This window comes from Pseudomonas sp. FH1, assembly GCF_000510895.2.
GTDB lineage: Bacteria > Pseudomonadota > Gammaproteobacteria > Pseudomonadales > Pseudomonadaceae > Aquipseudomonas > Aquipseudomonas azotoformans_A.
In genome coordinates, this window is sequence record NZ_AOHM01000078.1 from 1 (window position 1) to 57,671 (window position 57,671).

At 60.9% G+C, this 57,671-nt stretch carries 46 protein-coding genes (1 of these 46 running past the window's edge); 27 read left to right on the forward strand and 19 right to left on the reverse strand.

Translation table 11 applies throughout. From position 1 onward, the window contains the following. The first annotated feature begins 187 nt into the window (after window positions 1–187). A complete protein-coding gene (gene aroA, locus H096_RS22105; protein ID WP_033901469.1) occupies window positions 188–1,444 on the forward strand; it encodes a 3-phosphoshikimate 1-carboxyvinyltransferase in 1,257 nt (418 codons plus the stop codon). Between the two features lie 32 nt (window positions 1,445–1,476). Beyond that, complete coding sequence (locus H096_RS22110) at window positions 1,477–1,866, forward strand: hypothetical protein (RefSeq protein ID WP_016980323.1); 390 nt, start codon at window positions 1,477–1,479, stop codon at window positions 1,864–1,866. 1 nt (window position 1,867) lies between these two features. Here H096_RS22110 and H096_RS22115 read toward each other — a convergent pair whose 3' ends face one another. Continuing rightward, entirely contained in the window at window positions 1,868–2,467 is a 600-nt protein-coding gene (locus H096_RS22115; RefSeq protein ID WP_033901470.1) for an NAD(P)H-dependent oxidoreductase, read from the reverse strand. 69 nt (window positions 2,468–2,536) lie between these two features. Here H096_RS22115 and H096_RS22120 point away from each other — a divergent pair, with 69 nt between their 5' ends. Next, entirely contained in the window at window positions 2,537–3,130 is a 594-nt protein-coding gene (locus H096_RS22120) for a TetR/AcrR family transcriptional regulator (RefSeq protein ID WP_033901471.1), read from the forward strand. 111 nt (window positions 3,131–3,241) lie between these two features. After that, a complete protein-coding gene (locus H096_RS22125; RefSeq protein WP_016980326.1) occupies window positions 3,242–3,619 on the forward strand; it encodes a hypothetical protein in 378 nt (125 codons plus the stop codon). Between the two features lie 20 nt (window positions 3,620–3,639). Here the strand turns inward: H096_RS22125 and H096_RS22130 are convergent, their stop codons facing one another. Both H096_RS22130 and H096_RS22135 read right to left on the reverse strand, forming a co-directional pair. After that, window positions 3,640–4,308, reverse strand: coding sequence for a GNAT family N-acetyltransferase (locus H096_RS22130; protein ID WP_033901472.1), 669 nt, complete (start codon window positions 4,306–4,308; stop codon window positions 3,640–3,642). Between the two features lie 20 nt (window positions 4,309–4,328). Then, a complete protein-coding gene (locus H096_RS22135; protein WP_033901473.1) occupies window positions 4,329–5,237 on the reverse strand; it encodes a LysR family transcriptional regulator in 909 nt (302 codons plus the stop codon). Window positions 5,238–5,349: 112 nt separating this feature from the next. On the opposite strand from H096_RS22135, the gene H096_RS22140 reads away from it, so the two are divergent. The 3 genes from H096_RS22140 to H096_RS22150 all read left to right on the forward strand — a co-directional run bounded on the left by H096_RS22140 (window position 5,350) and on the right by H096_RS22150 (window position 9,830). Then, window positions 5,350–6,564 carry an MFS transporter gene (locus H096_RS22140; protein ID WP_033901474.1) on the forward strand — a complete coding sequence of 405 codons (1,215 nt, stop codon included), beginning with the start codon at window positions 5,350–5,352 and terminating at the stop codon, window positions 6,562–6,564. Window positions 6,565–6,645: 81 nt separating this feature from the next. Continuing rightward, entirely contained in the window at window positions 6,646–7,497 is an 852-nt protein-coding gene (locus tag H096_RS22145; RefSeq protein WP_028615957.1) for a CAP domain-containing protein, read from the forward strand. A gap of 152 nt (window positions 7,498–7,649) precedes the next feature. Then, on the forward strand, window positions 7,650–9,830 hold the full coding sequence (locus tag H096_RS22150; RefSeq protein WP_033901475.1) for a GAF domain-containing protein: 2,181 nt from the start codon (window positions 7,650–7,652) through the stop codon (window positions 9,828–9,830). 3 nt (window positions 9,831–9,833) lie between these two features. Here H096_RS22150 and H096_RS22155 read toward each other — a convergent pair whose 3' ends face one another. Genes H096_RS22155 through H096_RS22170 form a run of 4 tightly spaced genes read right to left on the reverse strand, consistent with a single transcriptional unit; the run spans window position 9,834 to window position 18,658 of the window. After that, window positions 9,834–11,000: a GGDEF domain-containing protein gene (locus tag H096_RS22155; protein WP_033901476.1), complete on the reverse strand. Its 1,167-nt coding sequence runs from the start codon at window positions 10,998–11,000 to the stop codon at window positions 9,834–9,836. Between the two features lie 51 nt (window positions 11,001–11,051). Further along, a complete protein-coding gene (gene glgB / locus H096_RS22160) occupies window positions 11,052–13,289 on the reverse strand; it encodes a 1,4-alpha-glucan branching protein GlgB (RefSeq protein WP_033901477.1) in 2,238 nt (745 codons plus the stop codon). Next, window positions 13,286–16,648: a maltose alpha-D-glucosyltransferase gene (gene treS, locus H096_RS22165; protein WP_033901478.1), complete on the reverse strand. Its 3,363-nt coding sequence runs from the start codon at window positions 16,646–16,648 to the stop codon at window positions 13,286–13,288. Before treS ends, glgB begins: the two co-directional genes overlap by 4 nt. A gap of 30 nt (window positions 16,649–16,678) precedes the next feature. Beyond that, window positions 16,679–18,658 carry an alpha-1,4-glucan--maltose-1-phosphate maltosyltransferase gene (locus tag H096_RS22170; protein ID WP_033901480.1) on the reverse strand — a complete coding sequence of 660 codons (1,980 nt, stop codon included), beginning with the start codon at window positions 18,656–18,658 and terminating at the stop codon, window positions 16,679–16,681. A 204-nt stretch (window positions 18,659–18,862) separates the two neighbouring features. On the opposite strand from H096_RS22170, the gene H096_RS34280 reads away from it, so the two are divergent. Continuing rightward, window positions 18,863–19,039, forward strand: coding sequence for a hypothetical protein (locus tag H096_RS34280; protein ID WP_167351265.1), 177 nt, complete (start codon window positions 18,863–18,865; stop codon window positions 19,037–19,039). Here the strand turns inward: H096_RS34280 and H096_RS22175 are convergent. Then, window positions 19,017–19,508: an MgtC/SapB family protein gene (locus H096_RS22175; protein WP_012723945.1), complete on the reverse strand. Its 492-nt coding sequence runs from the start codon at window positions 19,506–19,508 to the stop codon at window positions 19,017–19,019. The two genes, H096_RS34280 and H096_RS22175, sit on opposite strands and share 23 nt — an antisense overlap. A 121-nt stretch (window positions 19,509–19,629) precedes the next feature. On the opposite strand from H096_RS22175, the gene H096_RS22180 reads away from it, so the two are divergent. From H096_RS22180 to H096_RS22195, 4 genes are all read left to right on the forward strand, one after another. Beyond that, the gene (locus H096_RS22180) at window positions 19,630–19,869 is read left to right on the forward strand and encodes a DUF3203 family protein (protein ID WP_033901481.1); all 240 of its coding nucleotides are present in this window, start codon (window positions 19,630–19,632) and stop codon (window positions 19,867–19,869) included. A gap of 184 nt (window positions 19,870–20,053) precedes the next feature. Further along, window positions 20,054–21,463 (forward strand): cytochrome c oxidase accessory protein CcoG, encoded by a 1,410-nt coding sequence (ccoG, locus tag H096_RS22185; protein ID WP_033901482.1) that lies wholly within the window; start codon window positions 20,054–20,056, stop codon window positions 21,461–21,463. 25 nt (window positions 21,464–21,488) lie between these two features. Beyond that, complete coding sequence (gene mapR, locus H096_RS22190; RefSeq protein WP_033901483.1) at window positions 21,489–22,898, forward strand: GntR family transcriptional regulator MpaR; 1,410 nt, start codon at window positions 21,489–21,491, stop codon at window positions 22,896–22,898. A 91-nt stretch (window positions 22,899–22,989) separates the two neighbouring features. Further along, window positions 22,990–23,454, forward strand: a complete 465-nt coding sequence (locus H096_RS22195) for a hypothetical protein (protein ID WP_241495530.1) — start codon at window positions 22,990–22,992, stop codon at window positions 23,452–23,454. Window positions 23,455–23,465: 11 nt separating this feature from the next. Here the strand turns inward: H096_RS22195 and H096_RS22200 are convergent, their stop codons facing one another. From H096_RS22200 to tpx, 7 genes are all read right to left on the reverse strand, one after another. Next, window positions 23,466–24,212, reverse strand: coding sequence for an SDR family oxidoreductase (locus tag H096_RS22200; RefSeq protein ID WP_033901484.1), 747 nt, complete (start codon window positions 24,210–24,212; stop codon window positions 23,466–23,468). Window positions 24,213–24,266: 54 nt separating this feature from the next. Next, window positions 24,267–26,363, reverse strand: coding sequence for an EAL domain-containing protein (locus H096_RS22205; RefSeq protein WP_033901485.1), 2,097 nt, complete (start codon window positions 26,361–26,363; stop codon window positions 24,267–24,269). A gap of 152 nt (window positions 26,364–26,515) precedes the next feature. Further along, on the reverse strand, window positions 26,516–27,925 hold the full coding sequence (locus H096_RS22210) for an efflux transporter outer membrane subunit (protein WP_241495532.1): 1,410 nt from the start codon (window positions 27,923–27,925) through the stop codon (window positions 26,516–26,518). 134 nt (window positions 27,926–28,059) lie between these two features. Continuing rightward, entirely contained in the window at window positions 28,060–31,167 is a 3,108-nt protein-coding gene (locus H096_RS22215) for an efflux RND transporter permease subunit (protein ID WP_033901487.1), read from the reverse strand. Further along, window positions 31,164–34,265 (reverse strand): MdtB/MuxB family multidrug efflux RND transporter permease subunit, encoded by a 3,102-nt coding sequence (locus H096_RS22220; protein WP_033901488.1) that lies wholly within the window; start codon window positions 34,263–34,265, stop codon window positions 31,164–31,166. The genes H096_RS22215 and H096_RS22220 overlap by 4 nt, the downstream gene beginning before the upstream one ends. Further along, on the reverse strand, window positions 34,262–35,563 hold the full coding sequence (locus H096_RS22225) for an MdtA/MuxA family multidrug efflux RND transporter periplasmic adaptor subunit (protein ID WP_033901489.1): 1,302 nt from the start codon (window positions 35,561–35,563) through the stop codon (window positions 34,262–34,264). The genes H096_RS22220 and H096_RS22225 overlap by 4 nt, the downstream gene beginning before the upstream one ends. Window positions 35,564–35,794: 231 nt before the next feature. Next, the gene (tpx, locus tag H096_RS22230; protein WP_016980349.1) at window positions 35,795–36,295 is read right to left on the reverse strand and encodes a thiol peroxidase; all 501 of its coding nucleotides are present in this window, start codon (window positions 36,293–36,295) and stop codon (window positions 35,795–35,797) included. Window positions 36,296–36,453: 158 nt separating this feature from the next. Between tpx and H096_RS22235 the strand changes: the two genes are divergently transcribed. The 13 genes from H096_RS22235 to H096_RS22295 all read left to right on the forward strand — a co-directional run bounded on the left by H096_RS22235 (window position 36,454) and on the right by H096_RS22295 (window position 52,700). Further along, complete coding sequence (locus H096_RS22235) at window positions 36,454–37,743, forward strand: glycosyltransferase (RefSeq protein ID WP_033901490.1); 1,290 nt, start codon at window positions 36,454–36,456, stop codon at window positions 37,741–37,743. A gap of 72 nt (window positions 37,744–37,815) precedes the next feature. Continuing rightward, the gene (locus tag H096_RS22240) at window positions 37,816–38,721 is read left to right on the forward strand and encodes an AraC family transcriptional regulator (RefSeq protein ID WP_033901491.1); all 906 of its coding nucleotides are present in this window, start codon (window positions 37,816–37,818) and stop codon (window positions 38,719–38,721) included. Between the two features lie 98 nt (window positions 38,722–38,819). Beyond that, window positions 38,820–42,575, forward strand: coding sequence for a hypothetical protein (locus H096_RS22245; protein ID WP_033901492.1), 3,756 nt, complete (start codon window positions 38,820–38,822; stop codon window positions 42,573–42,575). A 631-nt stretch (window positions 42,576–43,206) separates the two neighbouring features. Continuing rightward, complete coding sequence (locus tag H096_RS22250) at window positions 43,207–44,517, forward strand: sugar ABC transporter substrate-binding protein (protein WP_033901493.1); 1,311 nt, start codon at window positions 43,207–43,209, stop codon at window positions 44,515–44,517. 92 nt (window positions 44,518–44,609) lie between these two features. Then, window positions 44,610–45,500 (forward strand): sugar ABC transporter permease, encoded by an 891-nt coding sequence (locus tag H096_RS22255; protein WP_032864136.1) that lies wholly within the window; start codon window positions 44,610–44,612, stop codon window positions 45,498–45,500. Window positions 45,501–45,510: 10 nt separating this feature from the next. Next, the gene (locus H096_RS22260; protein ID WP_003173672.1) at window positions 45,511–46,341 is read left to right on the forward strand and encodes a carbohydrate ABC transporter permease; all 831 of its coding nucleotides are present in this window, start codon (window positions 45,511–45,513) and stop codon (window positions 46,339–46,341) included. Window positions 46,342–46,363: 22 nt separating this feature from the next. Beyond that, window positions 46,364–47,467, forward strand: a complete 1,104-nt coding sequence (ugpC, locus tag H096_RS22265) for a sn-glycerol-3-phosphate ABC transporter ATP-binding protein UgpC (protein ID WP_033901494.1) — start codon at window positions 46,364–46,366, stop codon at window positions 47,465–47,467. Window positions 47,468–47,485: 18 nt separating this feature from the next. Next, entirely contained in the window at window positions 47,486–48,967 is a 1,482-nt protein-coding gene (locus tag H096_RS22270) for a mannitol dehydrogenase family protein (RefSeq protein WP_033901495.1), read from the forward strand. 11 nt (window positions 48,968–48,978) lie between these two features. Then, window positions 48,979–50,460 (forward strand): xylulokinase, encoded by a 1,482-nt coding sequence (xylB, locus tag H096_RS22275; RefSeq protein WP_033901496.1) that lies wholly within the window; start codon window positions 48,979–48,981, stop codon window positions 50,458–50,460. A gap of 12 nt (window positions 50,461–50,472) precedes the next feature. Continuing rightward, window positions 50,473–51,411, forward strand: a complete 939-nt coding sequence (locus tag H096_RS22280; protein ID WP_033901497.1) for a carbohydrate kinase — start codon at window positions 50,473–50,475, stop codon at window positions 51,409–51,411. An 87-nt stretch (window positions 51,412–51,498) separates the two neighbouring features. After that, window positions 51,499–51,768, forward strand: coding sequence for a DUF2790 domain-containing protein (locus H096_RS22285; RefSeq protein ID WP_033901498.1), 270 nt, complete (start codon window positions 51,499–51,501; stop codon window positions 51,766–51,768). Between the two features lie 193 nt (window positions 51,769–51,961). Next, complete coding sequence (locus H096_RS22290; protein ID WP_033901499.1) at window positions 51,962–52,219, forward strand: DUF2790 domain-containing protein; 258 nt, start codon at window positions 51,962–51,964, stop codon at window positions 52,217–52,219. A gap of 82 nt (window positions 52,220–52,301) precedes the next feature. Further along, window positions 52,302–52,700: a hypothetical protein gene (locus tag H096_RS22295; protein ID WP_033901500.1), complete on the forward strand. Its 399-nt coding sequence runs from the start codon at window positions 52,302–52,304 to the stop codon at window positions 52,698–52,700. Here the strand turns inward: H096_RS22295 and H096_RS22300 are convergent. Beyond that, entirely contained in the window at window positions 52,697–52,966 is a 270-nt protein-coding gene (locus tag H096_RS22300; protein WP_033901501.1) for a DUF1652 domain-containing protein, read from the reverse strand. The two genes, H096_RS22295 and H096_RS22300, sit on opposite strands and share 4 nt — an antisense overlap. Window positions 52,967–53,182: 216 nt before the next feature. Continuing rightward, a complete protein-coding gene (ilvA, locus tag H096_RS22305; protein ID WP_082461756.1) occupies window positions 53,183–54,217 on the reverse strand; it encodes a threonine ammonia-lyase, biosynthetic in 1,035 nt (344 codons plus the stop codon). 252 nt (window positions 54,218–54,469) lie between these two features. Between ilvA and H096_RS22310 the strand changes: the two genes are divergently transcribed. Both H096_RS22310 and map read left to right on the forward strand, forming a co-directional pair. Beyond that, window positions 54,470–54,670 carry a ParD-like family protein gene (locus tag H096_RS22310; protein WP_003190946.1) on the forward strand — a complete coding sequence of 67 codons (201 nt, stop codon included), beginning with the start codon at window positions 54,470–54,472 and terminating at the stop codon, window positions 54,668–54,670. Beyond that, the gene (map, locus tag H096_RS22315; protein ID WP_033901502.1) at window positions 54,670–55,431 is read left to right on the forward strand and encodes a type I methionyl aminopeptidase; all 762 of its coding nucleotides are present in this window, start codon (window positions 54,670–54,672) and stop codon (window positions 55,429–55,431) included. The genes H096_RS22310 and map overlap by 1 nt, the downstream gene beginning before the upstream one ends. On the opposite strand, the gene H096_RS22320 is transcribed toward map, so the two are convergent. Both H096_RS22320 and H096_RS22325 read right to left on the reverse strand, forming a co-directional pair. Continuing rightward, complete coding sequence (locus H096_RS22320) at window positions 55,428–56,366, reverse strand: magnesium transporter CorA family protein (RefSeq protein ID WP_033901503.1); 939 nt, start codon at window positions 56,364–56,366, stop codon at window positions 55,428–55,430. The genes map and H096_RS22320 overlap by 4 nt on opposite strands. 7 nt (window positions 56,367–56,373) lie before the next feature. Next, on the reverse strand, window positions 56,374–57,671 hold the 3' portion of the coding sequence (locus tag H096_RS22325) for a RimK family protein (RefSeq protein WP_033901504.1). 289 nt of this gene lie beyond the right edge of the window; 1,298 of the gene's 1,587 nt are visible here — the last part of the coding sequence; its start codon lies off the right edge, out of view — the gene reads right to left on this strand; its stop codon occupies window positions 56,374–56,376.

A 57,671-nucleotide genomic window follows, 5' to 3' on the forward strand; every position in this document is an offset into this window, starting at 1 on the left:
TGGTTACTTTGGGGCTTTTCCAAAGTGACCCGCCGTAAGGGCGGAACCAATATAAGCCGTCACCCAAACAACGGATATGTACCCCCAATACCCCCCACATCCCACCCCAAGCTCGACAAGCACCACCCCTATACCCGATTATTCAACTCCGCCCGCCGCCCGTGCCATGAATCAGGAGCCCTGTACCTTGAGTTCGCAGAAAACCGTGACCGTCACCCCGCCCAACGTCCCCCTCAATGGCAAGGTCGCGCCCCCCGGCTCCAAATCCATTACCAACCGCGCCCTCCTGCTCGCCGCCCTGGCCAAAGGCACCAGCCGCCTCAGCGGCGCGCTCAAGAGCGACGACACCCGCCACATGTCCGTGGCCTTGCGCCAAATGGGCGTGACCATCGACGAACCCGACGACACCACCTTCGTCGTCACCGGCCAAGGCAAACTGCAACTGCCGCCGCAGCCCCTGTTCCTCGGCAACGCCGGCACCGCCATGCGCTTCCTCACCGCTGCCGTCGCCACCGTGGAAGGCACCGTGGTGCTGGACGGCGATGACTACATGCAAAAACGCCCAATCGGCCCGCTGCTGGCAACCCTCGGCCAGAACGGCATCCCGGTCGACAGCCCCACCGGTTGCCCACCCGTGACCGTACACGGCGTGGGCAAGATCAAGGCCAAGCGTTTCGAAATCGACGGCGGCCTGTCCAGCCAGTACGTATCGGCCCTGCTGATGCTCGCCGCCTGCGGCGAAGCGCCGATTGAAGTGGCGCTGACCGGCAAGGACATCGGTGCCCGTGGCTACGTGGACCTGACCCTGGACTGCATGCGTGCCTTCGGTGCCCAGGTCGAAGCGGTCGACGACACCACCTGGCGCGTGGCCCCCACCGGCTACACCGCCCACGACTACCTGATCGAACCCGACGCCTCTGCCGCCACCTACCTGTGGGCCGCTGAGGTGTTGACCGGTGGCCGCATCGACATCGGTGTAGCCGCGCAGGATTTCACCCAGCCGGACGCCAAGGCCCAGGCCGTGATCGCGCAGTTCCCCAACATGCAGGCCACGGTGGTGGGCTCGCAGATGCAGGACGCCATCCCGACCCTGGCGGTGCTCGCGGCGTTCAACAACACCCCGGTGCGTTTCACCGAACTGGCCAACCTGCGGGTCAAGGAATGTGACCGCGTACAGGCCCTGCACGACGGCCTCAACGAGATCCGCCCTGGCCTGGCGACCATCGAAGGCGACGACCTGCTGGTGGCCAGCGACCCGGCCCTGGCCGGCACCGCCTGCAACGCGTTGATCGACACCCACGCCGACCACCGCATCGCCATGTGCTTTGCCCTGGCCGGGCTGAAAGTCTCGGGGATCCGCATCCAGGACCCGGACTGCGTGGCCAAGACCTATCCTGACTACTGGAAGGCCCTGGGCAGTCTTGGGGTTCAGTTGAGCTACTGAAGGCTCGGCGTCGGAATGGGAAGGCAAAGCACATGACCATCCGCCAACCCTGCCCACCCGGCGCCTGCGTCTGCGATCGCGAACAACTGCTGCAAGCGCCGGGCGCCGACCTGCGTATCCTCAACCTGACGCGCCAGGAAGAGAAAAAACTGCTCGACCGCCTTGAACACCTCAAGAGCCTGCAAGACCTGGAGCGCATGCAACAGCTGATGTACCAGCAATTGGGCATCCGCGTGCACATCGCGCCGGGTCACACCGAGGTCAAGAGCATGCGCGGCATCCAGATCGTCATCGACGAGCTACCGGGCCTGTGCCGCAAGACCCGCCAATCGATCCCGGCCGCGATCCGTCGAGGCCTGGAGAATCAGCCGGAAATCGCTTACCGCCTGCTCGACGCCCACGATTTGTTTCGCGAAGGTTGAATCAACCGGCGACTGTTTGCGTTTCGAACAGTCCCTCGCCCAAGGCTCTGGCCTTTTCCAGATGCGCCTGCGCCCCGCCGCTTTCCGAATCCAGCAACAGCGCTGACGTGACCACCTGTGCGCCGCAGTAATCGAAGATTCCGTAGTCAATTTGCGTGCGCATGGACTTGGCGTAGCCATGTCGATCAAACGCGCCGTCGTCGGCAGCGCCCAGGGCCAGCAGATGGACCTGCAAGTGGCGCAATTTCTTCACCACCGGGGTATCGGGGCCGTAATCGATGGCCCAACCGTTGATGAACACGCGGTCGATCCAGCCCTTGAGCAGGCCGGGCATGGACCACCAGTAGATCGGGAATGCCAGCACCAGCGCGTCGGCACGGTCGATACGGGCCTGTTCAGCCAGTACGTCGGCTGGCGGCGTGGCGCGCGTGCGGTGTACCCGATGGTCGGCGGCGTTGTAGCGCGGGTCGAACCCTTCGGCGGCGATATCGGCCATTTCGAAGGTGTGGCCCGACGCAGCAAGGCCGGCGGCGACCTGGGCGGCCACGCTGTGGGTGAGGGATTGTGGGTCGTGATGAGCAACAACGATGAGTGCGTGCATGACAATGACTCCCTGAGAGGTTACGCTGGGCTTAAGTTACGATTAGTAAGTTACTTTTGGTATATAAGCATGTCAAGCACAGCGTCTCCCCCTCCTCGTCGCCGCCTGTCTCGCGAAGATCGCCTTCGCCAATTGCTCGATGTGGCCTGGCAACTGGTGCGCGATGAAGGCACCGAAGCCCTCACACTCGGCCGCCTGGCGGAGTTGGCGGGCGTGACTAAGCCGGTGGTCTATGACCATTTCGTCACCCGCGCCGGGTTGCTGGCCGCGTTGTATGAGGACTTCGATGCGCGTCAGGACCAGGTCTTTGCCAGCGCCATCGCGGCCAGCAGCGCAACCCTTGACGACCGCGCCTGGGTAATCGCCTCTTCCTATGTGGATTGCGTGTTGTTGCAGGGTCGGGAAATCCCAGGGGTGATTGCAGCCCTCAGCAGCTCGCCGGAGCTGGAAGCCCTCAAGCGCCAGTACGAGGCGATCTTCCTCGACAAATGCCGTGACGCGCTGTCGCCCTTTGGCCGCATATCCCAGGCGGGACTGCGCGGCATGCTGGGGGCGGCGGAGGCACTGTCCCAGGCGGCGGCCAGTGGCGAGATCAGTCGCGAAGAGGCACAGCAGGAGTTGCTGGCGACCATCCTGGCGATGGTCAATCGCGGCCGCGTTTAAATAATTTCTGACAGGGCAGGAATAAACCGGCGCGGCGGGTGTTTACCTGAGTACGGCGTGTGAATACAGCACAACGCCAGTACTCAAACCTATAAATACCAGGAGTTCGTCATGCTGAAAAAATTCTCCCTCGCGGCTGCCGTCGTCATCGCCTGCGCCTCCTCCATGGCCTTCGCCGCCCCGGCCAAGGTGGCCGACAGCGCCAAGGGTAAAGTGCTGGTGGACAGCAAAGGCATGACCCTCTACACCTTCGCCAAAGACAGCGCCGGCAAGTCCGTGTGCAACGGCCAGTGCCTGGCCAACTGGCCAGCGTTCACCGCCTCGGCGGCAGCGAAGGATGCGGACGGCTACACCGTGATCACCCGTGACGACGGCAGCAAGCAATGGGCCTACAAGGGCCAGGCGCTGTACACCTGGGTCAAGGACAGCAAGCCTGGCGACATCACCGGTGACGGCGTTGGCGGTAACTGGAACCTGGCCAAGCCATAAGGTCAGTGCGGGGCTGTCGTTCAGCCCCGCTTCTGTACAAACATCTGCACCTTGCGCGCCAGTTGATCAAGGTGCCGATCCCGTTGCTTCTCGGCATCCACCATGGCGCGCTTGCCATGCTTTTGCAGCAGGTAGGTATGAATCTGCCGCACCTCCAATGAGCGGTAGATCGCCGCCACATCCAGAACGCCCATCAAGCCCTCCGTGCCGTAGTCCCGTGTGTTCATCAGCACCTGGGTGCCGCGCACGCCGCGCACTTGGAAGCCCATGCCTTCGAACGCCGGCACTTTCTCAATTGAACACGCCAACTCCGCATGGGGATAACGACTCAGTACGTCACCCATCATTGCGCGCGCCACACCCTGGCGCCGGTAGCCGACCTGCACCGCCATGAACGCGATACCGCAGGCTTCGGGATCGTCCTTCACCGGCAGGTACAGGCAAAAGCCGATCAGCTTTTCCTCTTCCATCGCCACCACCAACTCGACGGCAATGCCCTTGGCACCATTCAGCGCTTCCAGGTACAGGTGCACCTCAAAGCCAACGGAGTACTGGTAGATGTTGTACAGCAGGTTGCTCGGCGGTAGCGCCACGCTGCTGATGTCGGTGAGGTTGTCGACCACCATCTGCAGGATCTGAGCGTTGATGGGCTCGGGGCACGGCGTGGTGTAGCGGGTAAGGCTGAACATGCAAATTCCTGGGTTTAGCGTCAAGGCAGCGGCGATTGTACCTGTTGCAGTGCGCACACCTCACGCAAACATCCGCGCAACCAGCGATGGGCCAGGTCGGCATCCAGCCTGGGGTGCCAGAGCATCGACACGCTGAAGGTGGGCAATGCCAACGGCAATGCAAAGCTGTGCAGGCCCGCACGTTGGTGGGTCGTGTAGCGTTCGGGCACGCTGGCGATCAGGTCGGTGTCGCGGGCCAAGGCGATGGCGGTGGCGAAACCGGCGACCACGGTATTGATCTGTCGCGTGAGGCCCTGAGCTTGAAGTAAGTCATCGATCTGGCCCCGGTCCTGGCCGCGCCGGGACACGTAGACGTGCTGGCCTGCGGCGTAACGTTCAACGCTGACCTCACCCTGGCTGAGGGGATGGCCACTGCGCACCACACCGACCAGGCGATCGCGAAACAGCGCCTGGGTCAGCACTTCCGGGCTGGCGGTGGGGTCGACCACACCGGTTTCCAGGTCGACGCTGCCCTCACGCAGCAGGGTACTGTCCTTGTCGGTTTTATTGATGAACCGCAGCCGCACACCGGGTGCCTCCTCTGCGATGCGGGCCAGCAGCGCCGGGCCGAAGTTTTCGACGAACTCTTCGCTGGTGCGCAGGGTGAAAGTGCGCGCCACCTGGGCCATGTCCAACGATTGCACAGGGCGCAGCACCGCATTGGCGTCCTGCACCAAGCGGCTGACCTGCTCACGCAACGCCACCGCCCTGGGCGTGGGCACCAGGCCGCGACCGGCGCGCACCAGCAAGGGATCGCCGGTGGTCTCGCGCAATCGGGCCAGCGCACGGCTCATGGCCGAAGGGCTCAGGCGCAGGCGTTTGGCCGCCGCCGCGACACTGCCTTCGGCGAGCAGCACATCCAGCGTGATCAGCAGGTTGAGATCGGGCATCGGCACTCCTTATAAGGCGTTACATGCATCTATTAACTGCAACTCATGCGTCTTCCGCCATGTTAGGCGACGCCGTAGATTTGTGACAGTTGCCTTTACTCAAGGATTTTCCATGTCTATCTCTTCACGCGGCAGCCTCATCAGCCTGTCCCTGTCCATGCTGCTCGCCTCGCTGGGCACCAGCATCGCCAATGTCAGCCTGCCCAGCCTGGCGCAGGCGTTTGATGCCTCATTCCACGCCGTGCAGTGGGTGGTACTGGCTTACCTGTTGGCGATCACGGCAGTGATTGTGAGTGCCGGACGCCTGGGCGACCGGTTCGGACGGCGGCGGTTGTTGCTCGCCGGATTGCTGTTGTTCTCCGTGGCGTGCGGGCTGTGCGGCATGGCGCCGTCTCTGGCATGGCTGGTTGCAGCACGCGTCCTGCAAGGCCTGGGTGCGGCCGTGATGATGGCGATGGCCCTGGGCATGGTCGGTGACACCGTCACTAAAGAGCGTACCGGCCGCGTGATGGGCTTGCTGGGCACGATGTCGGCCGTCGGTACCGCGATGGGACCCAGTGTCGGCGGTGTATTGCTGAGTGTGTGGGGCTGGCGCGCGATTTTCCTGATTGGCGTGCCGTTGGGAGGGATGGCCATCGCCCTTGCCTACCGCTATTTGCCGGCAGATCGGCCCCACGTAGCATCCCCCGCCGACTCGAGTTTCTGGACTTCATTAAACGATGCGTCATTGCGCACTGGCCTGATCATGAGTGCCCTGGTGGCCGCCGTGATCATGGCCACTTTTGTGGTGGGGCCGTTCTATTTGTCCCGAGGCCTGGGGCTCGATCCCGAGTGGATGGGCCTGGCCATGGCGGTCGGGCCCTGCGTCGCGGCCATCAGCGGTGTTCCGGCCGGCAGGCTCACCGACCGCCTCGGCAGCCAACGCATGACCCTGTCCGGCCTGGGCCTGATGGCCTGTGGCGCGCTGCTGTTGTCCTGCGCGTCGGGCCTGTTCGCCTATCTGGGCGCACTGGTGATCCTGACCACCGGCTACAGCCTGTTCCAGGCCGCCAACAACACCGCCGTGATGACTGATGTAGAGCCCGCGCGGCGCGGCACGGTCTCGGGCCTGTTGAACCTGTCACGCAATCTCGGGCTGATTGTCGGCGCCTCGGCGCTGGGGGCGGTATTTGCCTGGGCCAGCCCGGACGTCACCCGTGCCCTCCCCCAATCCATTGCCTTTGGCCTGCACGCAACGTTCGGCGTCGCACTGGCCATGATCCTGCTGGCATGCGTGATGGCATGGCGCCGCTTTAACGCCTTCAACCCCCTGCAGAACACCCATTGAGGCAAAAAAACAAAAAAGGCGTTGCACCAGACCGGGTTACATCGCGCATCATGGGCACTTTCAAGCTCAAGGGTAACGTCCATGCGCGTTCTGTCATTGATGATGGGTCTTACGACGCTGGCCGCCACTACGGTGTTCTGCGCCAGCGCGATGGCGAATGAAGAAAGTCAGTTGGTACAACAGATCAACCAATACCGCAGCCAGGTGCAACGCTGCGGCGACCAGGGTTCCCAGGAACTGCCGCCATTGGCCAGCGATACGCGACTGGTGCTGCCAGCCACCAACGTTGGCGACCTGCAGCAGGCGCTGGCGCGGGCTGCGTACCCGATGGTCAACGTGCAGGCCATCAGCCTGTCCGGGCCCAAGGATGCCCAGGCGGCCATGAAGGCCGTGCGCGAAAGCTTCTGCCGCGTGGTGCTGGACCCGCAATTTGTCGATATCGGCGTGAGTAACAGCGGCCAGGACTGGCGCATCGTGCTCGCTCGACCACTGCTCACCAGTGGCCTGGGCGATTGGCAGACCGAAGGCAAGCAACTGCTCAACCTGATCAACACTGCGCGTTCACAACCGCGCCAGTGCGGCACCCAGGCGTTCACGGCCACCACGCCCTTGTCCTGGAATGACGACCTGGCCGGCGCCGCCAACAGCCACACGCGCAACATGGCCAACGGCAACTTCTTCGATCACCTCGACCACGACGGCCGCACCCCTGGGGATCGCGCCGAACTGGCCGGGTATATCGCGAAGAACATCGGCGAAAACATCGCCGCCGGGCTGGATACGCCACGCAAGGTTGTCGACGGCTGGCTCGCCAGTCCCGGCCATTGCGCCAACCTGATGAACCCGCAATTTCGTGAGCTGGGCGCGGCGTATGCCATGGACCCTAAGAGTGATGCCGGGATCTACTGGACGGGGGTTTTCGGCGCGCAATAAACGCGCCTGTAAATCTATCCAAATGGATAGTGCATCAAATTGCTATCACCGGGATAATCGCGCTGAACTGCCAGCCGGCATTCCGGTCTGTTGCTTGTTGGGCCGCCCCTTTCAGGCGTTAAACAGACCGTAGCGTACAAGGTGTTCTTGCAATGATGAATTGGCTGCAAAGCAGCAGCGATATGGCTGAGCGGGTTCGCCAGCATGACTGGTCGAATACGCCCCTGGGGCCGCTGGAACAGTGGCCGGATGTGCTCAAGACCACCGTCGCATTGTGCTTTGCCTCAAGCTTCCCTCAGTCAATTGCCTGGGGGCCGCAGTTGACCATGCTGTACAACGATGCCTTTATCCCTATTCTCGGGGACAAACCCTATGCGCTGGGCCGTCCGTTCAATGAGGTGTGGCGTGAAGTCTGGGCCGAAGTTAGCCCGATTGCCCAGGCCGCCTTTGAAGGGCACGCCACCTATATCGAGAACTACCCGCTGTTGATCGAGCGCGGCGCCGGTCTCGAACAGGCGTACTTCACCTTTTGCTATAGCCCCATCCGCGACCCTCAGGGCAAGGTGGTGGGGATGCTGGATACCGTCACCGAAACCACGGCCACCGTATTCCTCAACCGCCGCCTTGCGGTGTTGGACGCGGTGGGCAGCGCCGTGGCCAATGCCACCGACGCCGAAAGCATCATGTCCACCACCACACGCTTGCTGGCCGGGCACTTGCAGGTCTCCAATTGCGCCTACGCCGACATGGACGCCGACGAAGACGGCTTTACCATTCGCGGCAACTGGGCGGCGCCGGGCTCACCGAGCATCGTCGGGCGCTACAGCCTGGCGTCGTTCGGCGCGCGGGCCGTGCAGCAGCTGCGTGCCGGAGAACCGCTGGTGGTGCAGGACAACCGCGCCGAGTTCGCGCCGGAGGATGCCGCCAGCTACCAAGCCCTGGGCGCGCTGGCGACCGTGTGCTTCCCGCTGATCAAGGACGGCCGCTTGACCGCGTTGATGGCGGTGCACCACAAGACGGCGCGAGTCTGGTCGCCCTATGACCTGGCGCTGGTGGGGGAAGTCACCGAACGCTCTTGGGCGCACATCGAGCGAGTCCGCGCCGACGCCGCCGTACGCGAGGGCCTGGCGGCGTTCACCGAGCTGAATGCCACCCTGGAACAACGGGTACAGGAGCGCACCCTCGCCCTCACCCAGGCGGAAGCTGCGTTGCGCCAGTCCCAGAAGCTGGAAGCCATCGGCCAACTGACTGGCGGCGTGGCCCATGACTTCAACAACCTGTTGACCATCATCCTTTCGTCGGTGGACTTCCTGCGCCAACCGGGGCTGTCCGAAGAACGGCGTCAACGCTATATGAGCGCCGTTTCCGACACTGTCGAGCGCGCGAGCAAACTCACCAGCCAACTGCTCGCCTTCGCCCGACGCCAACCGCTCAACCCGGAAGTCTTCGATGCAGGCCTGCGGGTCAAGAATATCGGCGAAATGCTCGAAAGCGTCACCGGCGCGCGCATCCATGTGCAGGTGCAATTGCCTGAGCGTCCTTGCCATGTGCGCGTCGACGCCAGCCAGTTTGAAACCGCGTTGATCAATATCGCCCTGAACGCCCGGGACGCCATGGACGGGCAAGGCACCCTCACCTTGCGCGTGGCCACGGTGGACACCCTGCCGCGCATCCGGGGCGATGAAGAGAGCCGCCAGCCCTTTGTGAGCATCGCCCTGGCCGACACCGGCAGCGGCATTCCCGGCGACACAGTCGAACGCATTTTCGAACCGTTCTTTACCACCAAGGCCGTGGGCAAAGGGACTGGGCTGGGGCTGTCCCAGGTGTTCGGCTTTGCCAAGCAGTCCGGTGGCAACGTCGATGTGGCGAGCGAACTGGGACAAGGAACTGTATTTACCTTGTACCTGCCGGAGGTGGCGGCGCCGGTAATAGCCCAAGAACAAAGCTTGCAAGATCCCTTGCCAGTTCAGGACATAGCGCTGCGCCATATCCTGATCGTGGAAGACAACCTTGAAGTGGGCCGCTTCGCCAACCAGATCTTGCAGGACCTGGGTTACCGCACCACTTGGGCCACCGATGCGGAACAGGCGCTCGCATTGGCCGGCGCGGATGCCTTGGCGTTTGACGGGGTGTTTTCCGATGTGGTGATGCCCGGCATGACCGGCGTGGCCTTGGCCAAGGTGCTGCGCCAACGGCGCCCGGATTTGCCGGTGGTGCTCACCTCCGGCTACAGCGAGGAACTGGCCGAGAGTGGTTATGAAGGGTTCGAGTTCCTGCCCAAGCCCTACTCCGCCGACCAGGTCGCACGGGCACTCGCCAGAGCGATGCCCTGAGTCCTACTCGGCCACTGCCACCTGATTGCGGCCCTGGGCCTTGGCCCGATACAGCGCTTTGTCAGCGGTGTTCATCAGGCCGTGCAGGTCTTGGTCCTGAGTATGGGTGGACGCCACGCCGAGGCTGGCGGTCAAGCCATGCACCGGCTCGGAGGCCAGGCCCGAGATGGCTTTGATCAACTGCTCGGCAATGTCCCGTGCGGTTTCCAGTGACGTATTGGGCAACAACACCGCAAACTCCTCGCCACCCAAGCGCCCGTACACATCGGCCTGGCGGAACGAAGCACTGATCACCCCGCCAATCTGGCGCAGCACCTGGTCACCGGCCTGGTGACCGTAGGTGTCGTTGATTTCCTTGAAGTGGTCCATGTCCATCATCAACGCACACAACGGCTGATGATTGTGACGGCATTGTGCGTACAACACCTGGGCATGTTCGAAGAAGGCACGGCGATTCATCAGGCCGGTGAGTTCGTCGGTCTGTGCGGCGCGGGTAGAAATGTTGTGGGCACGTTCCATCTGGCGAGTCAGGCGGAAGGCCTTTTCCAAGGCATCCGACAGCTTGCGCGTGGCACTCACCACAAAGGTGGAAAACACCAGGACCGCAATGGCCACGCCCACTTGCATCGAGGACGGCTGGAACAGCAGCCACAGCGTGCACGGCAACAGCACCACGGCCATGGAGGCGAGCGTCATATAGCGGTAAGCCGAGTAACAGGAGACTGCGCTGACTGACATGCCCACGGTAAACAGCATCACCAGCACCTGGGAAAGCCGGTCATCGGTGGGCATGACCGCCAACGCGCCGATTCCCCAGGTTCCGGCAGACAGCATCAACGTGACCCAGTAGCGGCGTTCCCAACGATCCGGCGTGCGCTCGGCATTGGGACAGCGAAACCATTCCATGAACATTTTGATGCGAAACAGGGAAGTCGCCGCCAATACCACTAGCCAGACCAGGATGACCTGATGGTCAAACCGGTCCCAGCACAGCCAGCAGAGCATCACCGCAGCCAGATAACTGCCAAAAATCGCGGCAAATGACTGCCGGAACAACTGGTGCAAACGGTCGGTTCGCACCTGCTCCTCTATGAAGCAATCCTGGTCCTGCCCACGCCCAAGGCCATTCATGAAATTCGCCTGATTCGACTGCCACGACAAAGGCGCCATTGTGGCACCCTGCCAGTAGTGCGGACAACAGAATCCAGCACGGTAGAGCCTTTAAAGCGGTTCCGGGCGCAGAATCAGCACGCCCAGCGGCGGAAGATTCAACGACAGCGACACCGCCTGCCCATGGTGCGGCTCATCCTGGGTGATTACCTCGCCTCCATTACCGTAATTGGAGCCTGCGTACATCTCGGCGTCACTGTTGATCACCTCGCTCCAGCGCCCGCTGAACGGCACGCCGACTTTATAACCTTCGCGCGGCACCGGGGTGAAGTTGGCCACCACCAGCACGGGCTTGCCGTCCTTGCTCCAGCGCAGCCAGGCGTAGACGCTGTTGATCGCGTCGTCACCGATCAGCCACTGGAAGCCCTGAGGGGCGTCGTCCTGTTCATGCAGGGCCGGTTCTTCGCGATATAGACGGTTCAAGTCACCTACCAGCTTCTGCACGCCTTTGTGCTCGGCGTACTGCAGGAGGTACCAATCCAGTTGCTGGTCATGGTTCCACTCCCGCCATTGGCCGAATTCGCAGCCCATGAACAACAGCTTTTTGCCGGGGTGCATCCACATGAACGCCAGGTAAGCCCGCAGGTTGGCGAACTTCTGCCAACGGTCGCCAGGCATCTTGTCGATCAGCGAATGCTTGCCGTGCACCACTTCATCGTGGGAGATCGGCAGGATGAAACGCTCGGACCAGGCGTAGACCAGGCCAAAGCTCAGCTCGTTGTGGTGATGGGCGCGGTACACCGGGTCCTGCTGGATGTAATGCAGGGAATCATGCATCCAGCCCATGTTCCATTTGTAGTTGAAACCCAGGCCGCCCTGCTGGGTCGGCTGGCTGACGCCGGGCCAGGCGGTGGATTCTTCGGCGATCACCAGGGCACCGGGGGCCTCGATGGCGACTACATCGTTGAGGTGACGCAAAAAGTCGATGGCTTCGAGGTTTTCGCGGCCACCATGGCGGTTCGGCACCCATTCGCCGGCTTTGCGTGAATAGTCGCGGTAGAGCATCGAGGCCACGGCATCCACGCGCAGCCCGTCGATGTGGAAGTGTTTAAGCCAGTGCAACGCCGAGGCCAGCATGAAGCCATGCACTTCGGTGCGGCCCAGGTTGTAGATCAGCGTGTCCCAATCCTGATGGAAACCTTCCAGCGGGTTGGCGTATTCGTACAACGCGGTGCCGTCGAATTGCGCCAGGCCGTGGGTGTCGGTGGGGAAATGCGCCGGCACCCAGTCGAGGATCACGCCGATATCCGCCTGGTGCAGCGCGTTGACGAAATAGGCAAAATCCTGCGGCGAACCGAAGCGTGCCGTGGGTGCGAATTGTGACAAGGCCTGATAGCCCCACGAACCGCCGAACGGGTGTTCCATGATCGGCATCAGTTCAATGTGGGTGAAACCCAGCTGCTGCACGTAAGGAATCAGGCGCTCGGCCAGTTCGCGCCAGTTGTACTGACGCGCCACTTCGCCCGCCTCGTCCAGCTCGGCCTGCCAGGAGCCCACGTGCAGTTCATAGATCGACAGCGGCGCGGTGGTCTTCTGCTTCTCGACCCGCGACTGCATCCATTCGTGGTCTTGCCAATCCACCTGCAACGGCTCGGCAACCTTCGAAGCCGTGTCCGGCGGCAATTGAGTGGCCAGCGCGACGGGGTCGGCCTTGAGCGGCAGGATCCCATTGGCGCCGAGCACTTCGTACTTGTAGGCCGCACCCGGCTGCAGGCGTGGGATAAAGATCTCCCACACACCAGAAGGATGGCGCAGGCGCATCGGATGCCGGCGCCCGTCCCAGATATTGAAATCGCCCACCACCGACACGCGTCGCGCATTCGGTGCCCACACGGCAAAGCGCACACCTTGCACGCCGTCGACGCTGGTCACCTGGGCGCCCAGGCAGCTGCCGAGGTCGCGGTGATTGCCTTCGGCGAACAGGTACAGGTCCATTTCACCGAGCAACAGTTGCTGGAAGCTGTAAGGGTCTTCGGTGATCTGCTCGCCCCCGGCCCACTGGATTTTCAGCAGATACGCCTGGCGCGTCTGGAAGTGCCCGACAAAAAGGCCCGGCACCTGGGTCGCGTCGAGGCTGCCGATCTGTTCGCCGCTGTCACGCGCCAGCACCTGGACGCTCAAGGCTTCGGGCAGGAACGCACGGATAAACTGGCCGCCGTGTTCATCATCGTGTGGCCCGAGAATCGAGAACGGGTCGTGGTGTTCGGCGCGTACCAGCGCTTCGACGTCCTTGGACGCCGGCAATGCAGTCAATTTCGGTTGCAGCGGTTCTTTATGTGTAAAGCTCATGACGTCTCCCCACCGCGTGCAGTTTTAGATATGGGTGCTTCCTTTATAGAAGCAGTCCCGCTCAGTAAACCGTGCAACCCTTGCAAGGGCACCGGCAACCAAGTCGGACGGTTCTCTGCTTCGTAGGCCACTTCGTACGCGGCCTTCTCCAGGCTGAACAACGCCAGTGCAGCGTCCTGGCCTTTGGCATCCTGCCAGTCATGCGCCAGTGTAGACGTAGCTGACTGATAAGCCTGGATAAATGCCTGGCGTGCTTCTTTCAGGTAGCGATCGGTGACGCGCTTACGCGACACCGCCGCTTCGGGCGAGTGATCCACCCCTTGCACATTCAAGGCCATGGCCGCCGCGTAGTCGAACGAGCGCAACACGCCGCTCACATCTTTATACGGGCTGTGCTTGCCGCGGCGTTCGTGCAAGGGCCGCGCCGGTTCGCCTTCAAAATCGATCAGGTAGGCATCGCCTTTCACCACCAGCACCTGACCCAGGTGCAAGTCACCATGCACCCGAATACGCAAGCCGCCTGCCGTGGCTTTCGCCAAGGCCTGCACATGGCTGGCAATGGCTTTTTTCTGCGCCAGCAAATCACTGACCAGCGCTTGATCGGCCGGGTTCAATTGGTTTTGATGAAGTTTGAGCAGTTGCAACGCGCGGTCCAACTGCGCGCCGACATCCTTGGCCCAGGCCTGGGTGTCCTTGGCCGTGGTGACTTCGGGCTTGAAGTCCTTGTTGGTGGTTTTCGCGCCGAGTACCAGGTGCATTTCACCCAGGCGTTGGCCGAGCAACCCGGCAAAATCCGCCAGCTCGCCCAGGGCGTTGTAGTGCTGTTCCTGTTCGGAGATGGCTTCGGCCAGCTCGTCGCGAATCGCCCGTTCCAGGTTGTTCTGGGTCCAGCTCCAGGCGTCGCCCTGGTTGCTCAGGTAGCCCTGGGCAATCATCAGCAGGTTGTCCTGCCCTTGGGCATCATGGCGCACCATCGAGCCCAGCAGCGGCGAGATGTTTGGGTAGCCGGCAGCGGTCAGGTAGGCGCTCATCTCCAGTTCCGGGTGCACGCCGGAAGCGACTTTGCGGATCAGTTTGAGCACCAGGCTTTCACCCACCACCACCGAACTGTTGGACTGCTCGGCAGACAGGTAACGCACTTCGGACTCATCCGTCAGTTGCAGCTTGGCCAGGTGCGGCGTGGCGGCAAAGCGCAGCTCGCCTTCGTTGGTGTTGAGCACGGTGCCCGCCTGCAAACCCTGGATGACGGCGCGGATAAAGTGTTCGAGGCTAAAGGCATCAGTCACCAACCCCACCTGACGCACTCGGCGTACACGGGCCAAGGCCAATTGCTGCGGCAAGGCGCTGGTGAACTGGTCTTCACCGAGGAAGCCGAACGGCAACTGATAACGGCTGACCTGGCCACCGGCCGTCACTTCAAGCTCGCTGAGCAACACAGGATGCTGGGGATCGCCAAAGCGCACACCGTAGGCGATGCGCACGCTGTCGATGGCCGTGTCCTTGCCGGCGAACCAACGGCGCTTGGGCAACCAGGCCGGCAGTGCGGTCTGTTCCAAGGATGCGCGGCAGGGTTCGTCCAGCAGTTCTTCCATGCGTTTTTTCAATACCAATGTAGTGAAGTCCGGCATGCTCTGGGCGGGTTCCACGTGCCAGCTCGGCATCTGGTTTTCCGGCGCCAACACAAACCAATAAAAGCCATAAGGCGCCAGGGTCAGCAGGAAATTAAGCTGGCCGATGGGCGGGAAGGCATTACCGCCGAGCATCTCCACCGGCACCATGCCCGCAAACGCCGACAGGTCCAGCTCGGCCGCCTGGGCGCTGCGCGACACGTTGGCCACGCAGAGGATGATTTCGTTGCGTCCGTCTTCGCCGGTGAATTCACGGGTATAGGCCAGGATGCGGCGGTTGCTCGGCGAGAGCATTTTCAAGCTGCCACGGCCGAACGCCTTGGATTGCTTACGCACCGCCAGCATGCGCCGGGTCCAGTTCAGCAGCGAATGCGGGTCTTGGGCCTGAGTCTCGACATTCACCGACTGGTAGCCGTATTGCGGGTCCATGATCGGCGGCAGTACCAGGCTGGCCGGGTCGGCGCGGGAAAAACCGCCGTTGCGGTCGATGGACCATTGCATCGGCGTGCGTACGCCATCGCGGTCGCCGAGATAGATGTTATCGCCCATGCCGATCTCATCGCCGTAGTACAGGGTCGGCGTGCCAGGCATCGACAGCAACAGGCTGTTGAGCAACTCGACACGGCGACGGTCACGCTCCATCAACGGCGCAAGACGGCGACGAATGCCCAGATTGATCCGCGCGCGACGGTCAGCGGCGTAGTAGTTCCACAGGTAGTCGCGCTCCTTGTCGGTGACCATTTCCAGGGTCAGTTCATCGTGGTTGCGCAGAAAGATCGCCCATTGGCAGTTGGCCGGAATCTCCGGGGTCTGCCGTAGGATATCGGTGATCGGGAAGCGATCTTCCTGGGCCAGGGCCATGTACATGCGCGGCATCAGCGGGAAGTGGAAGGCCATGTGGCACTCATCGCCGTCGTCGCCCTTTTTGTCACCAAAGTAGAGCTGGGTGTCTTCCGGCCACTGGTTGGCTTCGGCCAATAGCATGCGGTCCGGGTAATGCGCGTCGATCTCGGCGCGGATCTGCTTGAGCACGTCGTGGGTTTCAGGCAGGTTTTCGTTGTTGGTGCCGTCGCGCTCGATCAGGTACGGGATGGCGTCGAGGCGCAGGCCGTCGATGCCCATGTCCAGCCAGTAGCGCATCACCGACAACACGGCTTTCATCACCTGGGGGTTGTCGAAGTTGAGATCGGGCTGGTGGGAATAGAAACGGTGCCAGAAGTATTGGCCGGCGACCGGGTCCCAGGTCCAGTTGGACTTTTCAGTGTCGAGAAAGATGATGCGCGTGCCGTCGTATTTCTGGTCATCATCCGACCATACGTAGAAATCCCGCGCCGCCGAGCCGGGCTTGGCCTTGCGCGCGCGCTGGAACCAGGGGTGCTGGTCGGAGGTGTGATTGATCACCAGCTCAGTGATCACCCGCAGCCCGCGCTTGTGCGCCTCGGCAATAAAGCGCTTGGCGTCGGCCAGGGTCCCGTAGTCGCTGTGCACGCCACGGTATTCGGCAATGTCATAGCCATCGTCGCGACGCGGCGAGGGGTAGAACGGCAATAGCCAAATGGTGTTCACGCCCAGATCGGCGATGTAGTCGAGCTTGGCGATCAGGCCGGGAAAATCACCGATGCCGTCGTTATTGGAGTCGAAATAGGATTTAACGTGAACCTGGTAGATCACCGCATCCTTGTACCAGAGCGGGTCTTTTATGAAGGTGGCAGCGTTGGGTTTCTTCGCCATTGGAAACTCCTGGAAAATTCATCGGAAGGTTCAAGACGATGGGGTGATGCGCCAAATGCCAAACGGCATCTGCGGCTCCAGCCGTGTCCACTGGGTCTTGCCATACCAGGTCCAACGATGGCCGTTCATCAGATCTTCACCTTGGGTCTGGGCATCGTCCGGCAGCCCCAATTCCCACAATGGCAACTCAAAACTCGCTTCCTGGGCGTTATAAGGATCCAGGTTCACCGCCACCAGAATGAAGTTGCTGCCATCCTCGCTGCGCTTGCCGAAATACAGGATGTTGTCGTTCCTGGCGTTGTAGAGCTTGAGCCCCAGGTGCGTCTGCAGCGCCGGGTTCTGCCGGCGGATGCGATTGAGCTGGGCGATCTCGGCAATGATGTTGCCGGGCGCGGTGAAGTCCCGCGGGCGGATCTCGTACTTTTCTGAGTCCAGGTATTCCTCTTTGCCCGGCACCGGGGCCGATTCGCAGAGTTCGAAGCCGGAATACATGCCCCACAGGCCCGAGCCCATGGTGGCCAGCGCGGCACGGATCAAGAAGCCAGGGCGGCCGGAGTCGTGCAGGAAGGCCGGGTTGATGTCCGGTGTATTGACGAAGAAATTCGGCCTGTAGCATTCGCGCCACGGCGACTCGTTCAATTGCGTCAGGTATTCGCTCAACTCGGCCTTGGTATTGCGCCAAGTGAAATAGGTGTAGCTCTGGGAATAGCCAACCTTGCCCAGGCGCGCCATCATCGCCGGCGTGGTGAAGGCCTCGGCCAGGAAGATCACGTCCGGGTACTTGGACCGCACGTCGCTGATCAGCCATTGCCAGAACGGCAGCGGCTTGGTGTGGGGGTTGTCAACGCGAAAGGTCTTCACGCCCTCTTCCACCCAACCCACCACAATGTCGCGCAGCTCGGTCCACAGGCTCGGGATGGCATCTGCGGCATAAAAGTCGACGTTGACGATGTCTTGGTACTTCTTCGGCGGGTTCTCCGCGTATTTGATCGTGCCGTCCGGACGCCAGTTGAACCAGCCCGGATGCTCCTTGAGCCACGGATGGTCCTGGGAGCACTGGATGGCGAAGTCCAAAGCGATTTCCAGGCCATGCTCGGCGACCGCCTGGACTAGGCGGCGGAAATCATCGCGGCTGCCCAGTTGCGGGTGAATGGCCTCATGGCCGCCGTCTTCGCTGCCGATGGCATAGGGGCTGCCCGGATCATCGGGGCCGGCGCTCAGGGAATTGTTCTTGCCTTTGCGGTGGCTGCGCCCGATGGGGTGGATCGGCGGGAAGTACAGCACGTCAAAACCCATGTCATGGATCATCGACAGGCGCGAATGCACGTCATTAAAGGTGCCGTGACGCGCCGGATCGTCGGTGATCGAGCGCGGGAACAGCTCATACCAGCTGGCAAACAGCGCCGCCTCGCGCTCCACATCAATCGGGTAGACGGTGCTGATGCTCAGGTAGGCGCGGTGATCGGCCTGGGTCATCAGGTGTGCACTGTCTTCGTGCAGGAACTGCGCAACCTGCTCGGTTTCCAGCAGGCCGGAGAGTTCGTGGTGCAACAGCATCAGGCGGTCACGCAGCTCATTGTCACTGCGCTCGGCGGCCTGTAGCACCAGGCTGCGGCCTTCCTGCAGTTCCAGGCTGACCGGCACACCCGCCTCATGCTTCTTGCGCAGCTCATAGCAAAAGCTGGCGAAGGTATCGATCCAGGCTTCGATGCAGTATTCGTGAGGGCCTTGCTGGGCCACAGTAAACGCGCCTTCCCAGCCGTTGTTGCCCGCGTCGGTCATGACCACGCTGTGCCAGCTTTCGTCCTGCAGCGGGCGCCAGCGGATCAGCACGGCGAGCTTGTCATGGCCGTCGGCAAACACTTTGCTGGTGACATTGACCCGTTGGCCGACCACGGCCTTGACGGCAAATTCGCCGCCATCGATCACGGGGGTGGTGCTTTCGATTGCGATCCTGGGCAGCAACAGTGCCTGGGACAGTGGTAACAAGGAGTCTGTTTCAGCAGTCATCGAGCATCTTCCCCTTACGCCCTGTGGACGCTCTTTGCTTGATCCGGATTCTGATGCGGCAGGGCTCTTCCTGAGCGAGGCCGTAATAGGTCCGAGCCTGGGCTCCGGTTAAAAGTTCAGCTGGATGTGCCGCCATCGGGCGGGGAATCAATTCGCCCCGGTGGCTGTCCACCGATAGAGCAAAGCACAAAGGAGGCCACACCGATGAATATCCCGATCCCGGCGGAAACGCCGGACCCGAATATCGATAAACCCACCCTGCCGCCGACCCAACCGGATCCGATTCCGGAACAAGAACCACCCGAGAACGAACCGCCACCGGTGGAAGAGCCGCCGACGACCATGCCGCCCGTGATCGTCAGTCCTTCTCAAAACGCTTGACGATCTTTGGCATCACGCTGAACACCGCCAGCGCCAGCAGGGTACTCAGCACCGCTGTCGATTCCCGGCCCAACCCGGCCGAGACCCCAATCGCAGCGGTCATCCACAAGCCGGCGGCGGTGGTCAGGCCTTTGACGTGCCCCTCCTCATCATCCTTGCCCTTGATGATCGTACCGGCGCCCAAGAATCCGATCCCCGCAATCACCCCTTGCACCACCCGGCTCATGGCGTCCGCCTGGTTGCCGGACATTTGCGGCACCATCACAAACAAGGCAGCGCCCAGCGCCACCAGCATATGGGTGCGCACCCCGGCGGCCTTGCCCTTGCTCTCTCGCTCAAAGCCGAGAATGCCGCCCAGGATCGCGGCGATCAGCAGGCGCACGGTGATCTGGGTGAGCTGCTTGGCGTCGCCAATGTCGGCGAATTCAGCCTGCAGGGTTTGCCACACTTCATGCCACCACGCGTCCATGGATGCTGCCCTTTGTCATTATTAGTAATGGATGGACAGCAGCGACCGCCAGTCAGTTGCCTGGAACCCCCACACATCGCTGGGCCCTAACCTTACATCGCCCACAAATAAGGAGAACGGCATGCCCATTCGTATCGAAAACCAACTGTGCTACTTCATGCTCGATGACAACGGCCAGGAACAGAGCGTGCCAGCGACCCGGGTCAATATTGTTACCGACCTCGACAAGTCGATGTCCTACGTGGAGTTGGCCGCCGAGCGGATCTATATCACCGAGGCCGAGGCCGACGCCCTGACGGTGGCCGGCGCCCACGATGGGCGCCAGCATGTGAAAGCCGAAGAACCTGGTTCGCTGATTTAATTGATCTGTGTCAGCGCCCTTGAAATAACGCTGCACCCCTGGTGCCATGGGGTGCAGCACATTGTCGCAGCAGGCATTCACCGCCCCATCTGATCCGCTTTTTATCGCCATACCTGAGTCTGTTATGCAAACAGCGCCACGCGCATAGTTCATCCGCCTGATGGAGGCTGATGAGCGAACGACCATGAGCGAACACATCCCAACCGTGGAAATCTTTGAGCCCACACACCCAAAGAAGGTGAAGGCCAAATCCAGCGACAACCTGATTCATACCCGCAGTTTCACCGGCCTGTTCCGTACCTTGCGCGTGAGCGGTGCAGCCTTCCTGTTCCTGGCGTTTTTCGGCACCGTGTGGCTGAACTGGGACGGTCGGCAGGCCGTGCTGTGGGACTTGGCTGAAAGCAAATTCCATATCTTTGGCGCGACCTTCTGGCCGCAGGATTTCATCCTGTTGTCGGCGCTGTTGATCATCTGCGCCTTCGGCCTGTTTGCGATCACCGTGTTTGCCGGCCGCGTGTGGTGCGGCTACACCTGCCCGCAGAGCTCGTTTACCTGGCTGTTCATGTGGTGTGAAAAAATCACCGAGGGCGAGCGCAACCAGCGCATCAAGCTGCAAGCGGCACCCTGGAGCCTGAACAAACTGGCGCGACGCTCGGCCAAGCACACCTTGTGGCTGGGCATTAGCGTGCTGACGGGACTGACCTTCGTCGGCTATTTCACGCCGATCCGCCCCTTGGCGGCTGAACTGCTGACCTGGCAGATGGGCGGCGTCAGTTTGTTCTGGGTGCTGTTTTTTACCGGCGCCACCTACATCAATGCGGGCTGGCTGCGCGAAGCCGTGTGCATGCACATGTGTCCGTATGCGCGGTTCCAGAGCGTGATGTTCGACAAGGACACCCTGACCATTTCCTACGACGTGGCCCGCGGCGAAAGCCGTGGCCCGCGCAAACGTGACGTCAAACCGGCCGACGTCGGCCTGGGCGATTGCATCGATTGCCAGCTGTGCGTGCAGGTCTGCCCCACCGGGATCGACATCCGTGACGGCCTGCAAATGGAGTGCATCGGCTGCGCAGCGTGCATCGACGCCTGCGATTCGATCATGGACAAAATGGGCTACCCGCGTGGCCTGGTGAGCTACACCAGCGAACATCAACTGCAAGGCGGCAAGACGCACCTGCTAAGGCCGCGCCTGATCGGCTACAGTGCCGTGCTGCTGGTGATGATTGCTGCGCTGGTAGTGGCGCTGGTGGAACGGCCGATGGTGTCGCTGGATGTGACCAAGGACCGTGGCATGTTCCGTGAAAACGCCCAGGGTCTGATCGAAAACATCTACAGCCTCAAGGTGATCAACAAGACCCAGCAGCGCCAGGACTATCGCCTGGAACTGGTGGACGCCGACGGCTTCCAGTTGCAAGGCAAGACCGAGATCAGCCTGGCGCCGGGGGAAATCAGCGATGTGCCGGTGTCGGTGGCATTGCTGGCGGATAAACCGGCGAGCAGTTCGCAGACCTTGCGTTTCAAAGTCTCGGACGTGGATGAGCCGGGGATCTACAGCATTGCCGACAGCCGCTTTGTGGCGCCGTTGAACCGATAAAAACACTCACACTGACTGAGCCCCCATGAAACGCTACGAAAAATTCGCCGACGACATTGCAGAACTGATCCGCTCCGGCGTCCTCGGCCCCGGCCAACGCGTGCCCTCGGTGCGCTATGCCAGCCAGACCTACGGCGTCAGCCCGTCCACGGTATTCCAGGCCTACTACCTGCTGGAGCGCCGTGGCCTGATTCGCGCGCGGCCGCGTTCGGGTTACTTCGTCAACACCCATGCGCCCAGTCCGTTTTCCGAGCCGGTGGTGAGCGAGCAGGTGCACGAGTCCACCGAAGTGGACGTGAGCGAACTGGTGTTCTCGGTACTCGACTCAATCAAAGACCCGAACACCGTACCCTTCGGCTCGGCGTTCCCCAGCCCCATGCTGTTCCCGCTGCCACGCCTGGCCCGCTCCCTGGCCAGCGCCAGCCGCGAAATGGACCCGCGCCTGGTGGTCACCGACATGTCGCCGGGCAACCCGCAACTGCGTCGGCAGATCGCCCTGCGCTACATGGTCGGCGGCCTGATGCTACCCATGGAAGAACTGCTGATCACCAACGGCGCCTTGGAAGCGTTGAACCTGTGCCTGCAAGCCGTCACCGAACCGGGTGACCTGGTGGCAATCGAAGCCCCGGCGTTCTACGCCTGCCTGCAAGTGCTGGAGCGCTTGAAACTCAAGGCCGTGGAAATCCCCGTGCACCCGCGCGATGGCATCGACCTCAACGCCCTCGCACAAACCCTGGAGCGCTACCCGATCAAGGCCTGCTGGACCATGACCAGCTTCCAGAACCCCATGGGCGCGACCCTGCCGGAAGCCAAGAAACAGGCGCTGGTGGAACTGCTGCGCGGACATCAGGTGCCGCTGATCGAGGACGATGTGTACGCCGAACTGTATTACGGCCAACAGGCGCCGAAACCCGCCAAGGCCTTCGACACCGAAGGCCTGGTGATGCATTGCGGCTCCTTCGCCAAAAGCTTGGCCCCCGGTTATCGCGTGGGTTGGGTGGCGGCCGGACGTTTTGCGCAGAAGATTGAACGCCTGAAGCTGATGACCTCGCTCTGCCCGTCAATGCCGGCCCAGGCGGCGATTGCCGATTACTTGCAGCACGGCGGCTATGACCGGCACCTGCGCAAACTGCGCTATGCCCTGGAGGAGCAGCAAAGCGCCATGCTGGCCGCTATCGCCCGCTATTTCCCTGCGCAGACGCGGGTCAGCCAACCGGCCGGCGGGTATTTCCTGTGGCTGGAACTGCCGGAGCAGACGGATTCGTTGAAGTTGTTCCAGATGGCGTTGGCGCAGGGCATCAGTATCGCGCCGGGGCCGATCTTCTCGGCCACCCAGCGCTTTCGGAACTGCATTCGCTTGAACTACGGCAGCCCGTGGACCGAGGCGTCGGAAAAAGCCATGGAAACATTGGGGCGCATTGTTCGGTCGTTTTGAGCCGGAACCCCACGCCACCAGGCGCCACATAAAAAAGCGCATGCACCACGCCTGGACATGCGCCTTGCCGAATACCGCCTGGAGATTTCATATGCACATGCCCGCCTCTACCACTCCTGGACAGCTACCTGCTCCACCCCACTACATGCGTGCAGCCGAACAACAACAAGTGCGCGAGATGACAGGCCCCATGGGCCGCCCCGCTGGCGATCATCGATCGGCAGACAGAATCATCGAGCAAAGCCCTGTACTACAGCACTTTCTCGAAAACCGCGATCATGACCACTTACTGGATGAGCTGAAGATGCAGGTCGGTGACTGGACCACCGCCAACCCGGAACCGGACGCCAGGGCCAATGCGGCCTACGACCTGAACAAGGTATTGCGTTTTCTGGACAACCTGGACGACCGCCAGTTGAATGCCAGCCATAGCCGTAACGGAAAGGTCGACGGGGTCGCCAGTGATGGCTACAGCACCCTCGATAATTCGGAAGCCAGCCTGCTCCAGGCATTTTCCCGTAAAGGGTACGACGCGCTGCGCCATCTACGGACCTGAAAAGCGGGCGCTTAACGCCCACCGCCCAGATCGAGGAACGTCCCGGTCGCGTACGAAGCCTTATCCGACAGCAACCAGATAATCGCCTCTGCCACCTCATCCGGGCGCCCGCCACGGGCCATGGGAATACCGGACTCCAACTTGCTGACGCGGTCCGGGTCGCCGCTCAAGGCGTGGAAGTCGGTGAAGATATAGCCAGGGCGCACCGCGTTGACGCGAATGCCTTCACCCGCCACCTCTTTCGACAACCCAATGGTGAAGGTGTCGAGTGCGCCTTTGGACGCGGCGTAGTCGACATACTCACCCGGCGACCCCAGGCGCGCCGCCACTGACGACACGTTGACGATACTGCCGCCCTGCCCGCCATGTTTGGGCGACATGCGCAGCACCGCATGCTTGGCGCACAGGATCGGGCCGAGCACGTTGGTCTTGATGATTTTCAGGATGCGGAATTCGGACATCTCGTCAACGCGAGACTTGTGCCCCACCGTGCCCGCATTGTTGACCAGTGCGGTGACACGACCCAGTTCGGCGTCCACCCGGTGGAACAGCGCGATCACTTCGTCCTCGATACTCACATCCGCCCGCACGGCAATGGCCTGGGCGCCCAGTGCACGCACCTGTTCGAGCACGCGGTGGGCCGCCGCTTCGTCGGACTGGTAGTTGATGCAGATACGATAGCCCTGGCGAGCGGCCAGCAAGGCCGTCTCGGCGCCAATCCCACGACTGCCCCCGGTGATGATGACGACTTTGTCCATGCGTGCGGTCTCCTGATTCAACCTGATGTTTAGGGTTGGATCCAAGAATACCTGTCACGCACGGCTTTTGTCAGGCGCAACGGCCTCTTCGGCGCGTTGGATATCCGCCATAAAGCCTTCCGCCGGCAACGGGTGACCCAGCAGGTAACCCTGAAGGGAATTGCACCCAAGCCGTGTCAGGAAATTCTGCTGCACATCCGTCTCGACACCCTCGGCAACAATCCGTAATCCCAAGGCCTGGCCAAGGGCGACGATGGCCGAGACGATGGCTGCGTCGTCGCTGTCGTGTTCCAGGTCACGCACAAAGCCCCGGTCGATCTTCAGCTCGTTGGCCGGCAGGCGCTTGAGGTACATCAGGCTGGAGTAGCCGGTGCCGAAGTCGTCGATGGACAAGTCGACGCCCATGTCCGACAGCTGCTGCAACACCGTCATGCTCGCGTCGGCGTCGCTCATGGCTGTGGTTTCGGTGATTTCCAGGGTCAGGCTGTTGGCCGGCAATTGGTGTCGCTCCAGAGCCGCCGCCACGCTCTTGACCAGCCCGGCGTGGCAGAACTGCAAGGCCGACAGGTTTACCGCAATGCGCCAATCTTCGTAGCCCTGAACGTACCACAGGCTCATCTGGCGGCAGGCTTCGTTGAGTACCCATTCGCCGATGGGAATGATCAACCCGGTTTTTTCCGCCAGTTCGATAAACGTCGCCGGCAGCAGCAACCCCTGCTGCGGGTGTTCCCAGCGTAGCAAGGCTTCGGCGCCGACCGGGATGCCGCTGACGGCGTCGAACTTGGGCTGGTAGTAGAGGCGAAATTGCTCCTGTTCCACAGCATTGCGCAAGTCCTGCAACAGCTGCAATTGCTTGCGTGCGTTGGTGTTCATCGACACATCAAAGAAGCTGTAGCCATTCTTGCCCATACCCTTGGCGTGGTACATCGCGGCGTCGGCGTTCATCAACAGTTCCTGGGGGTTGTTGCCGTTGCCCGGGAACATCGCGATGCCGACACTGGCGGAGATCTTCAACTCATGCTCGGCCACCTGGAAGGCGCGGTTGATCAGGATCACTTGGCGTTCGGCAAGGCCCAGGGCATCGTCCGGCTGGGTCAGTTGCACCAGCAACACAAACTCGTCGCCGCCGATCCGCGCCAAGGTGTCCTGGCTGCGCAAGTCTTCGCGCAGGCGCAGGCCGACTTCGCGCAGCAATTGGTCACCCATATGGTGACCAAACGCATCGTTGACGGGCTTGAAGCCATCGAGGTCGATAAACATCAGCGCGAAGCAACCGCCCTGCTCTTTTACGGCCTGCATGGCTTGCTGAATGCGGTCCGCAAGCAACGTACGGTTGGGCAGGCCGGTGAGCATGTCGTGCAGGGCCAGATGGGTCAGTTCCTGGTTGGCTTGGGTGAGGGAATCGGCCAGCACCGCCGTACGTGCTTCCAGGCGTGCGTCGAGCAACGAGGTGAGCAAGGCGATAGCCAGTACCGCCAGGGTCGTGACCAATACCAGGTTATCCAGGCCCTTGCCGCTCAAGCCGTTCAGTGCTGCGCCGCAGAAACTCTCATCGGCAAAACGTGCGGCGGCCATGCCGGTGTAATGCATGCCGACGATGGCAAAGCCCATCACCACCGCTGCGCCCCCCCGTAAAAGGCGCACGTACGGGGTGTTACGGCGCAGATTGTGGGCGATCCACAGCGCAGCGCCAGACGCGACCACCGCGATCAGCAACGACGCGCCAAACAAGGTGGGGTCATAGTCGATGCCTGGGGTCATACGCATGGCGGCCATGCCGGTGTAATGCATGCACGCGATGCCGGTGCCCATGACCAGCGCGCCAAACCCCAGTTGCCAGGCGGGCAAACGCGGCTGGCTGATCAGCCACAAGGCAAAGCCGCTGGACAACACCGCGATCAACAACGACAGCGCCGTGATGCCCAGATCGAATCCCAGGGCAAACGGCAAGCGCAGCGCCAGCATGCCGATGAAGTGCATCGACCACACCCCCACGCCCATCGCCATGGCGCCGCCGGCGATCCACAAATAAACGGCACGGTCTTTGGCGGTAGCAATGCGACCGGAAAGGTCCAAAGCGGTGTAGGAAGCGAGGATCGCGACAAACAGCGAGATCACGACCAGCGAGGGTGAATAACTACCGATGAGCATGGGACTTCTCGTGCGCAGCGGGCGTGAGAAGCCCGTGCCAGGTGGCAAAGCGGGCGATTGTAGCGAGAATAATTCTTGAGCAGTTGATTAATTATCAGAGGGCCATTAGTGGCATTTTGACGTCAATCAACTGGCTGCACATCCCGCCAAAATCAGTCCTTCTCGGCAATCGGTGTCTGCCCGTCCCAACCACCGCCCAATGCCGCGATCAATTGCACACTGGCCACCAGGCGCGTCTGCAAAAGGGTCAACACCGTGCGCTCGTTGCTCAGTGCGGTCGCTTGCGTGGTGACCACATCCAGGTAGGCAATCAGACCCGCCTTGTACTGGTTCTGCGTCAGGCGCAACGACTCACGGGCGGCGTCGAGTGCTTCATTGCTCACCACCGCCTCGTCTTCCAGCACCTTGAGCTGCACCATGTAGTTTTCCACTTCACGGAACCCATCCAGCACGGTCTGGCGGTACTTGGCGACGGTCTCGTCGTAGCTGGCCACGGTGCGGTCGACTTCCGCCGAACGCTGGCCGCCGTCAAACAGCGTCATGGCCAGTTTTGGCCCCACCGACCAGAAGCGGTTCGGCAGGCTGATCCAGTCGGCATAAGTGCTGCTGGAGTAACCACCGGCCAGGCTCAGGCTCAAGTCCGGGTAGTAGGCGGCCTTGGCCACGCCGATATTGGCGTTGGCGGCGATCACCGAGCGTTCGGCCGAGGCGATGTCGGGGCGGCGCTCCAGCAATTGCGACGGCAGGCTTACCGGAATCTGCGGCAATGCCGGGATGTCCTTGCTCACCGCCAGGTTGAAGTTGGCCGGTGCCTCGCCGATCAACACGGCAATCGCGTTTTCCAGTTGGGCGCGCTGCCAGATCAGGTCGATCAGGCTGGCCTGGGTGGTCTTGAGCTGGGTTTGTGCCTGGGCCACCGCGTCCTTGCCGGAAACCCCTGCACGGTACTGGTTTTCGGTCATTTGCAGGGAGCGCTGATAGGTTTCCAGCGTGGCTTGCAGCAAGCGCGTCTGTTCATCCATGACGCGCAGTTGCAGGTAGCTCTGCACCAGTTCGGACTGCTGGCTCAGGCGCATCGCCGCCAGGTCCGCCGAGCTGGCTTCAGCGCTGGCTTCGTTGGCTTCCAGGCCTCGGCGCAATTTGCCCCAGATATCCGCTTCCCAACTCACGCCCAACTGGGCATTGAGGGTGTCGCGGATACCGCTGCTGGAACTGCTCAGGCTTGCGTTACTGCTACCGGTGCCCTGGCTGGCGCGGGTTTTCCCGGCGCTCAGGTCAACGGTGGGGTAAAACGCCCCACGGGAGCTGCGCACCAGCGCCTGGGCCTGACGGAAGCGCGCTTCGGCCTGGGCCACAGTTTGGTTGGACGTGTTCAGGCGTACCACCAGGTCATTGAGCTGGCGGTCACCGTAAAGCTCCCACCAGGCGCCACGGGCCAGGGAGTCGCTGGGCGTGGCTTGGCGCCAGCCTTGGGCTTCTTTGTACTGGACCGGTTCGACGACTTCCGGGCGTTTGTAGTCGGGGCCAATAGCGCAAGCACTGAGCAATAACGCCAATCCCATTGTAGGAGCGAGCTTGCTCGCGAAGGTCGTCAACGAAAACGCGCCCTGCCTGAAAGTACGCGGTGACGGCGAGTTTTTCGCCGGCAAGCCGGCTCCTATAGGGGACTGCGGTGCATTGGCGTTGATTGAATCGGTCATAGCGCAGTGTCCAGGGCAGCATCGGTACGCACACCGCGCCATTTATTGAAGCGATGGCGAGCGCGGTCGAGATAGAGGTAGACCACCGGGGTGGTGTAGAGGGTCAGGATCTGGCTGAACACCAAACCGCCGATAATCGTCAGGCCCAACGGACGGCGCATTTCCGCACCATCGCCCGCGCCCAGCAGCAACGGCAAGGCGCCGAGGATGGCCGCCAGGGTGGTCATCAGGATCGGGCGCAAACGCAACAGGCAGGCGCTGCGAATTGATTCCAGCGGGCTCATGCCGTCGTGGCGCTCCAGCTGCAAGGCCAAGTCGATCATCAGGATCGCGTTTTTCTTCACCACGCCGATCAGCAGGAACAAGCCCAGCAAGGAGATCAGGCTGAACTCGCCACCGGTCAGGTAGATCGCGAGCATGGCGCCGACACCGGCCGACGGCAGGGTCGAGAGAATGGTCAGCGGGTGAATATAGCTTTCATACAGAATGCCCAGCACCAGGTACACCGCCACCAGCGCGCCAAGGATCATGAACGGCTGGCCTTTCTGCGTGGCTGCAAAGGCATCGGCGGTACCGGCCATCTTGGCGATCACGTCTTCGGGCAAGCCGACCTTGGCAATCGCCCGCTCGATGGCTGCCGTGCCCTGCTCCACCGTCACGCCGGGCGCCATGTCGAAGGCGATGTTCTCCGAGGCGAACTGGCCTTCGTGGCTGACGCGGTCGTCGGCCAGGCTGTTCTCATAATGGGCAATGGTCGACAGCGGCACCCGCGCACCCGTGGAGGTGATCACTTGCATCTGGTTGAGGGTGATCGGGTCCTGGGCGTATTTGGGATTGACCTCCATCACCACCTGGTACTGGTTGAGGCTGTCATAGATGGTGGAAATCTGCCGCTGGCTGTAGGCGTTGTTGAGCACCGCCGTGACCATGTTCATGTCGATGCCCAGGCGCTTGGCCTGGTCGCGGTCGACAATCAGCGTGACCTGCGCCGCACCCCGGCCTTCACGGGCGTCGATGGCAGTGAGTTCCGGCAGCTCGCGCAAGGCCGCCACCACTTTCGGGTACCACAGGCGCAAGGCCGCCAGGTCGCCGCTTTGCAGGATGTAGGAATACTGCGCGCTGGTCTGGTCGCGACTGCCGCCGAATTGCAGGTCCTGGTCGGCCATCAGGAACAACCGCCCGCCCGGCACCAGCGGCACATCCTTGCGCAGACGCTCGATCACCGCCTGGGCGGAAATCTTGCGCTCGCTGATGGGCTTCAAGCGAACCAGCATCACCGCATTGTTGGTGCCGTTGTTGCCGCCGATAAAGCCGGCCACGCTGAGTACCGCCGGGTCCTTGAGTACTGCCTTGCGGAAGGTTTCCATCTTCGGCTGCATCACGCTGAACGACAGGCCGTCATCACCGCGCACAAAACCGATCAACTGGCCAGTGTCCTGCTGGGGCATGAAGGTCTTCGGCACCACCACGTACAACGCCACATTCATGCCGATGGTCAGCAACAGGCTGAGCAAGGTCAGGCGCCGATGGCGCAATACCCAGTCCAGGCTGGTGGCGTAGCCGGCCACCATGCGGTCGTTGACCTTCTGGCTCCAGCGCTGCAGCCCGGTCATCTCGCCCTTCACATGCGGCTTGAGCCAGCGCGCACAGAGCATCGGGGTCAGGGTCAGCGAAACAATCAGCGACACAATGATCGCGGCCGACAAGGTGATGGAAAATTCGCGGAACAGGTTGGTGACAATCCCGCCCATGAACAGGATAGAGAGGAACACCGCCACCAGCGACACGTTCATCGACAGCAAGGTGAAGCCGACTTCTTTGGCGCCCAGGTACGCCGCCTTCATCGGAGGCACGCCTTCGTCGATATGCCGGGAAATGTTTTCCAGCACCACGATGGCATCGTCCACCACCAACCCAGTGGCCAGGATCAACGCCATCAACGAGAAGTTGTTCAGCGAGAACCCGTACAGGTACATCACCGCAAAAGTGCCCACCAGTGACACCGGCACCGCCAGGGTGGGGATCAGCGAGGCGCGGAAGTTGCCCAGAAACAGGTACACCACCAGGATCACCAGGCCCACGGCAATCAGCAAGGTCATCTCGGCTTCGTGCAAGGTCGCGGTGATCACCGGCGAGCGGTCCATGGCCAGGCTCAGCTTGACGCTGGACGGCAGCACCGCCTGCAACGCCGGTAACTGCGCCTTGATCTGCCGGACCGTCTCGATGATGTTGGCGCCAGACTGGCGGTTGATCACCAGCAGCACCGCCGGTTCGTTGTTGAAGAAACCGCTGTTGTAGCGGTCTTCCACGCCGTCACTGATCTTGGCCACGTCGCCCAGGCGCAGGGCCGCGCCGTTCTGGTAGCGGATCAGCAGCGGCTCGTAGTCCTTGGCCTTTTCCAACTGGTCATTGGCCTGGATCTGCCAGTTGCGCTGGCTGTCTTCCAGGGAACCCTTGGGCCGACGCTGGTTAGCGTTGGCGATGGTGTTGCGTACATCGTCAAGGGCCACGCCGTACTGGTCGAGGGCCTTGGGTTCAAGCTCGATGCGCACCGCCGGCAGGGAACTACCGCCAATCTGCACTTCCCCAACGCCGGGCACCTGGGACAGGCTCTGCGACAGAATGGTCGAGGCCAGGTCGTACAGCTGGCCCTTCTGCAACACATCCGAGGTCAGCGACAGCACCATGATCGGCGCCTGGGACGGGTTGATCTTCTTGTAGGTGGGCATGCTGCGCATACCGCTGGGCAGCAGGTTGCGCGAGGCATTGATCGCCGCCTGCACTTCCCGCGCCGCGCCGTTGATATCACGGTCGGAGTCGAACGCCAGGATCACCCGCGTAGAGCCCTGGCTCGACGAACTGCTCATGGTGGTGATGCCGGCAATCGCGCCGAACGAGCGCTCCAGCGGCGTCGCCACCGTGGATGCCATCACCTCGGGGCTGGCGCCGGGCAAGCTGGCCGACACCACGATCACCGGGAAGTCGATCTGCGGCAGCGGCGACACCGGCAACAGGTTGAAACTGACGCCGCCGAGCAACAGGATCGCCAGGCTCAGCAGCATGGTCGCGACCGGTCGACGGATGAAAGGTCCGGACAGGTTCATGACTCGACCGGCTCCAGGCTTTGCGGCTCTTTGCGCCAGCGGCGGCCGAGGCGGTCGAAATACAGGTAGATCACCGGCGTGGTGAACAGGGTGAGCACCTGGCTCACCAGCAGGCCACCGACCATTACCAGGCCCAACGGTTGGCGCAGTTCCGCGCCGGAACCGGTGGCCAGCATCAGCGGCACCGCGCCGAACAGTGCGGCCAGGGTGGTCATCAGAATCGGCCGGAAGCGCAGCAGCGCCGCCTGGTAGATCGCGGTCTGCGGGTCAAGGCCCTGGTTGCGTTCGGCATCGAGGGCGAAGTCGATCATCATGATCGCGTTCTTCTTGACGATACCGATCAGCAAGATGATGCCGATGATCGCGATCATGCCCAGGTCATTGCCGCTGAGCAGCAACGCCAGCAAGGCCCCTACCGCCGCCGATGGCAAGGTCGAGAGAATGGTGATCGGGTGGATATAGCTCTCGTAGAGCACACCCAGCACGATATACATGGTGACCACCGCCGCCAGGATCAGCAGCAAAGTGCTCGACAGCGAGGCTTCGAAGGCCTGGGCCGCGCCCTGGAACTGAGTCTGAACGCCCACCGGCATGCCGATGTCTTTCTGGGTCTGGTTGATCAGCTCCACACCTTTGCCCAGCGCCACGCCAGGGGCCAGGTTGAACGACATCATCACTGCCGGGAACTGGCCGATATGCGCAATCGCCAATTGCGCCTGGCGCTGCTCCACGCGGGCGAGGCTGGACAAGCGCACCTGGCCGCCGTCGGTGGTTTTCACGTGGATCTGGTTCAGCGCGTCCGGGCCGAGGGTCTCGCCGGACTGGGCCTGCAACACCACGCGGTACTGGCTGGCCTGGGTGTAGATGGTGGAGATCTGCCGCTGGCCGAAGGCGTCATACAACGCGTCGGTGATGGTCGATACGCTGACGCCCAGGCGCGACGCCGCGTCGCGGTCGATCACCAGGTACACCTGCAAGCCCTTGTCCTGCAGGTCACTGGCGACGTCAGTGAGTTCGGGCAACTGGCTCAACGCGTGGACCAGTTTGTCACTCCACAATGCCAGCAACTCGGCGTCCGGCGACGACATGCTGAACTGGTACTGGGTACGGCTCACACGGTCTTCGATGGTCAGGTCCTGTACCGGCTGCATAAACAGGCGGATCCCCACCAGCTTGTCGATTTCCGGCTGCAAACGCGTGATCACCTGGGCCGCGCTCAAGTCACGCTGGCCGTGGGCCTTGAGGTTGATCAGCAAGCGCCCGCTGTTGAGAGTGGCGTTATCGCCGTCCACACCAATGTAGGAAGACAGGCTTTCCACCGCCGGATCGGCCAGGATGATCTTGGCCAATTCCTGCTGGCGCTGGCTCATGGCCGCGAAGGAGATCGACTGCGGCGCTTCGGAAATGCCCTGGATCACACCGGTGTCCTGCACCGGGAAGAAGCCCTTGGGTACGATCAGGTACAGGAACACGGTGAGGCCCAAGGTGGCGATGGCCACCAGCAGGGTCAGCGGTTGGTGCTTGAGTACCCACTGCAGCATGCTTCCGTAACGCGCGATCAACCAATCGATCCAGGCGCCGCTGGCCTTGTAGAAGCGGCTTTGTTCCTCTTCCTTCGGCTCACGCTTGAGCAAACGCGCACACATCATGGGCGTGAGGGTCAGGGACACCACCAGGGAAATCAGGATCGCCACCGCCAGGGTGATGGCGAACTCTCGGAACAGGCGCCCGACCACGTCAGCCATGAACAGCAGCGGAATCAGTACCGCGATCAGCGACAGCGTCAGGGAAATCAGGGTGAAGCCGATCTGCTTGGCGCCCTTGAGCGCGGCGGCCAGCGGGGTTTCGCCTTCTTCGATGTAACGGGAAATGTTCTCCAGCATCACGATGGCATCGTCCACCACAAACCCGGTGGCGATGGTCAGGGCCATCAGCGTGAGGTTGTTGATGGAGAACCCCGCCAGGTACATCACGCCAAAGGTGCCCACCAGGGACAGCGGCACGGCGATGGACGGAATGATCGTGGCGCTGACCCGGCGCAGGAACAGGAACGTCACCATCACCACCAGGGCAATGGCGATGAGCAATTCGTGTTGCACGTCCTTGACCGAGGCGCGGATGGTCTGGGTGCGGTCGGTTAGCACCGTCACGTCGAGGCCGGCGGGCAAGTTGTCGGTGATGCTTGGCAGCAATGCCTTGATGCGATCCACCACCTCGATCACGTTGGCGCCTGGCTGGCGCTGGATATTCAGCAGCACGGCCTGGTTTTCATTGGCCCAGGCGGCGAGGCGTTCGTTTTCGGCGCCGTCGACGATCTGGGCCACGTCTTTCAGGCGCAGCGGCGCGCCATTGTTGTAGGCGAGGATCAGTTCGGCGTATTGCTGGGGCGTGACCAACTGGTCGTTGGCGTCGAGCATCGACACGCGGGTGGGGCCGTCAAAGTTGCCCTTGGGCTGGTTGACGTTGGACGCGGCGATCAGGGTGCGCACGTCGGACAGGTTCAAACCATTGGCCGCCAGGGCCTCCGGGTTGACCTTGATGCGCACGGCCTGGCGCTGGCCTCCAGCGATGCTGACCATGCCGACGCCGCTGATCTGTGCGATTTTCTGCGCCATGCGCGTGTCGACCAGGTCATTGAGCTTGGGCAGCAGCATGGTCTTTGAGGTGATTGCCAGGGTCAGCACCGGGGTATCAGCCGGGTTGACCTTGTTGTACACCGGCGGCGCCGGCAAGTCCTTGGGCAACAGGTTGGTCGCGGCGTTGATCGCGGCCTGCACCTGCTGCTCGGCGACATCCATATTGATGTCGAGGTTGAAACGCAGGGTCAGCACGGACGCCCCGCCGGAACTGGTGGAGGCCATCTGCGTAAGGCCGGGCATTTGCCCGAATTGGCGCTCCAGCGGCGCGGTGACCGCACTGGTCATTACATCCGGGCTGGCGCCGGGGTACAGGGTCATCACGCGGATGGTCGGGTAATCCACCTGGGGCAACGCCGACACCGGCAACAGGCGATAAGCGATGATACCGGCCAACACAATGGCCAGCATGCTCAGCGTGGTGGCGACCGGGCGAAGGATAAACAGCCGCGACAGGTTCATGAACCGACCTTTTGCGCCTTGCCGGCGGTGGTGCCGGTCTCCCCTTTCGCCGCTGGCTTGCCTTGCAGGTGTTCAGTCGGGGTGGTCGGCACTTCGCTGCTGTCGTTGACCACTTCGATTTCGCTGCCGTCCTTCAAGCGGTCGGTGCCTTCCAGCACCACGCGGTCGCCGGCCTTGAGGCCTTCCTTGATCACGGTGTTGTCGCCGTCGGTATCACCGACTACCAGCGGCTGCACCTTGACCTTCTTGTCGCCGTCGAGCACGTAGACGAAAGTACCGGTGTTGCCGAACTGGATCGCCGCCGACGGCGCCAGCACCACGTTATGCAGGGTGTCGGCCAGCAGGTGCACATTGACGAACTGGTTGGGGAACAGTGCCTGGTCCTTGTTATCGAAACGCGCCTTGAATTTCAGGGTGCCCGTGGTGACGTCGATCTGGTTGTCCAGGCTCTGCAGCACGCCGACGGCCTGTTGCTTCACATCGCCACGGTCCCAGGCTTCCACGGGCAGCTTGTTGCCGGCGTGGTAACGAGTGAGTACGGTTTCCAGGGTATTTTCCGGCAGGGTGAAGGCCACGCTGATCGGCTGGGTCTGAGTGATCACGGCCAGGTACGTGGTGTCGTTGGCCGCCACCAGGTTGCCCACGTCCACTTGCCGCAGGCCGACACGGCCGCTGATCGGCGCACGGATCTTGGTGAATTCGAGGTTGAGCTTGGCGTCATCCACCGCGCCCTGGTTGGTCTTGACCGTGCCCTGGTATTGCAGGACCAGCGCTTCAGCGGTGTCCAGGGTCTGCTTGGCGATGCTGTCCTGGGCGTACAGGTCGCGGTAACGCTGCACGTCGACCTGGGCATTTTTAAGCTGGGCCTGGTTCTGCATCAGCGTACCCTGCGCCTGGAGCAAAGCGTTCTGGTAGCTGCGTGGGTCGATTTCTGCGAGCAGGTCGCCAGCCTTGACCATCTGGCCTTCTTCGAAGGCGATCTTCACCAACTCGCCGCCCACCCGGCTGCGTACATTGATGGTGTTGAGCGCGGTCACCGTACCCAGCGCCTTGTAGTACACCGGGAACTCACCCAGCACCGCAGGCGCCACACGCACCGGCACCGGGCCGGTGGAGCCACCGAAGCCTGGGCGCATCATCCCCGACTTGCCGGCGCGTCCGGCGGGCGCCTGCGCAGCATCCTTGTGGCTGCCGGGCCAGAATTTCCAGCACAGGCCGGCGACAACCACCAGCACAAGCAGGGCGAACAGCCAGCGGCGGGACTTACGGGGGGAGGATTGCATGGAGTGATCAACCATTGGGCGCGAGAGCTTCTTCTTTGGGAGGCTGAAAGATAAGCACTGGGGCGCATTTAGAAAAGCGCCTTTACCGGCTATTTACCTTGGGCTTACAACTTTTAACTTCTGACCTTAGTTCATCGACCGTTTCGCTAAGCATCTGAACCACAAATAAAAACGGCCTGGACTAGGCCAGGCCGCAATCATGCATCAAGCGTGTTACTGCAAAACGACAGTAACGTACCGAAACAGTTACTTCAAAACAGCCAGGGCTGCTTCGTAGTTCGGCTCTTGGCCGATTTCTGGCACCAGTTCGCTGTGCAGCACGTTGTTGTTCTCGTCCAGCACCACTACGGCGCGGGCGGTCAGGCCTTGCAGAGGGCCGTCGGCGAGGGAAACGCCGTAGTCCACTGCGAAGTCGGCGTTGCGGAAGTCCGACAGGCTCAGCACATTGTCCAGGCCTTCGGTGCCGCAGAAACGCTTCTGGGCAAACGGCAGGTCAGAGGAGATGCACAGCACCACGGTGTTGCTCAGGTCGTTGGCCTGGGCGTTGAACTTGCGTACCGAAGTGGCGCAGGTCGGGGTGTCAACGCTTGGGAAGATGTTCAGAACCTTGCGCTTGCCAGCGAAAGTTTCCAGGGACGCTTCCGACAGGTCGACAGCAACAAGGCTGAACTCAGGAGCGGTGGAACCGGTTTTCGGCAATTCGCCTTCAACCTGGACAGGGTTACCACGAAGGGTGACTTGAGCCATGAACGGAATCCTTATGCTGATTTGGGTTTAACGAATTCGAGAGGCCGAAGTTAACCACAAAGTACGTTGGCTACCTACCGCCAAACATAAATTGTCATGCCGTAGGTTATGGTTTAATTGCGCGCTTTGCGTCCTGCCCCTCAAGGAAAACGATGTCGATGAATGCCCCTGCCACCAAAGTCCTGGTCATTGGATACGTCTGGCCGGAACCCCGTTCCTCGGCCGCAGGCGGGCATATGATGCAAATCCTTGAGAGCTTTCTTACACAAGGTTGGGACATCACCTTCAGCAGCCCCGCCACTGTTGGCGAACACAAGGCCGACTTGCCTGCGCTGGGCATCGCCGAGTGCACCATCGAACTCAATAACAGCAGTTTCGACGACTTTATCCACGAACTGGCCCCGGACATCGTGCTGTTCGACCGTTTCATGATGGAGGAACAGTTCGGCTGGCGCGTCGAGAAATGCTGCCCCAACGCCCTGCGCGTCCTGGAAACCTCCGACCTGCAGAGCCTGCGCGACGCCCGTCACCAGCGTTTCAAGGATCACCTGAAGGTGCACCCCGACAGCGACGATTTCAGCGCACTGTTCTCCCCCGCGCTGCAGGCCGAGTTCCAGCTGATGGCCGACACCGACCTGGCCAAACGCGAAATCGCGGCGATCTACCGCTGCGATATCAGCCTGATGATCTCGGATGTGGAAATCCGCCTGCTCACCGAGCACTTCAAGGTGCCGGCCGCCCTGCTCCACTGGTGCCCACTGATGCTGGAGCCACCGTCCGAACCGTTCGCACCGTTTGAAGACCGCGCGCACTTCCTCAGCATCGGCAACTTCCGCCACGCGCCCAACTGGGATGCGGTGTTATGGATGAAAAACAGCCTGTGGCCGTTGATCCGCCAGCAATTGCCGGGCGCGCAGCTGCATATCTACGGTGCCTACACGCCGCCCAAAGCCACCGCCTTGCACAACCCGGCTCAGGGCTTTCATGTGATGAACTGGGCCGAAGATGCCCTGCAAGTCATGACCGCCGCGCGTATCTGCCTGGCGCCCTTGCGCTTCGGCGCCGGCATCAAGGGCAAGCTGGCGGACGCGATGCTCTGCGGCACACCGAATATCACCACGCCCATCGGCGCCGAGGCCATGGGCGACGAGCAACCCTGGCCGGGCGTGATCGAACACAGCGCACAGGCCATGGCCGCGGCTGCGGTAGCGCTCTACCAGGACCGCAAACGCTGGACCCAGGCCCAGGAAAACGGCCGCCATCTGTTGGCCCGCCGCTATGACCAGAACATCCATGGCCCTGCACTGGTGGCTTGCCTGGAGCAGTGCCGCAGCACGCTAAACGCCCACCGCCGCGACAACTTCACCGGCAGCATGCTGCGCCACCACGCCCATAAAAGTACGCAGTACATGTCCCAGTGGATCGAGGCGAAAAACCGCGTCGTATAAACACTCGCGCTGGCGAGGTGACGCGCAACGGGGCATTATCCTACGCAGCAACCACAATAAAGCGACGGCAGCATGACCCGAGCAACGCGTATCACCGACCCTTCCTACGAACTGATGGACGACCACAACGGCCTGTCCATCATCTATCGCCAGCACGGTTTTCCCTGCCCGCTGGTGCGCTGGCACTTCCACAAGGAATACGAGCTGCACCTGATCGTTGCCAGTTCCGGCAAGGTGTTTATCGGCGACTACATCGGCAACTTCTACCCGGAAAGCCTGTTTCTCACTGGCCCCAACCTGCCCCATAACTGGATCAGCCAGGTGGAAGAAGACGAGGTGGTACCCAAGCGCGACATGCTGGTGAACTTCACCGATGAGTTGTTCGAGCACGGCAGCCACATTTTTACCGAGTTAAAGAGCCTGGCGCCGTTGCTGGAGCGCGCGCAGTACGGCATAGAGTTTCGCTGCAAGCGCACGATTGCCCAGGCGATGACCTTGATGCAACGCATTGAGGACGCCCAAGGCATGGCGCGCCTGGGGCACTTCTTTATCCTGCTGGAGGTGCTGAACGCGTGCGAGGACTACCAGCTACTGTCCGGAGTGACCACGCCACAACTGGCCGACGAGCACAGCATCGACCGCACCAACCGCGCGGTGGACTACATCTTTGCCCACTACGCGCGCGAATTGCCGCTGGAAGAAGTGGCAGATTATCTGGGGATGAAACCCACCTATTTTTCCAGGGTGTTCAAGCAGGCCACCGGGCGTACCTTCGTTGAATTCGTCAACCGCCTGCGCATCAGCAGGTCGTGCGAACTGCTCGCCGATGGCGAAAAGCCCGTGACCGATGTGTGTTTCGAGTCGGGCTTCAACAATATTTCCAACTTCAATCGGCGCTTCCAGCAGCTCAAGGGCATGACCCCGTCGCACTACCGTCGGTTGGCAGTACAGCGCTTGACGGAGCAGAACCTGGCCTGACCACCCGTCGCTACTGTCAACTTTGACAGCTATACGCGCCACACCGAGGGGTGTGTGATTTCCTTACCCAGCTTTATGCTGCATAAGGAGCGCTCACTATGAAAAAACTCACGTCCTCCAACCTGCCCTGCCCTGTCTGCAAGCCCCATCGCCATGGGCCAAGGCCCCCCGTCATTGCCGACCCACTGGACTCCCCGTTTGTCAGCGACGCAGTGCAGCCGATTCCAGGCGCTGATATCGGCTTGAACATTCGACTGGTGCAGCCCTGGCTTACCGTGCGTTTCAGCAAGTGGTTCAACTTCAATAAAGGCGACACGTTCAAGTTATTCATGGGCAGTTTCACTTACGCCATTGCCGCCGGTGACATCAGGCAAGAAGATTTGGATCCGGATAAAAACTTTGTCACGCTGGTGATCCCAGAAGGGTTGGTACCGAGGGGCTATATTTATCCGTGTTTTGGCCAAGTGGAGCGAGTGGGCAGCGGCACCCCGAGCATCTCCCCATATCAAACCTGGCTTGTCAAAACCGACCGCCCCGGCGGCGTCAGCACCAATCCCTATTATCACTCGCGGCTGATCATGCATTTACCGCCTGATCTGGTGGACGGTGTACTCGACCCCGAACGGGCTAAGCAAGGCGTGGACTTGACAGTTGATCCTTATCCGAACATGGCGGTGGGAGACACTATCGAGGTGTGGTGGAACGGTCACCCAGTGTTCTTGGAGATTGATCAAGACCACCTCGACGGTATCAAGCCGATTGTCGTGCATGTGCCAGAGTCAACCATCATCGCCGGAGGCAGTGGCTGGGTGGTGATTTACTTCCGGGTCTTTGACATCGTGTTCAACTATTCCGGGGAAGTACCGCAGTGGTCGATGCCCATAAGGGTGGAAACTGACCTGAACAAACTGTTGCTCAACCGAGCGCACTTCACCGTCAATGAGGATTCGGTCGACGAATTGGACTACGACAAAGACGGGGAAAAACCGCTGAAAGTCGAAGTGGTCATTCCTAAAACGCTGCCAAATGGCGTATCTACACCCGCTGGCGCCATGATCCACGTGAAACTGACCCTAATCGACTCTGACGGTGGACGCACTACCGTACTTCTCACGCCATTTGCTGCTCGAATCGATCGGTCAGCTACGACCCCAGTAGACAAAAAATACGCAGAAGCCGTGATCGGCGGTCACTTGGAGATCGAATACGAGCTGAAAACGTCCACTGGCAGCCTCCTCGGCACTTCCAGGCGCTTGAATGTCACCGTGAGTGGCGTTAAACGATCGATGCCGGCAATGACCATCGATAAAAACGAAGGTGGTTTTATTGACCCATCAATCTCCTATTTCCAGGCCTTTTTTCCAGAATTTTCGCCCTATGACGCTGACTGGAGCGTGACCTTCCGCATGGAAGCCCTGGACTCGACAAACAGGTTGGTCGAGTACGAAGAAGAATTGCTGGCTGGCGCGAAAGAGCCACCTCCGCCCCCGCGCACAGTGCTCCAGGAGCAGTTTTCGCGTTTCATCGGTCTGGGGTTGGTCAGCGTGTTCTACCTCGTCAACGATGGCCGGATGCGGATCATGGGCTCAGGCATTCAGACGGTACGCAAGTCCGAAGTTCTGGAAGTGACCTTCGGCGCGGCCGTACGCTCGATGCCCGAACCGAAACTGCAATATGTAGACCTGTTCAACAATTTGGACATTGATAGCATTATTGGCACCACGCTCAACTTGACCTTGACCGAAACGCGTACGGCGCCCGGCGACATTTTTGAATGGTTTTTGAGAGGTTCTGCCAGCAACGGTTCCACCAGTGATGACATAAAACTGAACTCATCGACGGCAGGCAGGCAGGTCGTGGTTCCGGCAGACGCGAAATATGCCATTGCCAATAACGATGGGGAAATTCGTCTCAGCTACACACTGCAACCGGCGGATGGCAGCGCGAAACGTTTTTCCGATGTTTTGCTTATCACTGTAGGAAAAGCGCTCACGCTGATACGACCGGAAGTCGCAGAAGCAACCCGCTACCCCGACCAACTGGCGGCAGTTGCCGCAACAGGGGGAGCGACCGTCGTGGCCAATATTGCGCAATCTCGGCCCACCGACCAGGTCGAGACCTGCTGGAGCGGAATCCCGGGAATTGGTACCTATTGCGAAACCCAGAATGGCAATACATCGAAGGTCGTGTACACCGCCATCGCCCCTGATGTAGTGGGTGCCAACATCCAGGAGAAGGGGCACTTTATCCAGGTGCAGTACTTCGTAAGCCGGGGCCTGCACAGAACGCCATCGCAGGTGTTGAACCTGGAGTTGTTACCACCGCCATTCCCTAAAGCCTATTTGGAAGGCCATGCGTCGGATGCGGTACTCGACCTCAGCACCCTGAAGGGCACCGAACGCGCTTTGGTTGATCCCTGGTTCTTCATCCATCACTTTCAGCGGGTGTGGTTCGAACTGCTCGGCACCTACGCAGACGACACTCAGTTCTACCATGCCTTCAGCTATGGCGACCTGGTGGGACTGGACGGCGAGCAGAACGGTCTTCATCCACTGGCGCCCATTGCTGAAATACGCAAGCTCAAGGACGGCAAGCAATTGAGCATGCGCTGTGCCGTCACCTTCGACCGGAGCTCGGACCTGTCCAATGCCGTAAGGTTTTTGCAACGCGACTACACCGTCAGGGCCTTGCCCGCGCAGTACCCGGTACCCATCTTGGAAAAAGCAAGCGGGTCCGGCACGTTGGTGACATTGGCGGCACTGGATGCACAATACGGTGCAAACCTGCGGGTGAGCTATAGTCCGATGAGCACCACCGACAGGATCTATGTGGAAGTTCTAGGCAGCGCCGGCGCCGGCTCGGCTACGATCGGGCCGATCTATGGGGAAACTGATGGCACCGCCAATGTGCCCCTGGACGCCGCATTGATTGCCGCCAATATCGGCAGCACCAGGACCCAATTCACGATCAGGTATACGGTAACCAAAGGTACGGATACACGGCCCTCTGTCTTGCTCACGGTGAATCTTGATCCGTTGCCTCAAGCCGAGCTGAAAAAAACCGTGCTCCAGATCGATGAAGCCACACCTACCGGCATAATCGATTTGGACACGGTCGGTAACGCCACAGCTCGGGCGGGGATATGGCCATTCATTGCCAAGCACCAACCCGTGTGGCTCAAGTTGTTCGGTACCGACCGCGCCGGTAAGGCGCTCAACTTGACCCTGCTGGACGGTACGACCAATGGCGAGGTAGACGCTGCCTGGATCAGCCAGGGTTATCACCTGGAAACAGTGTTGAGCAGTTACCTGCACAACCTTGGAAACGGCAGCCTGCTGACCCTGCAGCTGAAAGTGGCGCTAAACGGTGTCAGGGATGAGTGGCGGGCGATTGAGTTCCCGTCAAAGCATTACACGGTAAGAAGCGTGATGGTCCACGACTGCACGACGTTCACCAGCGACAACATGAATTACTGGGTGAGTGAATACGCTGATGCAGACATTCGTCGCGACCCAGACGGCAACTTCTTCTGGCACGCCTTCCCCAAAACGGGCAGTGGAGTCGGTTTGCAGAAAATCTTTGCGCCCAATGCTGCTGGGTACTACAGGGTCAAACTCAGATATCGTATCAGCAAGTTTGCCGCCATTGGCGCGCCGACCTTTGTCGAGGTTCAACTGGGCACATTGAAAAAGCGGTTTGATGTGACTGCCATCAATACCTGGCTGAGCGCCGATGTTGTAATGGGTTATCTGAATGGTCCGTTTGAGGCCTCAGTGTCTGTCGGAAATCCTACCACCGGAGGGCTCTATGATCTGGATGATATTTGCATCGTCCAGACGCCCTATCCCATCTGATGTCAATGCAAGCGGGGATCAGTAGAAGTACTGATCCCCGCTGACTTTCTGGTTTACGCCGATAACAATCAGGTCACGACGCAGCCGTCAGGGCTTTATACATGCTTGTGCACGCTCATCGAACTCAAGCCCGCTCGGACAGGTATAAGGGTATTGAATGTAGCGTTGGATATCGGGTTTCCATACGCATCGGTGGAACCCTCCTACGGGTTTGACACTTTTAAAATAACCCTCTCGCACACAAGCAGGCTCTCTTAATTCCAGAGGTCCTGTGGTACAGGCATTAATCGAAACAGCAATGACCACGCCCAATGCGATCTTATAAAGCGTGTTGTTTTTGAGGTTTACGCGAGAACAGTTCATAAACATCTCCTGGTTGGGTTGTGCCAACCCATTAACCCTCTGCGACCTTTTAGCGTCTACTGTCAGAACTCACAGGTTGGCGCCACTCTGAGTGGTCGTGCCCACCCTGCAACTCCAGTGCAAAAAAGTATCAGCCGCAGTGTTCCCAAGGATTTGTCACAACGCCATTTGAAGGCTGTAATCAACGCACACTCTTCCAGCTGTCGTGGAAGACACAACAACAATAACTGTCCTTCCGTAGCCCCTGGGCGCGGAGATGGAGTGCGCGATGAAGTTCACAGCAAAAGCTCTAATTGCCTTTTCTTGCATGACCCTCAGCGCCGTCAGCCTTGGCGCGCAAACCCTGACCATTGCCACCGTCAACAACAGCGACATGATCCGCATGCAAAAGCTCTCGAAAACCTTCGAGGCCGAGCATCCGGAGATCAAGCTGAACTGGGTGGTGCTCGAAGAAAACGTGCTGCGCCAACGCCTGACCACCGATATCGCCACCCAGGGTGGGCAGTTTGACGTGTTGACCATCGGCATGTACGAAGCTGCACTGTGGGGTGCCAAGGGCTGGCTGGAGCCGATGAAGGATCTGCCGGCGTCCTACGACCTCGATGATGTGTTCCCTTCGGTGCGTGACGGTTTGTCCGTCAAAGGCTCGCTGTACGCCCTGCCGTTCTACGCTGAAAGCTCGATCACTTATTACCGCACCGATCTGTTCAAGGACGCCGGGCTGACCATGCCCGAGCACCCGACCTGGACACAGATCGGCGAATTCGCCAGCAAACTCACCGACAAGACCAAAGAGCAATACGGCCTGTGCCTGCGGGGCAAAGCCGGTTGGGGTGAAAACATGGCGCTGATCACCACACTGGCCAACGGCTACGGTGCGCGCTGGTTCGATGAGAAGTGGCAGCCGGAATTCAACGGTCCAGAATGGAAAGACGCGCTGAACTTCTACGTCGATAACATGAAGAAATCCGGCCCGCCGGGTGCTTCCAGCAACGGTTTCAACGAAAACCTGGCGCTGTTCAACAGCGGCAAGTGCGCGATCTGGGTCGACGCCAGCGTGGCCGGCTCGTTCGTTACCGACAAGACCCAGAGCAAAGTGGCTGACCATGTCGGCTTTACCTTTGCCCCGCACGAGAAGACCGATAAGGGCACTTCGTGGCTGTACTCCTGGAGCCTGGCGATCCCGACCAGTTCCAAGGCCAAAGACGCTGCCAAGGTGTTCACCAGTTGGGCGACCTCCAAGGAGTACGGTGCATTGGTCGCCAAGACCGATGGCATCGCCAACGTACCTCCAGGCACGCGCAAGTCGACCTACAGCGACGAGTACATGAAGGCGGCGCCGTTTGCCAAGGTGACCCTGGAATCGCTGAAAGTCGCGGACCCGACGAAGCCGACGCTCAAGCCGGTGCCGTATGTCGGTATCCAGTTGGTGACCATTCCTGAGTTCCAGGCGATTGGCACCCAGGTCGGCAAGTTCTTCTCGGGCGCGTTGACCGGTCAGCAGACGGTGGATGCCGCACTGACTGCCGCGCAGACCACCACCGAGCGTGAAATGAAGCGGGCCGGGTATCCCAAATAAGGTGAGCCTTCCACTGTAAATGTGGGAGCGGGCTTGCCCGCTCCCACATTTAAGCGCACTCCGATTCTTGCTCTGTATTGGCCTTGAATACCATGAATACACCCGCCAAAAACCGCCTGGCCAACCCCGGCTGGTTCCTTGTCAGCCCCTCGGTAGCCTTGCTGCTGCTGTGGATGATCGTGCCGCTGGGCATGACCCTGTACTTTTCGCTGATCCGCTACAACTTGCTCTACCCCGGCGAAAACCAATTCGTCGGGCTGGAAAACTTCACCTATTTCATCACCGACTCGGGCTTCCTGCCCGGCGCCACCAATACCTTGTTGCTGGTGGGCAGTGTGCTGCTGATCAGCGTGGTGTTCGGCGTGCTGATCAGCGCTCTGCTCGAAGCCAGTGAGTTCTTCGGTCGCGGCCTGGTGCGGGTGCTGCTGATTTCGCCGTTCTTCATCATGCCCACCGTCGGTGCGCTGATCTGGAAGAACCTGATTTTCCACCCGGTGTCCGGAATCCTGGCCGCCGTGTGGAAGTTCTTCGGCGCAGAACCCGTGGACTGGCTGGCGCACTACCCGTTGCTGTCGATCATCATCATCGTGTCGTGGCAGTGGCTGCCCTTCGCGATCCTGCTGCTGATGACCGCCATGCAGTCCCTCGACCAGGAACAAAAGGAAGCCGCGCGCCTGGACGGTGCCGGCGCCATCGCAATCTTCTGGCACCTGACCCTGCCGCACCTGGCCCGCCCGATTGCCGTGGTGGTGATGATCGAGACGATCTTTTTGCTCTCGGTATTTGCCGAGATCTTCACCACCACCAACGGTGGCCCCGGCTACGCCTCGACCAACCTCGCCTACCTGATCTACAACCAGGCGCTGGTGCAGTTCGACGTGGGCATGGCCTCGGCCGGCGGCTTGATTGCCGTGGTCATCGCCAATATCGCGGCGATCATCCTGGTGCGGATGATCGGCAAAAACCTGACTGACAAGCCTTGAGGGCCGCGCCATGACGCTTCAACAATCCCGCCGCCTGCAAAGCCTGTTGCTCGGCACGTTGGCCTGGGCCATCGCGATCCTGATCTTCTTCCCGATCTTCTGGATGGTGCTGACCAGCTTCAAGACCGAAATCGATGCGTTCGCCACGCCGCCGCAGTTCATCTTCACGCCGACGCTGGAGAACTACCTGCACATCAACGAGCGCAGCAATTACTTCAGCTATGCGTGGAACTCGGTGCTGATTTCCTTCAGCGCAACGGCACTGTGCCTACTGATTTCGGTGCCGGCCGCCTACTCCATGGCCTTCTACGAAACCCAACGCACCAAAGGCACGCTGCTGTGGATGCTGTCCACCAAGATGCTGCCGCCAGTGGGCGTGCTGATGCCGATCTACCTGTTGGCCAAGAGCTTTGGCCTGCTGGACACGCGCATTGCGCTGATCATCATCTACACCCTGATCAACCTGCCGATCGTGGTGTGGATGGTTTACACCTACTTCAAGGACATCCCCAAGGACATCCTCGAAGCCGCGCGCCTGGATGGCGCCACCCTCTGGCAGGAAATGGTCCGCGTGCTGCTGCCGATTGCCAAGGGCGGCCTGGCCTCCACCGTGTTGCTGTCGCTGATCCTGTGCTGGAACGAGGCGTTCTGGTCGCTGAACCTGACCTCGTCCGCCGCTGCGCCGTTGACCGCATTGATCGCCTCCTACTCCAGCCCCGAAGGCTTGTTCTGGGCCAAATTGTCCGCCGTGTCGACCCTGGCCTGCGCGCCGATCCTGATCTTTGGCTGGATCAGCCAGAAACAGTTGGTGCGCGGTTTGTCCTTTGGCGCCGTCAAATAATAATTCCTAGCGGAGGCCCATCATGGCCAACCTGAAAATCAAGAATCTGCAAAAAGGTTTCGAAGGCTTTTCCATCATCAAGGGCATCGACCTGGAAGTGAACGATAAGGAATTCGTGGTGTTTGTCGGCCCGTCGGGCTGCGGTAAATCCACGTTGCTGCGCCTGATCGCCGGCCTGGAAGAAGTCAGCGAAGGCACTATCGAACTGGACGGTCGCGACATCACCGAAGTGACCCCGGCCAAGCGTGACCTGGCGATGGTGTTCCAGACCTACGCGCTGTACCCACACATGAGCGTACGCAAGAACATGTCGTTCGCCCTGGACCTGGCCGGTGTCGACAAGAAGCTGGTGGAGAGCAAGGTCAGCGAAGCGGCGCGCATCCTGGAGCTGGGCCCATTGCTGGAGCGCAAGCCCAAGCAGCTGTCTGGCGGCCAGCGCCAGCGTGTGGCCATCGGCCGTGCGATTGTGCGCAACCCGAAGATCTTCCTGTTCGACGAACCGCTGTCCAACCTCGACGCCGCGTTGCGCGTGCAGATGCGCCTGGAACTGGCACGCCTGCATAAAGAGCTGCAAGCGACCATGATCTACGTGACCCACGACCAGGTGGAGGCGATGACCCTGGCCGACAAGGTCGTGGTGTTGAACAGTGGCCGTATCGAGCAAGTCGGCTCGCCGTTGGAGCTGTACCACCAGCCGGCCAACCTGTTCGTGGCGGGTTTCCTCGGCACGCCGAAGATGGGTTTCCTCAAGGGCAACGTCACCCGTGTTGAAAGTCAAAGCTGCGAAGTGCAGTTGGATGCAGGCACGCTGATCAGCCTGCCACTGAGCGGCGCCACCTTGAGCGTCGGCAGTGCCGTGACCCTGGGCATTCGTCCGGAGCACCTGGAAATCGCCGCGCCCGGCCAAACCACTCTCACCGTCACCGCCGACGTCGGCGAGCGCCTGGGCAGCGACACCTTCTGCCACGTCAACACCGCCAACGGCGAGCCGCTGACCATGCGGATCCGTGGCGACATGGCCAGCCAGTACGGCGAGACGCTGCACCTGCACCTGGACCCGGCGCACTGCCATCTGTTCGACACCGACGGTGTTGCCGTGGCCCGCCCACTGCGCGCTGCCGCCTGATTTCGCGAGACTTTGCTGATGAAACTGAATAAACAAAACCTCACCCAGTTGGCGCCGCACGTGAAACTGCCCGCCTACGCGATTGCCAGCACCACGCAAGGCATCGCCCATATCGGCGTCGGCGGTTTCCATCGCGCGCATCAGGCCTATTACACCGACGCGCTGATGAACACCGGCGTTGGCCTGGACTGGAGCATTTGCGGTGTCGGCCTGCGTGCCGAAGACCGCAAGGCCCGCGACGACCTGGCCGGCCAAGACTACCTGTTCACCCTGTATGAGCTGGGCGATACCGACGACACCGAAGTGCGTGTGATCGGCTCGATCAGTGACATGCTGCTGGCCGAAGACGGCGCCCAGGCGCTGATCGACAAACTGGCCGACCCGGCGATCCGTATCGTCTCGCTGACCATCACCGAAGGCGGCTACTGCATCGACGACAGCAACGGTGAGTTCATGGCTCACCTGCCGCAGATCCAGCATGATCTGGCACACCCGAGCGCACCCAAGACCGTGTTTGGCTTTATCTGCGCCGCCCTGACCCAACGCCGCGCCGCCGGCACCCCGGCATTTACCGTGATGTCCTGCGATAACCTGCCGCACAACGGCGACGTGACGCGTAAAGCCCTGTTGGCGTTTGCCGCGTTGCACAACGCCGAGCTGCACGATTGGATCAAGGCCAATGTGAGCTTTCCGAATGCGATGGTCGACCGCATCACACCGATGACCAGCACCGCGCATCGCCTGCAGTTGCATGATGACCACGGCATCGACGATGCCTGGCCAGTGGTGTGCGAACCCTTCGTTCAGTGGGTGCTGGAGGACAAGTTCGTCAACGGTCGCCCGGCCTGGGAACAGGTCGGTGTGCAGTTCACCGATGACGTCACGCCCTATGAAGAAATGAAGATCGGCCTGCTCAACGGCAGCCACCTGGCGCTGACCTACCTGGGGTTTCTCAAGGGTTATCGGTTTGTGCACGAGACCATGAACGACCCGGTGTTTGTCGCCTACATGCGCGCCTACATGGACCTGGACGTCACGCCGAACCTGGCGCCGGTGCCGGGCATCGATCTGACGGACTACAAGCAGACGCTGGTGGACCGCTTCTCCAACCAGGCGATTGCCGACCAGTTGGAACGCGTGTGTTCGGATGGCTCGTCGAAGTTTCCCAAGTTCACCGTGCCGACCATCAACCGCCTGATTGCCGATGGGCGCGAGACTGAGCGCGCGGCGTTGGTCGTGGCAGCGTGGGCGTTGTATTTGAAGGGCGTGGACGAGAATGGAGTGAGCTACACCCTCCCGGATCCGCGTGCAGCGTTTTGCCAGGGGCTGGTGAGTGATGATGCGTTGATCAGCCAACGTTTGCTGGGGGTGGAAGAGATTTTTGGCAAGGCTATTCCCAATTCGCCCGAGTTTGTGGCAGCGTTCGAGCGGTGCTACAGGAGCCTGCAGGAAGTGGGTGTCAGCAGGACCCTGGAACGGTTACTCGCCAACATCCATTGAAGGCCCTTCCCATGTCCCAGCAAAACCTGTTTCTCGGCATCGACTGCGGCACCCAAGGCACCAAGGCCATCGTCCTCGACGCCACGAGCGGCAAGGTGCTGGGCCTGGGCGCAGCGGCACACACATTGATCAGCGGTGCCAATGGCCGCCGCGAGCAGCACACCCAGGAGTGGGTGGACGCCTTTACCGAAGCCACCCACCGCGCCCTGCAACAGGCCGGCGTGGACGGCCAGGACATCCTCGGCATCGGCGTGTCCGGCCAGCAACATGGTTTGGTGCTGCTGGATGACCAGGGCCAGGTACTGCGCCCGGCCAAACTGTGGTGCGACACCGAGACCACGCCCGAGAACGACCGACTCTTGCAGCACCTGGGTGGCGAAAGCGGCTCCCTGGAACGCCTCGGCGTGGCCATTGCACCGGGCTACACCGTGTCCAAGCTGCTGTGGACGCGCGAACAGCACCCGGACATCTTTGCGCGCATCGCGCATATCCTGCTGCCCCACGACTACCTCAACTACTGGCTCACCGGCCGCGCCGTCGCGGAATACGGCGATGCGTCGGGCACCGGCTACTTCAACGTGCGCAGCCGTGAGTGGGATGTGGCGCTGCTCAGGCACATCGACCCGAGCGGTCGTCTAGAAAAGGCCCTGCCGCAGCTGATTGAGGCCGATCAGAGCGTCGGCACCGTTCTTCCGGCGATTGCCGAACGGCTGGGCATCAACCCCAACGCCATCGTCTCCAGCGGTGGCGGCGACAACATGATGGGCGCCCTCGGCACCGGCAACATTGCCCCCGGCGTGATCACCATGAGCCTGGGCTCGTCGGGGACTGTGTACGCGTTTGCCGACCAGCCCAACGTCAGCCCACAGGCCTCGGTCGCCACCTTCTGTTCGTCCAGCGGCGGCTGGTTGCCGCTGATCTGCACCATGAACCTGACCAACGCCACCGGGGTGATCCGCGAGTTGTTCGACCTCGACCTGGCCGCATTCAACGCCCTGGTCGAACAAGCGCCGATTGGCGCGGACGGCGTGAGCATGTTGCCGTTCCTCAACGGCGAACGTGTGCCCGCCCTGCCCCACGCCACCGGCAGCCTGCACGGCTTGACCATGACCAACCTGACCCGCGCCAACCTGTGCCGCGCGGTGGTCGAAGGCACCACCTTCGGCCTGCGCTACGGCCTCGACCTGCTGCGCCAGACCGGCCTGCAAAGCCAGAGCATCCGCTTGATCGGCGGCGGTTCGAAAAGCCCGGTCTGGCGGCAGATGGTCGCCGATATCATGAACACCGAAGTGGTCTGCACCGAACAAAGTGAAGCCGCCGCCCTGGGCGCGGCGATCCAGGCGGCGTGGAGCCAGTCCGGCGAGTCGCTGGCCAGCCTGTGCGACAAATGTGTGAGCGTCGACCCGGCCAGCCGTACGCTGCCGGTGGCGGCCAGCGTCAGCGCGTATCAACACGCCTACGAGCGCTATCAACAGCTCGTGGCAACCCTTTAAGAGCGAACGACTATGTATCTGGTGTGTGGTGAAGCGCTGTTTGATTTTTTCAGCGAGGAAGATGCCAGCGGGCAGGCATCGAAGGTCAATTACAAGGCAATTGCCGGCGGTTCGCCGTTCAACGTCGCGGTCGGCTTGCGCCGCCTGGGTGTCGAGGCGGGCTTGTTCGGTGGGCTTTCCACCGATTTCCTCGGCCGCCGCTTGTTACAGGTGCTCAAGGATGAAGGCGTCAGCGAGCAGTTCCTGGTGGAATTCGCCGCGCCGACCACCTTGTCGATGGTCGCCGTGGGCGCCAATGGCACACCGCAGTACAACTTTCGCGGTGAAGGCTGCGCCGACCGACTGCTGGAAGTCGCTCATCTGCCCGAGCTGAGCGATGATATCCGTGGCCTGCACATCGGGTCGTTCTCCCTGGTGGTGCAACCCATCGGCGACACCTTGCTGAGCCTGGTCAAGCGTGAAAGCGGCAAGCGCCTGATCAGCCTCGACCCCAACGTGCGGCTCAACCCGCAGCCGGATATCCAGCTGTGGCGCGACCGTGTGGCGGAACTGGTCAAGCATGCCGACCTGATCAAGGTCAGCGACGAAGACCTGCACCTGCTCTACCCCGAGCAGTCGCCCGAAAGCGTGCTGCAGGGCTGGCTGCAACACCGTTGCCAATTGGTATTCCTCACCCGTGGCGGCGACGGCGCCAGTGTATTCAGCCGCCAGCATGGCCACTGGTCTGCGCCGGCGGTCAAGGTGGTGATGGCCGATACAGTGGGGGCTGGCGACACCTTCCAGGCGGCGTTGATTGCCTGGTTGACCGAACAGCAGTTGGACTCAGTGGACGGCCTGCAACAACTCACCCGTGCACAGATCGACACCATGCTCGGCTTCGCCATCCGCGCCGCCGCACTGACCTGCACCAAGACCGGCCCCGACCTGCCCTATCGCCGGCAGCTTGGATGAAGGTTTTGTCAGCCAGCTAAAAATTAATCGATGGTTAATCCCGCACGCCGACAGTGAAGTTGTACCCACTTGTTGCGGAGAACCACCATGAAACTGCGCACTCTCGTACTCGGCAGCGCCTTGGCGCTGGCCGCAGTATCAGGTCTGGCCCAGGCCGACGACCAAGGCACCGCTGTCAAACCCGTGCCTTACCAATACGGCATGCCGATGAACATCGACAAGGTCCTGGCCATGAACGAAACGCCCACCGATGAATGCAAAGTCATCAAGGCGGATATCAAGTTCCTGGATAAGGCGGGCAAGGTTGAGGACGTGAGCTATCGGAAAATGTCGGAAGCCTGCGACTTCCAGAACTGAGCCGTAAGCCGTCAGACAATACAGCGGGAATCAACCCCATAAACATGTAGGACTTTTCTCAAAAACCCCAATTTAATCAATGGTTAAGCTTGGGAGACAACAGTGGCTTCGACCGCACCTCCATGGCCATCGGCTGAAGGTACGGCCGCCGATTCATCACGCTGATGAACCGGACCACTGACGGAGAAACCTCATGAAAATGCGCAACGTATTCCTGCTCGGCTGCACCCTCGCCCTCACCACCGTATCGGCCATGGCCCAGGCTGAATCCAAAGCTGTGCCCTATCGGTACGGCATGCCCATGGACATCCAGAAAGTGATTGCCATGACCGAACCGGATACCCGTGAATGCAAGGTCATCAAGGCCGAGATCAAGTTTTTGGACAAGGCCGGTGAAGTGCAGCACGTGAGCTACAAGAAGTTATCCGAGGCCTGTTTGTTCCAGAACTGAACATGATGTTGATTAAGGGCGGCGTAACGCGTCAGCACGCGGTATCCTTTTGCACCTGTTAACCGTGCCGAAAGGATTCGCCATGCCGCTGCGCTTTCATACGCTCGCCCTCTTTACCGCCGTGCTCTGTTTTGCCCTGGCGCTGATATGGGGCCTGCGCCCCGAATGGATGCTATGGCTGTGGAGCGTTGAATATTCAAATGCCACGGGCCTGGTGGCTCGGCGTAACGCCACCCTGTTCCTGGCTATCGGCGTGATGTTCTACCGCGCACGCCACGCACCACCCTGCGACACACGACGCGCCATGACCGGCGGTTTTACCATTGGCTGTTGGGTGCTGGCGGTACTGGGGTTCAGTGAGTGGATAAACGGCAATGCCGGACCCGGCATCCTGCTGGCAGTGGCAACGGAAACCGTATTGGGCCTGGCGTTTATCCAGGCCCACAGGTCTTCGGTCATCCAACCCCAGGCATCTACCTAGTAGTAGCCGCGCCCTCCCACTCTTTGCAGGGCGGGTGCATGGCTGTGCTTGAGGTCTTCACGCAACCCGGTGATCAGGTTGCAAATGGCTCGACTGCTGTCGAGTTTGTCCGCGTTGATCCCTTTGACTTCCAAATCCACCCGGTCACGGTCGCGGTCGTCGTAGACCTTGATCGTCAGCGAAGCATCTTCGGCTTTGGTGCATTCGCACCGTTTGGGCAGGAAACTTCCTTCAATAATGCTGCGAAGTTCTAATTCCGAAAGCATGGTCAACCTCTCCTTTCTTGAGACTGCCAACAGACTTTTATGTGTCCGACGAGCGCTCACTCGTCGCGCCTTGCCGACCCTGGAAGACGCTTACAACACCCAAGCCTACTCGGCAAAATCAGCCTTCGTTGTAACTTTTCCTCATAAGCCGCGCGCCGGGTTATATATGTAAATTGGCCGTGTTTAAATCGTCGTCGAACCGCTGCGATTAAACGTTTAACTGTAGGCCTCAACGGCAACGGCGCCTTGCGCAGCCACCCTTTCAGCAACATGTCGCAAACTATCGAAGTTGATGTTCGCCCCGGAATTGATCGCCACCAGGGTCTTCCCGCGCAGTTGATGGCGGGCGACATACTTGCGCACTCCCGCCACCGCCAAGGCACCGGAAGGTTCGGTGATCGAGCGGGTATCGTCGTAGATCAGCTTGATCGCGCTGCACAGTTCATCGTTGCTGACAGTAATAACGTCATCCACCCAGTCCCGGCAGATCTCAAACCCGTAGGCACCGACTTGCGCCACCGCCGTGCCGTCGGCAAACCCGTCCACGCTGGGCAGCACCACGCGTTCACCCGCCCGCAGCGCCGCCAGCAGACAACTGGAGCCCTCAGGTTCGACGCCGATGATGCGCACCTCGGGCCGCAGGTATTTAACGTAAGCGGCGATCCCGGCGATCAGGCCACCGCCGCCCACCGGCACGAAGATCGCGTCCAAGGGCCCTTGTTGCTGGCGCAGGATTTCCATGGCCACGGTGCCTTGTCCGGCGATCACCTCCGGATCGTCGAAGGGCGAGACAAAGGTGCAACCTGAGGTTTCGGCCAGTTGCAGTGCGTGGGCCAGGGCAAAGGGGAAGCTCTCGCCGTGCAGGACCGCTTCAGCACCACGGGAGCGTACGCCGAGTACCTTCAACTCTGGCGTGGTGCTGGGCATGACGATCCGCGCCTGGATCCCCAACTCCCTGGCTGCCAGCGCCACGCCTTGGGCATGGTTGCCGGCCGATGCGGTGACCACGCCGCGCGCCTTTTGCTCGTCGCTCAACTGCACCAGTTTGTTGTAGGCGCCACGGATCTTGAACGAGAACGTCGGCTGCAGGTCTTCACGCTTGAGCAACACCTGGTTACCCAGCAATGCCGACAGCGCCGGTGCCGCCTGCAACGGCGTGCGCACCGCCAGGTCATAGACCGGCGCGGCGAGGATCTTCTTCACATAGTGTTCAAGCAAGCCTGTGTCAGCGGTAGGGGGACAGGTGCTCATGGGTATCTCCTGGCTTCTTGTTCGGGGCCCGGGAGACGGAAAAACAAAACCCGCCTCTAGGGCGGGTTTGGGTACAGCCGTGCGCTATCCCGCCAAATGAGGAATGGCGGTAATAATGCTTGGCTGGCTGCGAAAGGCTTGAAAGGTCATGTCACGAAATTAACCGCCTATGACGGGACTCGTCAACAAAAGGTTTACTCAAAGCATACGAAACGTATACGCTTTGTATATCAACCCCGCACAGTGAACCCCATGGGCATCGTCAAGATCACCGACCAACTGCACGAACAACTGCGCCTGGCCAGCGCCGCGATGGATCGTTCCATCAACGCCCAGGCCGAGTTCTGGATCAAGATCGGCCTGCTCGCCGAGCTCAACCCCCACCTGCCCTACAACGAGCTGATCAACAAGCTGTTGCTGGACAAGCCCGATCTGATCCGGGGGCGCAGTTGATGATCAAGACTGCCGCCCAACTGGCCGTGATGCGTGAAGCCGGGCGCCTGCTGGCCCAGGTGTTCACGATGCTCGACGGCTTTGTCGCCGCCGGCCGTTCCACCCTGGAGCTGGACGCCGCCGTCGAAGCCTTCATCCGCAACGACCTCAAGGCCCGCCCCGCAAGCCTGGGCCAGTATGACTACCCTTTCTCCATCAACACTTCGATCAACGAGGTGGTGTGCCATGGCATGCCCAGCGCCAAGGACATCCTCAAGGACGGCGACATCATCAACATCGACATCACCCTGGAAAAAGGTGGTTTTATTGCCGACTCCAGCAAGATGTACATGATCGGCAGCGTCGCGCCCAAGGCTCAGCGCCTGGTCGAGAAAACCTTCGAAGCGATGTGGGCCGGCATCCGCCAGGTCAAGCCCGGCGCACGCCTGGGTGATATCGGCCACGCGATCCAGAGCCACGCGCAAGCCAACGGCTACAGCGTAGTCCGCGAATACTGCGGCCACGGCATCGGCCGGCAGATGCATGAAGAGCCGCAAATCCTGCACTTCGGCCGCCCCGGCACCGGCTTGGAACTGCGCGAAGGCATGGTGTTTACCGTGGAGCCGATGCTCAACCAGGGCAGCTCGAAAGTGCGCAGCCTGAAGGATGGCTGGACGGTGGTAACCAAGGACAACAGCCTGTCGGCACAGTGGGAACATACCGTGGCGGTGACGGCGGATGGGTTTGAAGTGCTGACCCTACAACCTTCCTACAGGGTTTAAACGACATTGGCGCCGCCCGCTATCCGCTTCAGCCCCACTACCATCAAAGCAGCCCCCAGCCCCATCGCCGCCAGAAACAATGGGTACGACACCCACCACGGCGTCCCCGCCGTCATCATGCTGAACTCCGACATGCCGCCGATGCTCGCAATCAGGTTGAGCGGCAGGAACACCACGTTGATCAAGGTGAGCTTGCGCAACAGGTTGTTCATGCTGTTGTTCATCAGGTTGCCGCGGGCGTCGATCAGCCCGGAAAACACGTTGGAATAGATCTCCGCCTGTTTGTAGCACTGGTGGTTCTCGATGATCAGGTCGTCGATCAGCGCCAATATCTCCGAACTGAAATGCTCCTTTTCCGCGTGGTTGCGCAGCCGTGACAGCACCGCGCCGTTGCTGTGCAGCGCGTTGATGTAATAGATCAGGCTTTCGCTGAGGCTGAACATCTGCATCAGGTGGTGGTTGCTCATCGACGCATTGAACTGCTGCTGCAATTCCCGCGCGACCAACTTGATCACCTTGAGGTGGCCCAGGTAGTGATGGATGTTATTGAGCAGCAAGTCGAGCAACACATCCAGCGGCGTGTGCAGCGGGCGGCGTTTGCCGAGGCCGGTCAGCGGGGTTTCGTCGGTGGCGATCACCAGCAGGCGGCCCGGTGAAAACAGCAGGCCGCAGGACGACACCTCGAACACCAGGTTGCCGCCACCGGAGTAGTTTTCCGGGCGTTTCCAGATCAGGAACAGATTGTCCGGGTGAAACTCGATGCGCGAGACTTCGTCGGGGTCCAGCGCAGAGGCCAGGGCGTGTTCGTCCAGCTTATGGTGGTCGCGCAGCCACTCGCGCTCGGCCAGGTCAGGGTTGTTGAACAACTGGATCGGGGCATCGTCACGCTCCCCGCTGTGCAGCTTGCCATCGATCAGTTCGAAACGCTGGATCATCGCCGGGTCACCAGACCTGACCCTGACGCTTCAACTCCAGGCGCCTCACGAACTCCTCCAGCACCAAACCGTACAAGTCGTCCTGCAAGTAGGCATCTTCGATACCCGCGTCCAGGTTGGGGTTGTCGTTGACTTCGATCACCACCACCTTGTCGCCGGACTGCTTGAGGTCGACGCCGTAGAGGCCATCGCCAATCAGGTTGGCGGTCTTCACGGCCAGCTCCACCACCGCCTTGGGCGCTTCATGAACCGCCAGCGTGCGGCATTCACCGTTGATGGCCTGGCCGATGGCCTTGTGGTTGTAGATCTGCCAATGCCCTTTGGACATAAAGTACTGGCAGGCAAAGATCGGCTTGCGGTTGAGCACGCCGATGCGCCAGTCGTACTCGGTGTAGAAAAACTCCTGGGCCAGCAACAGCACCGAATGTTCGAACAACTCGGCAGTGGCCTTGAGCAAGGCTTCCTGGCTTTCGACCTTGATCACGCCACGGGAAAAACACCCGTCGGGGATCTTCAGCACCAGCGGGAACCCCAGGCGCTCGCCGACCCGTTCAAAGTCTTCCGGTCGTTCCTTGTACAGAATCTCCGTGGCGGGCATGCCCAGTTGGTGACTGTTGAGCAGGTCGGTGAGGTAGACCTTGTTGGTGCAGCGCAGGATCGACGCCGGGTCATCCATCACCACCAGGCCTTCGCTTTCGGCTTTCTTGGCGAAGCGGTAGGTGTGGTTGTCGACGCTGGTGGTCTCGCGGATCAGCAAGGCGTCGTATTCGGCCAGGCGTGAATAATCCTTGCGTTCGATCAACTCCACATCGATGCCCAGGCCCTTGCCGACGCGGATGAAATTATCCAGGGCCTTGCCGTTGGACGGCGGCAATTGCTCTTGAGGGTCGTGCAAGATGGCCAGGTCATAACGGGCCAGGCGACGTGAGCGCGGCTGGCGCCAGATCTTGCGGCTGAAGTTGTCCAGGGCGTGGGCGAATTGATCTTCCTGATCGTCGCGTAACTTGTGCAATACGCCGGATTTAACGCCTTCTATATGCCAACCGTTATTCTTCTTGAACTCCACTAACAGGATCGGACACGGAAAGGCCTCAAACAACTGACGGGCCAAATCCTGCAACGGCTCTATATTGGTCCGGCCAAAATAAAGTGTCAGGGTAAAGCCTTCGGTATTGCTGTAAAGGTGATGACTCAAGGCTTTATCGAGGGTTTTATCCAGGTCGTCCAGGGCCAGGCCGTACAACGACTTCTTCGTCAGTTCGCTGATGGTACGCACCGACGGGATCACCTTGTGCCCACGGGCTT

Excerpts from the sequence above, each read along its gene's own strand:
- H096_RS22110 (WP_016980323.1), top strand. The coding sequence starts at position 1,477 with ATGACCATCCGCCAACCCTGCCCACCCGGCGCCTGCGTCTGCGATCGC.
- H096_RS22115 (WP_033901470.1), bottom strand. The coding sequence starts at position 2,467 with ATGCACGCACTCATCGTTGTTGCTCATCACGACCCACAATCCCTCACC.
- H096_RS22120 (WP_033901471.1), top strand. The coding sequence starts at position 2,537 with ATGTCAAGCACAGCGTCTCCCCCTCCTCGTCGCCGCCTGTCTCGCGAA.
- H096_RS22125 (WP_016980326.1), top strand. The coding sequence starts at position 3,242 with ATGCTGAAAAAATTCTCCCTCGCGGCTGCCGTCGTCATCGCCTGCGCC.
- H096_RS22130 (WP_033901472.1), bottom strand. The coding sequence starts at position 4,308 with ATGTTCAGCCTTACCCGCTACACCACGCCGTGCCCCGAGCCCATCAAC.
- H096_RS22135 (WP_033901473.1), bottom strand. The coding sequence starts at position 5,237 with ATGCCCGATCTCAACCTGCTGATCACGCTGGATGTGCTGCTCGCCGAA.
- H096_RS22140 (WP_033901474.1), top strand. The coding sequence starts at position 5,350 with ATGTCTATCTCTTCACGCGGCAGCCTCATCAGCCTGTCCCTGTCCATG.
- H096_RS22145 (WP_028615957.1), top strand. The coding sequence starts at position 6,646 with ATGCGCGTTCTGTCATTGATGATGGGTCTTACGACGCTGGCCGCCACT.
- H096_RS22150 (WP_033901475.1), top strand. The coding sequence starts at position 7,650 with ATGATGAATTGGCTGCAAAGCAGCAGCGATATGGCTGAGCGGGTTCGC.
- H096_RS22155 (WP_033901476.1), bottom strand. The coding sequence starts at position 11,000 with ATGGCGCCTTTGTCGTGGCAGTCGAATCAGGCGAATTTCATGAATGGC.
- glgB (WP_033901477.1), bottom strand. The coding sequence starts at position 13,289 with ATGAGCTTTACACATAAAGAACCGCTGCAACCGAAATTGACTGCATTG.
- treS (WP_033901478.1), bottom strand. The coding sequence starts at position 16,648 with ATGGCGAAGAAACCCAACGCTGCCACCTTCATAAAAGACCCGCTCTGG.
- H096_RS22170 (WP_033901480.1), bottom strand. The coding sequence starts at position 18,658 with ATGACTGCTGAAACAGACTCCTTGTTACCACTGTCCCAGGCACTGTTG.
- H096_RS34280 (WP_167351265.1), top strand. The coding sequence starts at position 18,863 with ATGAATATCCCGATCCCGGCGGAAACGCCGGACCCGAATATCGATAAA.
- H096_RS22175 (WP_012723945.1), bottom strand. The coding sequence starts at position 19,508 with ATGGACGCGTGGTGGCATGAAGTGTGGCAAACCCTGCAGGCTGAATTC.
- H096_RS22180 (WP_033901481.1), top strand. The coding sequence starts at position 19,630 with ATGCCCATTCGTATCGAAAACCAACTGTGCTACTTCATGCTCGATGAC.
- ccoG (WP_033901482.1), top strand. The coding sequence starts at position 20,054 with ATGAGCGAACACATCCCAACCGTGGAAATCTTTGAGCCCACACACCCA.
- mapR (WP_033901483.1), top strand. The coding sequence starts at position 21,489 with ATGAAACGCTACGAAAAATTCGCCGACGACATTGCAGAACTGATCCGC.
- H096_RS22195 (WP_241495530.1), top strand. The coding sequence starts at position 22,990 with ATGCACATGCCCGCCTCTACCACTCCTGGACAGCTACCTGCTCCACCC.
- H096_RS22200 (WP_033901484.1), bottom strand. The coding sequence starts at position 24,212 with ATGGACAAAGTCGTCATCATCACCGGGGGCAGTCGTGGGATTGGCGCC.
- H096_RS22205 (WP_033901485.1), bottom strand. The coding sequence starts at position 26,363 with ATGCTCATCGGTAGTTATTCACCCTCGCTGGTCGTGATCTCGCTGTTT.
- H096_RS22210 (WP_241495532.1), bottom strand. The coding sequence starts at position 27,925 with ATGGGATTGGCGTTATTGCTCAGTGCTTGCGCTATTGGCCCCGACTAC.
- H096_RS22215 (WP_033901487.1), bottom strand. The coding sequence starts at position 31,167 with ATGAACCTGTCCGGACCTTTCATCCGTCGACCGGTCGCGACCATGCTG.
- H096_RS22220 (WP_033901488.1), bottom strand. The coding sequence starts at position 34,265 with ATGAACCTGTCGCGGCTGTTTATCCTTCGCCCGGTCGCCACCACGCTG.
- H096_RS22225 (WP_033901489.1), bottom strand. The coding sequence starts at position 35,563 with ATGGTTGATCACTCCATGCAATCCTCCCCCCGTAAGTCCCGCCGCTGG.
- tpx (WP_016980349.1), bottom strand. The coding sequence starts at position 36,295 with ATGGCTCAAGTCACCCTTCGTGGTAACCCTGTCCAGGTTGAAGGCGAA.
- H096_RS22235 (WP_033901490.1), top strand. The coding sequence starts at position 36,454 with ATGAATGCCCCTGCCACCAAAGTCCTGGTCATTGGATACGTCTGGCCG.
- H096_RS22240 (WP_033901491.1), top strand. The coding sequence starts at position 37,816 with ATGACCCGAGCAACGCGTATCACCGACCCTTCCTACGAACTGATGGAC.
- H096_RS22245 (WP_033901492.1), top strand. The coding sequence starts at position 38,820 with ATGAAAAAACTCACGTCCTCCAACCTGCCCTGCCCTGTCTGCAAGCCC.
- H096_RS22250 (WP_033901493.1), top strand. The coding sequence starts at position 43,207 with ATGAAGTTCACAGCAAAAGCTCTAATTGCCTTTTCTTGCATGACCCTC.
- H096_RS22255 (WP_032864136.1), top strand. The coding sequence starts at position 44,610 with ATGAATACACCCGCCAAAAACCGCCTGGCCAACCCCGGCTGGTTCCTT.
- H096_RS22260 (WP_003173672.1), top strand. The coding sequence starts at position 45,511 with ATGACGCTTCAACAATCCCGCCGCCTGCAAAGCCTGTTGCTCGGCACG.
- ugpC (WP_033901494.1), top strand. The coding sequence starts at position 46,364 with ATGGCCAACCTGAAAATCAAGAATCTGCAAAAAGGTTTCGAAGGCTTT.
- H096_RS22270 (WP_033901495.1), top strand. The coding sequence starts at position 47,486 with ATGAAACTGAATAAACAAAACCTCACCCAGTTGGCGCCGCACGTGAAA.
- xylB (WP_033901496.1), top strand. The coding sequence starts at position 48,979 with ATGTCCCAGCAAAACCTGTTTCTCGGCATCGACTGCGGCACCCAAGGC.
- H096_RS22280 (WP_033901497.1), top strand. The coding sequence starts at position 50,473 with ATGTATCTGGTGTGTGGTGAAGCGCTGTTTGATTTTTTCAGCGAGGAA.
- H096_RS22285 (WP_033901498.1), top strand. The coding sequence starts at position 51,499 with ATGAAACTGCGCACTCTCGTACTCGGCAGCGCCTTGGCGCTGGCCGCA.
- H096_RS22290 (WP_033901499.1), top strand. The coding sequence starts at position 51,962 with ATGAAAATGCGCAACGTATTCCTGCTCGGCTGCACCCTCGCCCTCACC.
- H096_RS22295 (WP_033901500.1), top strand. The coding sequence starts at position 52,302 with ATGCCGCTGCGCTTTCATACGCTCGCCCTCTTTACCGCCGTGCTCTGT.
- H096_RS22300 (WP_033901501.1), bottom strand. The coding sequence starts at position 52,966 with ATGCTTTCGGAATTAGAACTTCGCAGCATTATTGAAGGAAGTTTCCTG.
- ilvA (WP_082461756.1), bottom strand. The coding sequence starts at position 54,217 with ATGAGCACCTGTCCCCCTACCGCTGACACAGGCTTGCTTGAACACTAT.
- H096_RS22310 (WP_003190946.1), top strand. The coding sequence starts at position 54,470 with ATGGGCATCGTCAAGATCACCGACCAACTGCACGAACAACTGCGCCTG.
- map (WP_033901502.1), top strand. The coding sequence starts at position 54,670 with ATGATCAAGACTGCCGCCCAACTGGCCGTGATGCGTGAAGCCGGGCGC.
- H096_RS22320 (WP_033901503.1), bottom strand. The coding sequence starts at position 56,366 with ATGATCCAGCGTTTCGAACTGATCGATGGCAAGCTGCACAGCGGGGAG.